A 57,671-nucleotide genomic window follows, 5' to 3' on the forward strand; every position below is an offset into this window, starting at 1 on the left:
ACCGGCGGGCTGGTGGCAGACCCCGCGGAACAACGCATCTCCATTGGACGGCCGATTGCCAATACGCAGGTCTACGTGCTCGATGCCGGCATGCGGCGGTGCCCTATCGGTGTCGAGGGTGAGCTGTTCATCGGCGGGCTTGGCGTCAGCGCGGGCTACCTCAAACGGCCGGAGCTGACGGCGGAGCGATTTTTGGCAGATCCGTTCTTCCCCAGCGACGGCCAGGCGAGGCTCTATCGCACGGGTGATCGCGCCTTGTGGCGCAAAGACGGCATGCTGTTGCATCTTGGCCGGTCGGATTCGCAAGTGAAGATCCGAGGATACCGGATCGAGCTTGCGGAGATCGAGGCGGCGCTGGCGCGGCATCCGCAGGTCTCACGTGCGGCAGTCGACGTCCGTGATTTCGGCGGAGACAAACGGCTCGTCGCGTATGTGGCGTCAGGCGCGGAGCCTGCGGGGCGAGAGGCGCTTCGGGATCATCTGCGCGCCCTTCTGCCGGACTACATGGTACCGCAGCATTTTACCGAAATGGAAGCCTTGCCGCTGCTTGGGAGCGGAAAGATCGATCGCAAGCGGCTGGCGGCAGGGCCGCTGCCCGATCTCACGATCGAAGCCGCGACGCCGCCGCGAAACCTCACCGAGCAGGCCATTTGGGAGATCTGGCGTGAGGTTCTCGGCACCGAGCGCTTCGGCGTTCACGAGAACTTCTTCGATCTCGGCGGTCATTCCATGCTGGCGGTGCGCGTCGTGAACCGCATCCGGGCCGATATCTCGCCGCGGTGCACGCTACCGCTGTTTTTCCAGAACCCCACCGTCGCCGGATTGGGCGCGGCAATGAGCATGCGTCCGCATCTCGAGCAGCCATCGCTCGTGTCGCTGCAGGAGCAAGGGGAGGGACCGCCGCTGTTCTGCATCTGCGGCATCCATCTCTATCAGGAGCTGGCGGACCAGCTTGCGCCGCATACACCGGTTTACGCGATCTTCGTTCCGTGCGAGCTCGGCATCCTGAACGGAGACGCGGATGAGAGATCGCGTTTTATCTCGGTCGAGACGCTTGCGGCCGACTATCTCGTCGAGGTGCGCAAGAAGCAGCCGCACGGTCCCTATTCTCTCGCCGGGCTGTCGTTCGGAGGCTTGCTCGCCTACGAAATGGCCCAGCAGCTTCGCCGCGCCGGCGAGGAGGTCGCATTTCTCGCCATGTTCGATACGGTGATGCCGGAGCGTAAGATCAGGACCGTTGCGCGCCGCGCGCTGCATCACGTGCAGATGTTCCCGACGGAGGGTCTGATGCCAGGGCTCGTACGCGGGCGTGCGCGCGTTTCGGAGCTGATCGACGCGTTCGCAAGCGCGACGGGGGATGCGTTCCCGGTCATGAACATCCTGGATGTTCAGGATGCCCGGCGCGCTGCTTTGCGCGATACCATCTATGCGCGGGCGGCGCGCCGATACAAGGTGAAGCCCTACGACGGAACGACGGTTCTGTTCCGGGCGGATGATAGCAAGACGCTGGACACGACGGCGCGCTGGAGGGCTGTCGTCCGCAACCTCGATGTGCAGCACGTTCCGGGTGATCATCTCGATGTTCTCAAGGCGCCGCATGTGAGCGTGGTCGCGCGGCAGATCCTGAAGCGGCTCAAGTGCGCGCTTTCGTCTTCGCGCATGCTGATAGGCTGAGAAATGGCCGGATATCGCAATCCTCTTTGTGTCTCGCTCGCCGTTGCGGCCGCCGGCTGGGCAAGCCTTTTCGAAGTGAGGGCTCAAGACATGGTGCGCGCGCCCGCGGAGAGCTGGCAGGAGCACAGGCTCGGTCCTAAGCCGGGTATTTCGGTCATGTGGGTGGGGCACAGCCTCATCGAGCAGAAGGCGGACTCGGCGTGGGGCCGCGTCGACATCATGTCGGTCGTCGGCAGGCTGGCGGAGAGCCGAAAGCTTGCCTACACCATGACGGATCACACGCTGTTCGGCTCCCCATTGTCGGCCCTCTGGCGCGGGCGGCCACACAGCTACGATCGCGACGCTTCTCCGATGGCCAAGAAGCGAGCGGTCTTCGAAACGGAGGCGGGGCGTTACGATACGCTCGTTGCGACGGAGGCTGTTCCGCTTGCGGGAACGCTCAAGTACGAGTTCAGCCCCTATTATCTGCGCAGCTTCTACTGCACCCTGCTCAAGGCCAATCCTAAGGCACGCGTCTATCTCTACCAGACGTGGGTGAACTTCCAGGGCTCGCATCGGGCTGGAGGCAAGCCCGCGCCCGAGGGTTTCGATTGGCGCGCCGAGATGAAGGCGGAGCGGGTGCTGTGGGATGAACTTGCGGACGCGGCCCGGAAGCCGTCCGTCGTCGCGCCTCATTGGCTGCATCGGCTGGGCTGGACCTCGACATCAGATGCCGGTTGCGGCATCGAGGATCCCATTTATTCGGTTCCGGTGGGCGACGCACTCCTGGCGCTCGATGCGCGTATGGCGGCTCCGAAGCCGGGCGATCGCTTCGAATGGCCAGACGGAAGGCCGTTTCGCCTAATCGATATGGTGGCCAATCCGGTCGTCGACTCTGTCACCGGCGCGCTCAGAGATCCCTCGAAGCCATTCGACGACATTCACGCGAGCCTTGCTGGCATCTACTTCTCGACGCTGGTGCACTTCGCGACGCTCTATCGGCAAAGTCCGGCCGATCTTCCATCGCCGCCCGAGATCGGCGAGCCGCTTGCGCGAACGCTCCAATGCATTGCGTGGGAGACCGTCGCTAAAAACCCGCGTTCGGGTGTGCTTGGGGACGCGGACTGCTAGCTGGCGACTATTGCAGGAACAGCCAGTGCGAGCGGATGTCTGGCGTGAGGCGCAGAAGCGTGTAGCCTTCGGTGGTGGTTTCGAGCGGCACGGGTGACAGGACGCCTTCGCGATCCGCTTTGTAGGCCTTGAGCCCAGCCCGCGCGCGAATTCTGATTTCCCCTTCGACGGGCTCGGTGAGATACGGCAGACGTCCCTGCACCTCGGGTGTCGACCGGGCCGAGATCGAAACCATAAGCCTGCTCGACTGGGGCAAAGGCTCGCCGTCGAGGCTCTGAACGGCAACAGCGGCATTTGCGGTGCTCAGAGCTACGGTGACGTCGCGCAGCGCGATTGTCTTTCCGCCGAGCCAGCCGCTCGCGATCTGGGATTTCGCAGTGTTGACCGTGAAGACGCCTTGCTGCCAGTCGCGGCAGAGCTCGCCGGTGTCGGAACAAACGCTGGTCTTGCCTTCCCCGATGGCGTCGAAATCGGGATCGGTGATCTGTTTTGCGCTGCTTGCCGCAGGCTGCTCGGTGATCCAGCTCAGGGCCGGCATCTGGGGCACCCTGATGCGCAGCTTTGAGGTTTCGGTGAGGGTTCTGATGGCGCGCGAGGTGCGTGCGTTGACCTCGGTCCCCGTAAACACCTTTTCAGGCAGGTCGAGCTCGTATGTGCTCTTAGCCTCGCTCACATGCTTGGCGCGGAACAGAAGAGCGGCGGCCGGCATGGTCGCGAGCAGGGCCGGATCATTGTAGCCCTCCCAGTTTCCGACGGAGGCGTAGCCGTTCATGGGGGCCTGGGTATAGGCGTACTGAAGCAATGCGTTCCAGCCCTGGAGGCTTGCGACGGAGGCGAGATGGGCTGGAACCTGGAAGCGGTCGAATACGGGGAATGGCTCGACGTTCCACTCGCTGACGGAAAACGGCTTGTTGACGATCGCGCCGCCGGAGATCCAGCTCATCAGGCTCGGCGTGAAGCGCGGATTGTGCTCGACTTCGTTGGTGCCGCCGTAAGCGTGCGCATCCACCATGTCGCCTTCAGCGAGCGAGGTGAGGCCGGAGGTATTCATGCCGCCCCAGTAGTTGGTGCCGACGATCGGCACCTTGACGCCGAGCTTACGCAAGTGGCTCGTCATGTCGCTGAAATAGGCGTGCTCTAGGTCGGCGAGGAAGATCTTCGACGCCCCGAACTCCCAGCTTCGCCAGACCTTGCTCTTATCGAGCCCGGATTTCGCCGCGAACGCGTCGGCGCGTGCGAGATAGCGCTCCGAATGCCAGGGCACGTTCTTGTCCGGCAACAGGCCGTTTCCGTAGTGCTGGGTGAGGTCGTTCTCGTTCGTGATCAGCACGGTGACGACGGCCGGATCATCCTTGTAGGCGAGCCCGGTGTGAGGGTTCACATGCGAGAGGTAAGCGTCCGCGAACTCCTTCGTGCGGGCCTTGATGCTGTCGTTGACATACATGTAGCCCTTCATTTCGGCCGTGGCACCGTCCTTGTCCGCGATCTCCTGGAACGCATCGACGCCGTCGGCCTTCTTGAGCTTCCGTCCAACGTGGAGGTCCAGCCAGACGTAGATGCCTTCGTCCCGGAGACACTTGATCCACCAGTCGATCTTCTCAAGCGAGGCGGCGTTGAGGGAAAGGGTGTTCGGCGGCTCGGCGCCGAAGATGTTGGGTGAGACCCAGGCCGAGTCGTGGTGATGAATGCGGACCAGATTGAAGCCTAGCTTCGAAATGCGCTTGGCCTGATTGCGCACGAGCTCGGGCGTGGTGCCCTGGAACAGCGCGTAGCCCGAGAGGTTCGTGCCCCAGAAGCGGGCCTTGGTTCCATCCTCGAACACCAGGTCCTCGCCGACCGCGTGCAGGAAGCCCCGCTTTCCGGCGGGCTTCTCTTCGGCGTTAAGGAAGCTCAGGTCGACAGGCGTGCGGTTCCAATGGATGTCGCTTGCCCACCAGGTGTCCTTCTTCTCGCCCAGGCGCTCGGAGAGAGTGGGCACGAACTCGCCCGGAAGGGACACCGTCATCTTGAGATCGAGTGAATCGGGCCTGGTGTTCTTCTGGAGGAGATAGGCGCGGATCTCGTTACGGTTTCCCATCTCGAAGCTGAGGCTTTCGACGGGTTTGTCGAACGTGATCGTCAGGGGCGGCTTGTCCGGCTCCAGAAGCAGCGACCATCCCATCCGGTCGGGACGCACTTCCGCCACGGGATCGAAACCCTTGCGCTTCAGCGCGTCGCTCGAAATCCTGAAGATAATGGTGCCGAAGACGTCCGTGGCGCGCTCCGGATCCTCCTTAAGCCGCAAAGCCCAAGTGGCTTTGCCGGGCTCCGAAAGCTCCACATCGGCATCGAGTGTCATTTTCTCGGCTGCGTCTCCGCGCACCGAGTAGCGGCGCAGGGGCTCCACCACGCTCGTCACCAGGCCAAGGCCGAGCCAGGACCACTCACCGCGCCAGAAACTGAACTCGGCATCCACGACGGTCGAGGTTTTGTATTCGACCCTGAAAAGGCCGGTATCGGGGTCGAATTTGGCGTGCGCCTGGGCCATTGCGGCGCTGGTGCAGAAGAGCATGGACAGTGCGATCAGAGCGGATCGGACTACGCGTTTTGCGATCATGTGATCCGTATCCTCCGTTCTGGGCTGTGCTCAGCCGTGGGCAAGCTTCCTTCGCGGAATTCTCGAGACCCGTCCGACGACCTGAAGGCCGGATGCGTTCTCGTGGTCGCGTCTCGTGCGCAAGAGGCCGGCGAACAGCTCGACCAGGAATACGAGGCCGCAGCCTCCGATCACGCTCAGCAGGATGCCGGCCACGGCGAGCTTGCGCGCGACGCTTTCTCCGACGATTGGATCCTTCGGGCGTCCGATGATGAGCAGATCGTCAGGCGAGTCGAAGATGCCGACATAGTTGTTGCCGCGCGCGCCGCCTGCCTGGTTCTGCAGGGCCTGGAAGCGATCGAGGGCGGCCTGATAGACGCCATACAGGCGTTCGAGGTTCTGAACCACCTTCGGGTTCTCGCTGATGGCAAGGCGGAGCCTGTTGGCTGCAGCGAAAGCCCTCTTGTCGTCGTCCGAGGCCGTTTCCGGCGGAGGCTCCGCGCTCGACGACATGTCGTAGCTCGCGTTGCCGCGGCGTTGGGTCATGGTCCACAGCTGCTGAAGCTCAGCGCGCACCTGGAGCGGTGCCTGGAAGCCGCCTTCGTTGATGGCCTTCATCAAGGCCGTCTCGGCGATGGCCACGTCCTCGCTTCTGCGCATGAGCACGAATTGGGGCGCGCTGAAGATGTTCTGCTCGGGGCCGGTGAGGCCTTCCATGAGGCGCGAGAGGATGACCTCGAGGTCCCGTCCGAGGCCCACGGGATTGCGGCCTTCGAGACCGACCTCAAGAATGGAGCCGCCCACGAGCTCGAAGGTCAGCGAAGCGCCGAGCGCTCTTGTCTGGATGAACAGCTCGGCCGGCGACTTCGCGGGAGGGAAGGCCTTGATCTGAGGCAGGATGCCTGCGAGCACGTGGTCGCTCTTCAGCCACGCTTCGATCGCGCGGACCTGCTCGTAGGTGCTGGAGCGCTGGATGGTGTTCGATCCGCCGATGCTGCGGTTTGCAGCCTGGAGGAGGATGAGCGACTTGGCGGTGTACTTGGTGGGCGCGAACTTGACGGCGAAGGCCGAAAGGAGGGCCGCGAGCAAGATCGGCAAAGCGAGAAGGAGCCAGCGCCGGCGCAGTACGTCCAGCGCGAAGACCAGATGCTCCCGGATGAATTCAGATCCAATGCCCATGTGCGGCATCACTCCATTGCAGATCGTCCAGGCGGCCGGTTTCGGCCGCCGTCAGGGTGTCAACTTTCCAGGATGCTGCTGCCAGGAAGCTTCCAGTCGTTCAGGATCAGGCCGCCGACCTTCAATTCCATGATCGCGCACGTTTGCACGCACGAGATCAGATCCTTGCGCTGCATGGTGCCGCTCAGGCAGACGAGAAAGACGAGATCGCACGCGGCGCCCGAGATGGCTGTAGCAGGAACCGGCTGGCCGGATTTCTGCAGCACGGGGGGCAGATCGACGATGATGGTGTAGCCAGATCGCGAGGCGGTATCGAGCGCATGGTGAAGCTCGGAAAGCGTCTTCTCGTGCAGCAGAGGCACGGCGGTGCCATCGACGACGCTGAGGCCCGGCCGGATCTCCGACGCATAGTCCAGAAGCGTGATCGGGGCTGCGGGGGCGTGAGCGGAGCCGAGGCTCGAAAAATCGACTCCGCTCAGGTCGACGAGAAGCGTCTTTCTTCCGAAGTTCGAGATTGCTCCTGCGAGCTGGCGGCTGGTGACCGTTACGCCGACGCCAGGGCGTGCGCCGGTGACGCCGATGATGTGCGCCGACTGCGTGTTGGCAATCGCGATGATCTTCGCCATGCGGCGGGCGCTGGTGGGGTCACCGAAGAACATGTCGCAACTGTCGGCCTCCTGTGCCGCGGCATCTCCCTCGTCGGCAGCCGGGCGCGCCAGTTTCGACTCGACGGGAGCCGTATCGGCATCGGCGGATGGGTTTGCGAGGATCTGACTTAGCTTCTGGGTCGCGTCGAGAGGGTTCGGTATGCGTTCGAAAATAGTCATTCCACACTCAGTCCCTTTTCGACCTGATCCAGGAAATGTGTTTCCCTTTCAAGATTTGAGCATATAGCGATAATTTTGAAATGGCATAAGCGGGTGCGCGGGCCAATTCAATTAATGTAATGTTATCCCTACCTACGCTTTGCCAGGCGAGCGCCACGGCGATCGTGAAAGCGGCGGCGATGGCGGCGGCGAGGATCAGGGGGGACGTGACCCCCGTCAGAAGCGCCCAGATTAGTGAGGCGACGCCGAAGACGGCGAGGGCCATCGCGTGCAACGCAAGCGGCGGCACAGCAGCATCGAGCGCCAGGGCGAAAAGTGGCCAATTTCTTGAGGTTATGGCTTCAGATAGTAAGAGCGGAACGCGGCGGGTTATGGTTGTCAGGTGGCCGGTTTCCCAGCGAGCGCGCTGCGTTTGGCTGCCTTCCTCACTCACGGGAAAGCGGCTTGTGACGCGCGCCGTTGGACAAAACATGGGGGGAATTCCGGCCCGGGCGAGGTCTAATCCGAGAACCAAATCTTCGGCGAGCTCGCCGGAATTAAGGTCGACCTTCGAAAAGGCGTCCCAGGGAAATGCCATGCCGGTTCCCATGAGCTGGCAGGGCAGGCCAACATTGTAAAATCCGAGGGCGCGAAGATAGTTTTTAACCTTTGCGGCAAAAACCGCGATGCCGACGCGCGGCGGCGGGCTTTCGGCGGGCGCAAGCAGCTCGTAGTGGGCCTGGACAGGGCGGCCGGTCTCGTAAGCTTCTTTGCCGATGGTCGGGAGGCAGCCGGAGTCGAGGGCGCAGTCCGCGTCCACGATGATGACCACGTCGGGAGGGTTCGAGGCGAGGTGGCGGATGCCGAAATCGAGGGCGTAGCTCTTGCCGCGCCGTGTGGTGTCCGTGCGCCGGACGACTTCGGCGCCGAGATTTTCGGCGATCTCGGCGGTTGCGTCGGTGCAGTTGTCGGCAACAACCAGCAGACGATCGCCGGGTGAAAGCTGATCGCGGATATTGAGAAGGGTCTCGGTGATGACGAGCGCTTCGTCGTGCGCGGGCACCAGCACGGCCAAGCGGGGTTTGGCGTCGCCCCGGCGTCTCTGCGGGCTCGAAAAGGCAAGGGCGGAGACGATCTCGACCAGAAGCACGGCTACCGGGACGGCCAGCACGATGCCTACAAGCAAGAGACCAGCGGTGGCGACGTCTAGGAGTGCCATTCTTCGATCTCGCGGCCTATCGCGTTGCTTTTGAAGAGCCGGGCGAGCTTTTCGGCTTCCTTGTCGATGTCATGGCGTCCAACGACACGTGCGTAGCCGGCGTCTCCCATGCGCTTCAGGGCTTCGGGAGAGGAGGTGAGGCAAGCTTCCATGGCGTCCACCAGGGGCGTGATGGCTGCGGCCGGCACGAGCCAGCCGGTTTCCCCGGGGATGACCAGCTCCGGAATGCCCGCGACGTACGTGGTGATCACAGGGCGGCGGAGCGCCATGGCCTCCATGATGACGACCGGCAGGCTCTCCTGGAAGCTCGGCAATACAAGCGCTTCGGCTGCGAGAATCTCGTCGCGCACGGCGGCGCTGCTGATCCAGCCGGTAATGGTGACAGCGCCGGACAGGCCGAGCGTTGCGATGCGGGCTTCGATCTCAGGGCGCATCTCGCCGTCGCCAGCCAGAACGAGATGAGATCCGCCGATCCTCTTGCGCAACTCGCTGAAGGCGTCGAGAAGGACGAGTTGTCCCTTCTGCTCGCAGAGCCGTCCGACGCATACCAGGCGGCCTTTGGTCGGCTCCGGGCTTTCACTTGTGGCGCGGAATTCAGGCTCCAGCCCGCAATGGACTATCTTGATCTTTCCCCAGTCGGTGAGGTTGGCGCGGCGGAAGAGTTGCGCGCGGCAATAGGAATTCACGGCCGCGACGAACTTTGCGTGGCCGATCTTCTTGTCGAGGTGGAGACAATGGGCCTTGTCGAACTCGTCCGGGCCGTGGACCGTGAAGCTGTACGCCGGGCCGCCGAGCAGATGAACGAGTGTCGCGACCTCTGCCGAGTTGGTTCCGAAGTGAGCGTGAACGTGCTTGACGTCCGCTTCGCGCAGCCATTCGAGAATGAGACAGGCCTCGGCGAGATAGATGAGGTGATAGGGCGCGGAACGTTCTCCGCCCCAGGACATGCGCAGGGCTTCGCGCAAGGCGTTCGCGAACTGGCGGGGCGAGGCGAGCAGGGTGCGCCACGACGCCTTCAGGAGTGGCAGCATTCCCCCTTTCAGGGCGTAGCGGGTGCGTGCCTGCTCGGCGATGTCCTCGGCATCCACGACCTCGGCATCCCATCCGCGAATGGCGACGCGCTCCACGGCGATACCTTGCCGCTCCACGGCCAGGATCTCCCGGCGGATGAAGGTGTGGCTGACCTTGGGATATTGGTTGACGAGATAGGCAATCCGGAGCGGCTCGGCGCCGGGTTGCGTGGCGGCTGCCGCGCTCCGGGCATGAGGCTCGGCTGTGCTGGTCTTGTTCTCGGTAAAGGCGGTGCTCGGGGTCTCGCGATCCATCACCGCAACTCTCAAACTCTCCGCACCCGGCACGGCGGCGTCCCTATTTGATACGCCCGCCCGAGACACATACCTCGTTGCGGGCCTGATCCCGCTCATCCTGCAAGCTCTGTTCCAAGCCCACATACGAGCCGCGCATGTAAAGGAGCGGGCTTGCCTCGGCGGACGCGGATCCTGCGATCACCTGCCCAAAGAATACGGTGTGGGACGAGGCGGTTCTGTATTCGGACAGGCGGCATTCGAGCCGGCAGACGGCGTCGGCCAGAATGGGGGCTCCGGTTACGCCCGGGGACCAGTTGCCGGTCTCGAAGCGGGCTTCTCCATAAGCGCGGGTGGCGCCCGAAAAGACGCGCGCGACGCTCTCCTGATGAACGGCAAGCGCGTTGATGCTGAAGAAGCCGTTCCGAATGATCGGGTCGTGGGCGCCCGCCGTGCGATTGACGCAGACGATGACGGTCGGCGGCAAATCCGTCAGCGAGCACACGGCGCTCGCGGTCAGGCCCATGCGGTTGCCGGGTGCGCCGGTGGCCACGACGGACACCTGTCCAGGTACGTTTCGCATGAGTCCGCGAAACACATGACGGTCGATTGGTTCGGCGCTCATGAACGTTCCGAAAAGCCTTGGCCTTGCATCAGGCCGCTATTCGCCTGTCCTTACGACGACATTGGTCGGATCGCCACCACGGACCATCCGAAGTATGCCAACAGGCGATTGCAGCATACACCTCAAACCGCCAATACAGTTAAGAGCGGCGAACGCCTTATTTTGAATCAACAATGGCGCGCGGGGCGCGTCATAAACCGAACCAACGGACAGTTCTTGCACGGAAAGCGCGGAGACCATTAAGGCATTGGTCCCGATACGACGAGCAAAGGATGCCGGATCAGGTGATCTTCGAGAGATGCCATATTCCCGACGTGATCAAGATCACGCCAAAGCGGCATGGCGACAGTAGAGGCCATTTCGTCGAGCTTTTTCGTGCGGATCTGTTTCAGTCGCAAGCGGGCGATGTGCAGTTCGTGCAGTACAATCAATCTCTTTCCCGTCCTGCGGGCACGGTGCGCGGGCTTCACTATCAGATCGCGCCGGCCGCTCAAGGAAAGCTTGTCCGTTGCGCGCAGGGTGCGATGCTAGACGTCGCAGTCGACGTGCGGCGCTCCTCGCCCACCTTCGGTCAGCACGTGGCGGTAAAACTTTCCTCGGAGGACGACAGCCAGCTTTGGATTCCGCCGGGGTTTGCGCACGGTTTCTGTACCCTCGTTCCGGATACCGAGGTCTGGTACGCGGTGACGAGCACCTACAGTCCCGAGCACGAGCGCGGGGTTTTGTGGGACGATCCCGACCTCAACATCGCCTGGCCGCTGGCGGGGCTGGAGCCGCTGGTCTCGCCGCGCGACGCCAAGCTGCCGAGATTTCACGACCTTGCGCGCGACTTCGAATAAGCCGGAGAGACAGATGCGTATAGTGGTGACGGGAGGAGCCGGGTTCATCGGGTCGGCGCTGGTGCGCTATCTCGTCAACGAGGCCGGCGCGGAAGTGCTGACGTTCGACAAGCTCACTTATGCGGGCAACCTGGCCAGTTTGCGTGCGGTGGAGCACGCTCCGAACCATCGCTTCCTGCGGGCCGATATTTGCGACCGGCAGGCCGTTGCGGCAGCCCTCAACGACTTCCAGCCGGACCGGATCTACCATCTGGCGGCGGAAAGCCACGTCGACCGATCCATCGACGGCTCGGCGGATTTCATCCAGACGAATATCGTCGGCACCTACACTCTGATCGAGGCAGCGCGCCACTACTGGCTCGGACTCGATGAGGCGCGCAAAGCAAGCTTTCGGTTCCTTCATGTCTCGACGGACGAGGTCTACGGCTCGCTCGAGGCGGACGGCTTCTTCACCGAGGAAACGGCCTACGATCCGAGCTCGCCTTATTCGGCGTCGAAAGCCGCTTCCGATCATCTGGTCATGTCGTGGCACCGCACCTATGGCTTCCCCGCGATCATCTCCAACTGCTCCAACAATTACGGGCCGTATCATTTTCCCGAGAAGCTCATTCCTCTCACGATCCTGAACGCGCTCGATGGCAAGCCGTTGCCGGTCTACGGAAACGGCTCGAACGTCCGTGATTGGCTCCATGTGGAGGATCATGCCCGCGCCCTGCACCTGATTGCGGGCAAGGGACGGCTCGGCGAGAAGTACAACGTGGGCGGGCGCAACGAGCGGCGGAACATCGACGTCGTGGAGGCGATCTGCGGCATTCTCGATCGGGTGCGTCCGGCGCGCGAGCCGCATGCCAATCTCATCCGCTTCGTGACGGACCGCCCCGGGCACGACTACCGCTATGCCATCGACGCGTCACGGCTGGAAACCGAGCTTGGCTGGCGCGCTAAGGAAACCTTCGACACCGGCATCGAGAAGACGGTGCTGTGGTATCTCGATAATGACTGGTGGTGGCGTCCGCTGCGCGAGAAGGTCTATTCCGGCGAGCGGCTCGGCACTGCTGTCGGCGCCGGATAACTCCCATGCGCATCGTCGTCACCGGCAAGAAGGGGCAAGTGGTTCAGGCGCTTCTGGAACGCGGGCCTGCGTTCGGCGCTGACATCGTGCCCCTCGGCCGGCCGGAGCTCGATCTCGCGAGCCCCGAGCGCGTGGGCGCGCTGTTGGCCGCTGCGAGGGCGGATCTCATTGTCTCCGCCGCGGCGTACACCGCGGTCGACAAGGCTGAGAGCGAGCCCGATCTCGCCTACGCTGTGAACGCGGAGGGGCCACGGGCGCTGGCGGAGGCTGCGAGCTCACTTGGCGTTCCGCTGATCCATATTTCGACCGACTATGTGTTCGACGGGTCAAAGGATAGCCCCTGGACCGAGACCGACATCCCTGCGCCGCTCGGCGTCTATGGCGCGTCGAAGCTCGCGGGCGAAAACGCCGTGCTTGCTGCTTCGCCCAACACTGTCGTTCTGAGGATCGGGTGGGTGTACAGCCCGTTTGGCGCCAATTTCGCGAAGACGATCCTTCGGCTGGCGGGGGAGCGGGACGTCCTGCGTATCGTTTCGGATCAGGTGGGCGCGCCGAGCTCCGCGCTCGACGTCGCCGACGGTGTTCTGACCGTGGCACGGAATGTGCTCTCTGAACCCGATCGGGCGGATTTGCGTGGGCTGTTCCACATGGGGGCAGGCGGCGAAGCCACCTGGGCGGAATTTGCGGCCGAGATCTGTGATTGGCTGCGGGCGAGCAAGGGCAGGACTGTGACGGTGGAGAAGATCACGACCGCCGACTATCCCACGCCTGCGCGGCGGCCCGCCAACTCGCGGCTGGACAGCGGCAAGCTCGCGTCGCTGCACGGCTATCGCATGCCGCTATGGCGCGCTTCACTACCGGGCGTGCTCGAGCGGCTCGCCTAAAGACGATCTCGCGGCATGGCATCGAGGGTATCATGAAGGGCATCATTCTGGCGGGCGGTAGCGGAACGCGGCTGCATCCGATGACGCACGTCACGTCGAAGCAGCTCCTCCCCGTCTACGACAAGCCGATGGTCTACTATCCGCTTACCACGCTGATGCTGGCCGGGATCCGCGACATTCTTTTGATCTCGACGCCGCATGACCTGCCGAACTTTCAGCGTCTGCTCGGTGACGGATCACAATGGGGAATCTCGCTCACCTATGCCGAGCAGCCTCATCCCGAAGGACTTGCGCAGGCCTATATCATCGGCGCGGATTTCGTTGCCGGGCAGCGCTCTTGCCTGATCCTGGGCGACAACATCTACTACGGTCACGGACTGCCGGAGCTATTGAAGGTGGCGGTTGGCCGGCAGAGCGGCGCGACGGTTTTCGCCTACCATGTCACCGATCCCGAGCGTTACGGCGTCGTCGAGTTCGATCAGGGCATGAAGGCGGTCTCCATCGAGGAGAAGCCGGTGAAGCCCAAATCCAACTGGGCCGTGACGGGCCTCTATTTCTACGACGAGAAGGCGCCTCACATCGCAGCGGGGCTCAAGCCGTCCGCGCGGGGCGAGCTCGAGATCACGGACATGAACCGCGCCTACCTCGACAGCGGCACGCTTTCGGTCGAGTTGATGGGACGAGGCTATGCGTGGCTCGATACCGGGACGCCCGACAGCCTGATCGAGGCTGCGGAGTTCGTGCGCACGCTCGAGAAGCGGCAAGGCTTCAAGATCGCGTGTCCGGAGGAAGTGGCGTGGCGGATGCGTTTCATCGACGGGGCGCAACTCGAAGCCGCTGCGGTGCGGCATGGAAAGAGCGCATACGGACAGTATCTCTCGCGGCTGCTCACATCACAGAGCTGAGCGTCGCCGGGAAGCGCGCTTTCATTCGACACCTGTCAGTCAGATGGCTGATTTATAACTCGGCCCTCTGCCTCCGAAAATATCAGTCAGCTGATGGAGTTGACCCCGTTGGCGTGCCCGTTCCGCCTTTACGGTGGATCAGCAACGTTAACCAATTTATTTGTTTATCCTTTCCAAAACGTTGATGTAACGAAATATTATCCACGCATCCAAGCCTGAAATTTTACGGTATGGCGCGCTGGACCGGGGCGATGGAGCACGTCTGCGCATGCTTATTTTCGAGCGCGACGGCCAAAGAATTAGAATTGCGCGCGCGTGGTCGGGACAGTTATGGCTGAGAGTAACGTGCACGTTGAGCCCGTGTCGGCGAGGGCTCGGCAGCTCGCGCGGGTGGATAGTGCTCGATCTGGAGTTCTGTCCAAGTTCGAGAACTGCATAACGGCCTGTGCGATTGCCGAAGGGCTCTCGGTCATCCTGGCGGCTGCGGTTGCCAAGTTTCTCTACATCGATCTGTTTCTTGACCAGGATCAGGGCCTGCTTCCCTATCTCGCGCCCGCGCCTCTGCTCTCTGTCACGCTTTACCTATTTATGAAGCAGGCGGGGCTGTACGAGCCCAATGTTCTGGTCGATCGCGTCGTCGGCTACGGGAAGCTCTGGGGGGCGCTCGCGATGTCGCTCCTCGTCCTCTTGGGCATTCTCTACATCTTCAAGAGCGCTGAAGGGTATTCGCGCGGCTGGTTCCTGACCTGGTTCGCGCTCAGCGCCGTGGCTCTCGTCACGGTGCGTGTGGCTGCGATGCGGCGCGTGCGCCATATGGTTGCGACCGGTCAGCTCCGTCGGCGGGTGGCCATCTTCGGCACGCTCGAGTTTATCACCGCCATGAAGGATCAGATCGAAAACTCCGAGCAATCAGTGGTGGTCGAGGGCGTGTATCTCGCCAAGCCCGCCGCGATCGGCAGCTCGGATCTGCCTCTCGACGGTGGCCTCGCGGAGCTCAAGGACGCGATCGAGCGCAACGAGTTCGACACCGTTTTCGTCGGCTTGCCGGCCCAGGATACGGCCCGGATTCAAACGGCGGTGAACGGGCTGGCGTCGTACTCGACTGAGCTTTTGCTGTGCACCGAACTCGATCCTTATCCGGTGGTCGTCCACGGCTCGCGGAATTTCGGTCCGCTCAGGACCAACGTCGTGAACCTGGTGCCGCTTTCCGAGAGCAACGTGCTCCTGAAGTCGATGCTGGACTACGCGGTTGCACTGGTCGGCCTGATCGTGCTCGCCCCGCTGCTCGCGGTGGTGGCGCTCGCCATCAAGATCGACAGCCCGGGTCCGGTGTTCTTCCGGCAGCGCCGCTATGGCCAGAACAACAGCATCTTCCGGATCTTCAAGTTCCGCACCATGGCGGTGACGGAGGATGGTCCGACGGTCAAGCAAGCCGAGCGCGATGATCCCCGTGTGACGCGAATGGGCCGTATTCTAAGGCGTACGAGCATTGACGAGCTTCCGCAGCTCCTCAACGTTCTCACTGGCGACATGTCGATCGTGGGGCCGCGCCCCCATGCGCTGGCGCATGATCAGCTCTTCGAGCAGAAGCTCGATCTCTTCTCCCGCCGCCGCCGGGTGCGTCCCGGTTTGACCGGATGGGCGCAGGTGCACGGGTTCCGAGGCGAGACGAAGACGACCGAGGATATCCGCAGCCGCATGCAGCACGATCTCTACTACATCGACAACTGGTCGATCTGGCTCGATATCGAGATCATCACGCGCACGGTGTTCGTGCTGTTCCGCGGCGCGTACTGAGGACGCGCCGTTCGTTCGAGCTAGACGTGACGTGGGATTTGCGTTGGCTGGGATCCAGACCTCAGCGGCGGGCCAATCCGCCCAGCAGAACGCCCGGAAATACGTACAGGCATTCGAGGTAACGGCGTGCGAGGCGGCGCGGATTGAGCGCCATGCGCCACAGCCACTCGCAGCCGAGAGTTTGGAACACCTTCGGGGCGCGGCGTTGATGGCCGGCGAGGAAATCCAATCCTGCGCCGATGCATATGAACGAAACGCCTTCCACTTCCTGGGCGCACCGGTCGGCAAAAATCTCCTGCTTCGGTGCGCCGAGGGCAACGAAACAGATTTTGGCGCCGGAGCTCTTGATGAACTCGATGCCTTCGTTGGCCTCTCCGGAGAGGACATCAATGCCGTGGGGCGGAGAGTACACACCGGCGATGGTGAGGCCGGGATGGTCTTTCTTGAGATGGCGCGCCGATCCGGCAAGAGAGTCGAACGTGGAGCCGAACAGCAGCACCGGTAGGCCACGGCGGCTCGCTTCCGCGCAGAGAGGCTTGATCAGGTCCGCCCCCGTGGTGCGGGACAGGTGCCGTCCTTGAAGGCGGCCAGCGAGAACGATGGGAAACCCGTCCGCCAAAACGATGCGTGCCCTGTCGTAAGCAGCGCGGAACGCCTTGTTGCAGCGCAGTTTTACGATGTGGTCGAGATTGAGGGTGAAGACCGAGAAGGATTTCCCCGAGCCCACCTCCTCGCAGACGCGTGAAGACGCATCTCCCAGGGAGAGTGTCTCGACATTTACACCTTCAACTAGAAATGGATCGCTGTGCACGCAGGAAACGTCCGCATTATCTGATCGCTTCGATCTGGCGACGCCTCTATAGCATGCGCAGTGTTCCTCCTTTTGCGGCGAAGGTAAAATATGGTTTATTTGATTGGTTAATTTTTTATCCTGAAAATTGCTCGGATTTACCTTGGGCGGGTAGGCACGGCCGAGCCTCGCTGTGCGGACGTCGACCTCGTTTTTCTGTCATAAAACTGTGGCTTAAGCGGGATTTCCATCTGCGGTGTACGCCGTGATGCCTTTCGCGCTGTTAACCATAGCCGCTCTTCGTCGATCTGCGGTCTGTCTTTTTGGATAGCTTGTCGTATTCAATTAATATCATCTCGGGCGGGAATGCTTTAAAAAGGGAATAGGTGCGTTGCATCAATATCCAAATCCGTTTTTTGTGCGACTTTTATTGATCTGATGCGAACGGGTGAAATCTGGCGCGCTTCCTGCAGCCGAGCCCGAAATTGGTGCTTTGCCGTTTCTGTGCGGTCGTATCCGGCAAGGCGCCCGGCCAATTGAGTTGAGACGAGGCAAGTATGTCCGAGAGTGAGAGCGGGGCGTCCCAAAGCGACATCGCGATCGTTGGGATGGCGCTGCGCGTACCCGGTGCCCGTTCAGTCGAGGAGTTTTGGCACAATCTCCGGGAAGGTGTGGAGTCCATCGAGACCCGAACGCCAGAGCAACTGCTGCAGGCTGGCGAGAGCCCGGACAATCTTCGCCGTAAGAATTATGTCCCCCGGACCGCGGAGCTTCGCGGTTTCGAAGGCTTCGATGCCGAGTTCTTTGGGTTCAGCCCGAAGGAAGCGGCGATCATGGACCCGCAGCATCGCCAGTTTCTGGAATGCGCGTGGGAAGCGCTGGAGGATTCGACGCGCACGCCAGAGCGCATCGCGGGCCCTGTCGGGGTGTTCGCCGGCTGCGGCATGGGCAGCTATTTCTATTTCAACGTCTGCAGCCATCGCGCCCTGGTCGACAAGACGGGCATGTTCCTGCTTCGTCACACCGGCAACGACAAAGACTTCCTCGCGACGCGCGCGTCCTATCTTTTCGATCTGCATGGGCCGAGCGTGAACGTGCAGACGGCGTGCTCGACATCGCTCGTCGCCGTGCATTATGCCTGCCAGAGCCTGCTCAGCGGCGAATGCGAGATGGCGCTCGCGGGTGGCGTCACTATCGAGCTTCCGCAAGGGCGGGGCTATCTTTTCCAGGATGGCGAGATCCTTTCGACGGACGGTCATTGCCGGGCCTTCGACCATCGGGCCTCCGGAACCGTGTTCGGAAGCGGCACGGGTGTCGTCGTGCTGCGGCGGCTGGCGGATGCGCTCGCTGACGGCGATCCCATCCATGCCGTGATCAAGGCGACGGCGATCAACAACGACGGCGCAAGCAAGGCGGGCTATCTCGCCCCAAGCGTCACGGGGCAGGCCGAGGCCATCGTCGAAGCGCAGGCGCTGGCGGGTCTCGAGGCGAGCTCCATCGGTTATGTGGAGTGCCACGGCACGGGGACGTATCTCGGCGACCCGATCGAGATCGAAGCTCTCACTCAGGCGTTCCGCCAGACGACCGACAAGACCGGCTTCTGCCGGGTCGGCTCGGTGAAATCCAACATCGGGCATCTCGATACCGCGGCAGGTGTCGTCAGTCTCATCAAGGCCGTTCTCTCCGTGAAGCACGGGGAAATCCCGCCGACACTCGGGTTCGAGAAGCCCAATCCGGCCATAAATTTCGCCGCCAGCCCGTTTGTTGTGAACGACCGGCTGACGCCCTGGACGTCCACTGGCGCCCCGCGCCGCGCGGGCATCAACTCCCTCGGTGTCGGCGGGACGAACGCGCATGTGATCGTCGAGGAGGCGCCTCTGCGGAAGGTGCCTGCCGCGCGCGCGGATGCAGGCCCGCAGGTTCTGGTTCTCACGGCCAAGAGCCGCAAGGCGCTCGACGAGGCCGGTAAGCGGCTCGCGAAGCATCTCGAAGCCAATCCGGATCTCGGGCTGGAGGACGTGGCCCACACGCTGCTCAACGGGCGGCGGCATTTCGAGCATCGCAGGGTGGCTGCCGTCGCTGACCGGGCGGATGCGATGGCGCTGCTTGCTCAACCGGACACGCATCGCGTGTTTACACACACGCCCGTCGAGGGAACGGCCGAGGCCGTGTTCCTGTTTCCGGGCGGCGGAGCGCAGTATCCGCATATGGCGCGTGCTCTCTATCGTGACGAACCCGCGTTCCGGCGCGTCGTCGACGAAGGGCTCTCCTATCTTCCGGCACCTGCCGCGCAAGAGATCCGGGACATCTGGCTTCCGCAGGGTGCCGAGGCGGCCGACGCGGTGGAACGGCTTCTGCGGCCCTCGCTTCAGCTTCCGGCCATTCTCATCGTGGAGGTTGCGCTGGCGCGCCTCTGGATGAGTTGGGGCGTGAAGCCCGCAGCGCTCATCGGCCATTCGATGGGCGAGAACGCGGCGGCGTGCGTTGCCGGCGTGCTGAGCTTCGAGCGAGCGGTGAAGCTCGTGCGGTTGCGCGGCGAACTGTTCGACGAGGTTCCGCCCGGCGGAATGCTGAGCGTGGCGCTTCCCGCCGAGGCGCTGAAGGCGCGGCTGCCCGCCGATCTCGACGTTGCCTCCATCAATGCGCCCGAGCTTTGCGTCGTGTCGGGCTCGAACGACGCCCTTGATGCTTTCCGTCAGGTGCTCGTCGCTGAAGGAATCGAGGCAAGCCGTATTCCGATCGACATCGCGGCTCATTCGCGGATGCTGGCGCCGATCATCGAGCGCTTCCAGGATTTTCTGCGCGCGACGCCTTTGTCCGCGCCCACGATCCCGATCGTGTCCAACCTGACCGGTACCTGGCTGACGGCGGCCGAAGCCCGCGATCCCGCCTACTGGACGAAGCACCTGCGCTCCACGGTGCGGTTCGGCGACGGCATGGCGCTGCTCGCTGCGCAACCGTCGCGCGTTTACATCGAGGTCGGGCCCGGCCGTGTGCTCGGCTCGCTGGCCAAAGCGCAAGGCATTCCGGCCAATCAGGTGATCAACAGCCTTCCTCATTCGGAGGAGGCGATCGACGACAATCTGCATTTCCTCACGGCGCTTGGGCGTGCGTGGGCGGTTGGCGTGGCGGTGCCGCTCGAGAAACTTTCGGAAGGGGCGGATCCCCAGCGGGTCAATCTCCCGACCTATGCGTTCCAGCATCAGAGCTATTTCCTAGAGCGGATCGCGGCCAGCGGCGCAGCGCAGGAGGACGCTTCGCCTGCCAAGATCGCCGACATGGCGAATTGGGGATGGCAACCGGTTTGGAAGCAATCTTCGCCGAATGTGCGGCTCGATGCGGAACAGGAGGCGTCGTCGTGGCTTGTGTTCCTGGACGATGGCGGTATTGGCGCGGGGCTCGTCGCCCGGCTTCGTGAACTCGGCCATACGGTGCGCACGGTCACCTTGGGTGATGCCTTCGGCGTTACGGCAGCGGGCGACTATGTGCTCTGCCCGGAGCAGGGTCGCGACGGCTATGACGCGCTCGTGAAGGATCTCACGGGCGCGGGCGGCGTCCCGCAGCGGATCGTGCATCTTTGGCTGGCGACGCACGACGAGAGCTTCCGTCCGGGATCGAGCTTCTTCCATCGCAATCAGGAGCGGGGCTTCTACAGCTTGTTCTTCCTGGGGCAGGCGCTGTCTGATGCCGGCCATACGCTTCCGACCCACATCACGGTTCTGACCAACGGCATGCAGCGCATCGGCAACGAGTGCCTTGCCTATCCCGACAAGGCGACGGTGCTGGGTCCCGCGCAGGTGCTTCCCCGCGAGATGCCCAATGTGTCCGTGCGGGTGATCGATATTCCGCTCGCCACCGGCGGACGTGAGACGTTCGTGCGGCGTCAGCGTGCGCTGCTGGTGAAACGCCTTGCCGCCGCTTTGGATGCGCAGGGCGCGGAAGTCTCGGCGGCGGATCGCATCTGGGACGACATCCTGGCGGAGCCCTGCAACGAGATCGTCTGCTACCGGAAAGGCCGGCGCTGGACACAGAGCCAGGAGCCGCTTTCTCTCGACAAGGCCGGGGAAGGCGAGGCCGTGTTCCGCGAGCGCGGCGTCTATCTGATCACGGGCGGCCTCGGTGAGCTTGCAACGGCTTGCGCCGAGGATCTGGCGCGGCGTTTCAAGGCTCGGCTCGTGCTGGTGGCGCGCACTGCGCTGCCCGACAGCGCGGAGTGGGATGGCTATCTGGCCGCTTACGGCGAGAACGACCGCATCGGCCGTGCCATTGCCGCGGTTCGCAGGATCGAAGTTGCGGGCGGCGAGGTGGCCGTGGCGCAGGCCGACATCACCAATTCGGAGGCGATGCGGGCCGTCGTGGAGACGGCGAAAGCCCGTTTCGGCCGTCTCAACGGCGTGCTGCACACGGCCGGCGTCGTGAAGGACGATCTGATCGCCCTCAAGGCTCTCTCCGACATCGAGGACGTTTTCGCGCCCAAGATCCTCGGCACGCTGGTGCTTGCCGAGGTGCTCGAGAAAGAACCGCTCGACGTGATGGTGCTGTTCTCGTCGACGAGCACCGATACGGCTCCGGCCGGTCAGGTCGACTATGTGGCGGCCAACGCGTTCCTCAACGCGTTTGCGGAAAGCCGTGTGGGGTCCAGCGTTCGCACGATCGCCGTGCATTGGGGCGTGTGGAAGGATGTCGGTCTGGCGGCGCGCGCCATTGCGCAGGCCGAGCAGCAAGATGCCGCGCCGGTTGTGGAAGCGGCGCTTGGGCCCTTGTTCGACCGGCGCGTGCGCGTATCGGACAAAGAAGAATGGCTCGAGGCGCGTCTCGACAGCACGCGCCATTGGGTGCTGAACGAGCATCGCCTCAAGAGCGGCCATGCCATCTGGCCGGGCACAGGCTACATCGAGCTGATCGCGGAAGCCCTCTCCGAGCAGCGGATCGAAGGGCCGTTCGAGATCGAGGATCTGACGTTCCTCAGGCCCTTGCACGTTCCCGACGACGAACCGCGCACAGCGCGCGTCACGCTCACGCCGGAGGCAGACGGCTATCGGATCGCGATCGACAGCGAGCAGCCCGGAGCAGCGCTCGTGCGTCACGCGGAAGCTATCGTGAGGATCGCGCCTTCCTCCAAGCGACGCGTTATCGATGCCGCCAGGATCGGGGCTGCCTGCGAGACGAAAGCGCTTGTCGCGGGTGACAAGCCGCATCGTTCGGCGCAGGAAGATCACCTGAGGTTCGGTGCGCGCTGGCAGGTGCTGCGTTCGGCCTCGTTCGGGCGTGGCGAGGCGCTGGCTCAGCTTGCACTGTCTGACGATTTCGTCACCGATCTCGATCACGGCTATCTGGTTCATCCTGCCTTGCTGGACATCGCGACGGGTTACGCCATGAACCTGATCGACGGCTATTCGCCGGCGGCGGGCCTGTGGGTGCCGATGACGTACGGCAAGCTCTGCATCAACGGGGCGCTGCCTGCCAAGATCTGGAGCCACGCCCGCCTCAACACGTCGAAGGATCTGGGACCGGGCTACGCGACGTTCGACGTCACGATTGCCGACGCCGAGGGGCGTGTGGTGATCGAGGTCGAAGGCTTCACGATCAAGAAGCTCGCGGCTGGAACCGATCTCTCGGCGTCGCTCTCGAACGAAGGTGAGGCGAAGACGGCCGAGGCTTCCAAGGGAAGCGATACGGCGGAGCTCTCGCCCGCACTGGCACGGCTTGCCGCCCAAGTCGATCAAGGCATTCTTCCGGGTGAAGGGTTCGAAGCGCTTTTGCGCGCAGTCGGCTCCGGTAAGCCGCAGGTGATCGTGAGCTCGATGGATCTTCCGGCGCTGCAGCGGGCTGCCGCGCGGGCCGAGGTTCAGGCGGCGGCATCTTCTACGACGTTCGAACGGCCGGATCTTGGTGTCGATTTCGTCGAGCCCGGCACGGATATCGAGAAGGCGCTCGCGGGCTTCTGGACCGAGCTCCTCGGCGTGAAGAAGATCGGCATTCACGACAGCTTCTTCGATCTCGGCGGGCATTCGCTGATCGCGGTTCGCCTGTTCCGCATGATCAAGAAGGCGTTCTCCGTCGAGTTCCCGATTTCGGTGCTGTTCGAGGCCCCGACGATCGCGCAGTGCGCAGCCCTCATCGAGCAGAGTGGCGTGAAGCCTCAGAGCGATGCCGGTGCGGATGCAGGAGCGACTGTCACTGCCCTCGAGCGGCCGCGCCTGCTGCACCTGGTGCGGATGGACAGCGGCAAGGATCCCCGGCGCACGCCGTTCTTCCTGTGCGCGGGCATGTTCGGCAACATTCTCAACCTGCGGCATCTGGCAGTGCAGATCGGGGCAGACCGCCCCGTTTACGGCCTCCAGGCGCGGGGCATCTACGGCGGTCAGGCGCCGCACGAGACGTTCGAGGAGATGGCGCGAGACTATCTTGCGGAAGTTCGCACCGTGCAGCCGCATGGTCCCTATCTGCTCGGCGGGTTCTCGGGTGGCGGGCTCGTGGCCTACGAGATGGCGCAGCAGCTTCGGGCCGCTGGAGAAGAGGCCGCGATCGTCGTTCTGCTCGATACGCCCTATCCGGCGAACCCCGTGCTCTCCGCGCAGGACCGCTTGATGATGAAGATGCAGGATGTCGAGAAGGAAGGTCTCTCCTTCTTCAGCAACTGGGTGCGTCGCCGCATCGAGTGGGAGCAGCGGAAGGCGCAGGCGCGTGCCGGCGTGCAGCCCAAGTCTGCCGAGCAGTTCCACAACGAGGAGATCGAGGCTGCCTTCCGCCGTGCGCTTTCGCGCTATCAAGGTGCGGCCTACGACGGGTCCGTTCTGTTGATGCGTCCGAAGCTGCAGGTCGCCTACCGGGTGACCGGCGGGCGCGAGCTCAATCACGAGCGCAGCCTGCTGCGTGCAGACAATGGATGGTCGCCTTTCGTTGCGGACCTCGCGATCCATGAGGTTCCCGGCGATCACGACAGCATGGTTCTTGAGCCGAACGTGCGCGTTCTGGCGAGCCATCTGCGCCAGGAGCTGATGCGGGCCGACCGGAGCCGGACGGTTCAGCAGATCGCGGCCGAGTAGCGAACAGACGTCACCGCCGCATTCACGTGCGGCGGTGCCTCACCCCTGTTTCAGCAACACAGATTCAGCAATAGAGAGCTATGGCGCTCGCGAGCAGGCCGTTGGCCACGCGTATGCGGCCGCGGGCGGTGTGGCCGCGCGGAAACTCGCCGGCGTCGCGCTCGAATGTGGCCTTGAAAGTCTCCGCGCGGAGATCGATCTCGATTGAGAGGTCTTCGAATTCGAGCATTTCCCGCGTCACCGGGAACTGGCACTTGAACGTGCATTCCTTGGCGCTGAAGAGGGCGCGGGCGAGGAGATCTCGCTCGTTTCGCGCGGCCGATTGCAGCCACGCAATTTCCTCGGCCCGGCCGATCGTTTCCAGGACGCCTGGAGGCAACGTCTCGGCCGGTTCCAGGTCGATGCCAATGGCGCGCACACCGTCGTCCGCGCGCCCGACCGCCACGGCGCAATGGCAATCCGTGTGCGTGATGCTGCCGACGTAGCCTGCCGGCCAGAGCGGCATTCGATCGGGGCCTGGGAGAAGGGGCTTTCTAGGAGCGCCGAGCTTTGCAAGCGCGTCATGGGCTGCATTGCGCCCTGCCAGAAACTCACGCCTGCGCTTCGCCACAGCAGGGGCGACGGCTGCTTCCTCCTCGGGAAAGGATGCGGCGAGGCCGTCCCCGATCGCACGTTCGACGATCGCGATGCGTGGGTCGAGGAGGCCCGCGAAGATGCTCACGATACGCCGCGTGTCCGCTCCGGCACGGCCCGGCGTCCCAGCATGGCCTGGCGACGTGCGGCGGCGCGATCAGCAACCTGGCTCAGGTGCTTTCCGGCCTGTCCGCGATCCTGGATGTGTCCCGCAAGACCGGCCACTGTCGGGAAGCGATAGATGTCGGTGATGGTGAGCTCGGGCGCGATGCTGGCCTTGAGGTCGCGGTGAAGCTGGACGGCCAGCAGCGAGTGGCCGCCAAGCGTGAAGAAGTTGTCGAACGCACCGACCCGTTCCACGCCGAGCAGCTTCTTGAAGGCATCCGACAGGCGGAGCTGCAAGTCGTTCGTCGGGGCGATGTACTCGACGGGAGCCTTCGTGCGGCAGGCTTCCTCGGGGCGGGGCAGAGCCTTGCGGTCCACCTTCGCGTTCGGCGTCAGCGGGAACGATTGCATGGTGACGAAGTGCGCCGGCACCATGAAGTCCGGTAGCGCATGACGCACGTGAGCCTTCAATTCCGCATCCGGCACGGGCTCGCGCTCGTAGCGCACGTACGCGACGATGCGCACGTCGTTCGCTTCGTCCTCTCTCGCCATTACAATTGCTTCGGCGACGGCGGGGTGGAGACCGATACGCGCTTCGATCTCACCGAGCTCGATGCGATAGCCGCGCACCTTGACCTGATGATCCGCGCGGCCGAGGAAGTGTATCTCGCCATCCTCGCCGATGCGCACGAGATCGCCCGTGCGATAGACGCGCTCGCCTGGGACGAACGGATTTTCGAGGAAGCGCTCGCGGGTGAGGTCGTCACGGCCGAGATAGCCGCGGGTGACGCCGTCGCCGCCGATGTGGAGCTCGCCCGGTACGCCCGGCGGAACGAGCCGGCGCGCGTCGTCGAGAATGTAGAGCTGCGTGTTGGCGATGGGCGTTCCGAGCGGCACGGCGCCGCTGCCCGCAGCGGTGGCCGGTCCCGTCGAGGACCAGATGGTGGTTTCGGTGGGGCCGTACATGTTCTCGACCGTGGCGGCGGTGGTTTTCCTCAGGTCGTTGAGGAGCGCAGGCTGAAGCGCTTCGCCGCCGATGAACAGGTGGCGGATGGACTGAAGCGCGGCGCGATCCTCGTCGCTCATGAGGATCATGGCGGCCATGGACGGCGTGCACTGCATATGGGTAACGCCGTGGCGGCGCACGAGGGCGGCGAGGCTGCCGTGCTCGCCCATGTCGACGATGGAGTTGCCCTGGGCGTGAACCGCGCCCACGACTTCGGCGAGAGGCTCCAGTGCCTGCAGAGCCACTTCCGTCGAGACGCCGAAGTCGATGAGGCACGCAATCTCGTTGACGCCGATCGCCTTGAGCTGCTCGGTGCGCGCCATGGCGTCGTCGAAGGTGCCGAAGAGGCCGCTATCGTCAAAGTAGCGCAGGAACGCGAACTCGATGATGGCATCGACCTCCTCGGGATCGAGGGTCTGGAGATCGATGTCCATGGGCTGTGTGACGCCCTTGGGCTTCTTGAAGGCGGGGAAGGCCCAGGCATACTGCTTTATCAGCGCCGCGGCGCTTCTGAGATAAGCCTTCATCGGCTCACGGGCGGCCGCGCGCACTTCTTCCCTGTCGTGCCCGATCAAGGTGTGCAGCATCAGCGTGACGGTGTAATCGGCTGGATTGCGCCCGGTCTCGGCGAGCGTTTCACGGTAGATGCGGATCTTGTCCGCGACCTCGTCGATGGATTGGCCGAGAAGATGCGTCAGCACATTGGCGCCGAGGCGGGCTGCTTCGCGGTAGGTGTCCGGATTGCCGGCCGTCGTCACCCAGATCGGCAGCTCCTTGCTGACCGGGCGAGGCTGGGTGAGCACGTTCACCTGCTTGCCGCCGGGAGCGTCGAACTGCACGGCCTCGCCGCGCCAGAGACGTCGCACGGCGTCGATGTCGCGCAGCATGGCGCTCTTGTTGTTGGGCGGCGCGTTTTCCGGGCGCAGCAGGAAGTCTTCGGGCATCCAGCCCGACGCGAACGCGATGCCCGCGCGGCCGTTGCTGATGTTGTCGATGACCGCCCATTCCTCGGCCACGCGCGCGGGGTGATGCAGCGGCAGCACGCAACTGCCGGCGCGGATGTCGAGGTTGCGGGTGACGGCCGCGACGGCCGCACCGGTTACTGACGGGTTGGGGTAGGGGCCGCCGAAGGCGTGGAAGTGCCGCTCCGGTGTCCACACGGCGCGGAAGCCGCGTGTGTCGGCATAGCGCGCGCCCTCGAGCAGGAGCTGATATTTCCGCGGGCCGGCTCCATCGTCATTGCCCCAGAAGTAGAGGCTGAAGTCCATGGGCGCATTGGCGCCTTGCCGGCGTTTCGCGGTGGTGGAGGCGCGTTGCTGGCTCGTGTGGACGACAACGGCAAAGCCGTTGGCCAGCGTCCAGAACAGCTCGAGCACCGAGATGTCGAACGAGAGGCTGGTTACAGCCAGCCAAACGGGCTGCGTGTCTGCCGCGCGCGGAATGCGATCGTCCATTCCGGCGAAGAAGTTCACGACGTTCCTGTGCTCGACCATCACGCCCTTGGGACGCCCGGTCGATCCAGAGGTGTAGATCACATAGGCGAGGTTCGCGGAGGTTGTTTCGGTCTGCGGGGCCGATGCGGCGGCGCTCGCCTTGGAAGCTGCCTCCTCGACCGACAGCACATGGACGGCGCTGGTGCCAACCGGCGGCTGGAGGCCCTTCTCCGTGAGGATGATGGAGAGGCCGCTGTCCTCGATCATGAGGGCGATGCGGTCCTTCGGATAGGTGGGATCGAGCGGAACGTACGCGCCGCCCGCCTTGAGGATCGCGAGCGCGCCGACGACGAGGTCGCACGACCGGTGTACGTAGAGGCCGACGAGCGTATCCGGCTTCACGCCGAGGGAAACGAGCGTCTCTGCAACGCGGTTGGCTCGTGCATCGAGATCGCGGTAGGTCAGTTTCTCATCCTCGCAGATGAGGGCTGTCGCGTCGGGCGTGCGCGCTGCTTGCTGTTCGATCAGGCGATGCACGAGTGCGGTGCGGTCGTAGGGGCGGCCCGTCTGGTTGCGGCCGACGAGCAGGGTTTCGACTTCCGCGTCCGACATGAGCGGAAGATCCGCGACCTTTTCGGGTGCGCTCTTGCTCGCTAACGCCGAGAAAACCGCCTGGATCTGACGTGAGATCGCATCGAGAGCGGTGCGCGGCAGACGAGCCGTGTCAGCGAGAACGTCAATGGCGTGTGCGCTGGGCGGAATGACGAAAGTGAGGATGCTTCCCGGGAGAGGCTCCGAGCTGGTGGATCCGCCCGTCAGTCGAATTGCGACCGTGGCGCGGCCGGGAGAAAGCTTTGGATTGCAGTTAACGAGATCTCCGGCATAGCCGCGGCGGCGGCGGGCTTCGGCCAGCTCCTTTGCGACGGAGGTGGAGAGAGAAGCTGTCGTCGTGTCCGATGCGACCTCGAGAGTCAGAGGGACGGCCGGTGCGATATAGCCCGCGAACGTAGCGCTGTCCGCGGCGAGGCGGTCGCCGACGAGGGCGATCCGGAAGCGGGACTGGTTGCCTGTGCGCGCAAAAAATGCGGCAAGCGCCGAGACAGTCCGCTCCGCCTCCCAGGTCTCGGGCAGGGGAAGCTGGATGGTCTCATACGCGGGGATCGCGCCGTCGTCTTTTGGCAGCACGCCGTTGAGATCGGGATCGCGCGCCTCCGTGAGGCGATCGCGGAAATAGCTCTCGTTCTTCGCCAGCTCGTGCGTCAGCTCCGTGAGCCGGATGCTTTCGTCTGCGTCGACCGGGCGGATCACCTCGCCCTTGGCGAGAACCGCGCTGGGATCGACAGCCTCGCCCGCGCTGTCGCGGAGTGCCTTGATACGCACGCTGCCGTCGGCTGCGGCGAGGGTGGCGCCGCTCTTGTCGACATCGATCACCGTTCCAGGGCGCGCCGCGACGCTCGTCGTGTCGATTTCGAGATCGGTCACGGCGTAGGCGCCGGATGCGGTTGTGATCTTGGGCAGGCAGAGCGGGTTTGCGTAGCGCTGGCCGAAGGAGAGCGCGCGCTGAAGACGTCCGATCTGGCTGACCGACTGGCGGAAGTCTAGGGTGGCGGCGGCTTCGGGGCGTTTTGTCTTCCCGAAGTAGAGGCGCTCGCCGAAGGATTGCGGGCGGCCTTCGAGGCTTCCGCTCTCGATCTTCTCGATCAGCTCGGAGAACGAGGCAATGCCAGCTTCGAAGCACTTCGTATTCAGCGTGAGCGCTGTGTCATCGTCGCTGATCTCGAAGGCGCGCTCGGCGTAGATCGCGCCCTCGTCGATCCCCTCCGACAGTGCGTGCCAGGTGACGCCGTAGCCGGTCTCTCCGGCCAGGATGGCCCAGACCGGCGTGTTGAGGCCTGCGTAGCGAGGCAGAGGGCCATCATGGAAGTTCGCCGAGCCTTCACGCGCGCGCTGCCAGACACCCTTGGGGATGAGCCGGAGATTGGCGATGCTGAAGAACCAGTCGTAGGTGTAGGGCGCGAGATCCTGCTCGAGGCTGGCGCCGGGCGCCAGGGTCGGGATGCCGTGCCCTTTGGCCCAGGACGCGACCTGATCGTTGGCCGTAACGACCGCTTCGATCTTGTGCTGCCGCTCTCGCAGCGCCTCTCCGCATTGGACGAGGAGCGATTCATCGCCCATCACCACACACGCAATCTTCTTTGCTGCGGTTTGCGTCATGTCAGCCCTGTAGAAATACGACGTAGGTTCGGAGACCGCCCTGGAATTGACGGGAGGCGGCACGCATCAGGAAAGGTCACTGTTTTCAGTGCCTTGGTCCGCATCCCTCTGGTTCCCGTTTGGGCGCATCTTAGCTTCTTTGCCACCATCCGTCAGACGAGCCCGAGCACATGGTGAAAGCGAACAATTTTCTGGATTCTAGCGCGGAAACCCCCTTCACTTCCGTGGGCGGATAGAGTGATGGTTAACGGCGGGTGCTCGCAATATCATCCGGCGCTTCGGGAGCGGGCAGCCGGCGCGCTCGATTGACAACCTACCAGTTGGTAGGTAAAAAGTGGCAAATGACGACCATGGATACCAAGACAGCTTTGCTCGCGGAGGCGGAGAGCCTCGTGCGTACCGTCGGGTATGCTGCTTTCAGCTATGCCGACCTTTCGGAGCGCGTCGGGATACGCAAGGCCAGCATCCACCATCACTTTCCCACCAAGGAGAGCTTGGGGAACGCGCTGATCGACTCTTATCTCGAGCGCTTCCAGGCTGAGCTCGCCAAGCTTTCGGAGCGCCGGCTCGACACCAAGGGCAAGCTTCTGGCTTACGGCGATTTCTTCGTTCAGGGATTACGCGATCGGCAGATGCCCCTTTGCGGCGCATTGGCTGCAGATGCGGCCTATCTGCCGCCTTCGATGCAAGGGCGCGTCGAGCATTTCTTTCGTATTCATCTCGAGTGGCTGGAGCAGACGCTTCGCTCCGGTGTGTCGAGCGGCGATGTTCGCGCCGATCTCAAGCCCGAGCGGGCGGCGCTTCTCGTGCTGAGCACGCTTCAAGGGGCAAGCCTCGTCGCGTGGGCCTTGAAAGATCCCAGCACCATTCGTCCCGCCCTCAAGGAGGTCGTGGACAGCCTTGCGACGTAATTTTTTGGATCGATAGACTACCGACTGGAAGGAAGTCGGACCGATGGAAAAACTGGCGGATCGTTCGCGTCTTGAAGGAAAAGGTGCGGGAAGGCGAAAAGCCCTCGCGCCCGACGCGGAGTTGCTTTCGCGGGAGATCGAGGCGGCACATTCCCTTTCGCGCCGGACCTTTCTTGCCGCAACGTTCGCATTGGCTGCGCCAGTACTGCGATATGTGCCTGCGCGAGCGGGTGCGCCGTCCGCACTTTCGGTAAGCGAGGTGGCGCCGGGGGTCTTCGTTCATCAGGGGCTCTACGAGGAGCAGTCTCCGCAAAACAGGGGTGATATCGCGAACGCGAGCTTCATCGTCGGCAAGGACGCTGTGGCGGTCATCGACACGTCGGGCAGCTTCAAAGTGGGCCGGGAGCTGCACGCCGCGATCCGAGGCGTGACGGACCGGCCAATCAAGTACGTCATCAACACGCACATGCATCCAGATCATGTGCTGGGCAATGCGGCCTTCAAGGCGGACAGCCCGGACTATGTCGGTCATCACAAGCTACAACGCGCGCTCGCCATGCGGGCCGATAGCTATCTCCAGTCCAACAAGCTGATGCTCGGCGACGAGGCGTTCGAAGGCTCGGAGATCGTGCTGCCCACCGTGCTGGTGGAGGACAAGCTGTCGCTCGATCTGGGCGGGCGTAGCCTCATCTGCGAGCCCCAGAAGACGGCGCATACCGATAACGATCTCATCATCACGGATACGGCAACCGACACGCTGTTTCTCGGCGACCTGCTGTTCTCCGTCCATATTCCGACGATCGACGGCTCCATCAAGGGCTGGCTTTCGCTGCTGGACGAGCTTGCGACGCGGAAAGCGGCGCGCGTGGTGCCGGGGCACGGACCTCCAGCCATGGAGTTCCCCGGCGCGCTCGATGCCGAGCGGAAATACCTGTCCACGGTGGCCAGCGATGTCCGCAAGCTGATCGCTGACAACAAGACGATGAGCGAGGCCGCCAAAACCGCCGCGCTCTCGGAACGGGCGGATTGGAAACTGTTCGACACCTTCCACGTGCGAAACGTGACCACGGCGTTCGCGGAGCTGGAATGGGACTGACCGAGACAAGAGCAACAAGATCAATCGAGGAGGATAGCCGGTGAGCAGGATTTTCAAGGTCGGAGGACTTGTCAGCGACGTAGGGCGCCGCACAGCGATCGCGGTTGCTCTCGCGCTTGGTGTGGCGGGAATGTCTTTGCCTGCCGTTGCCGGCGATGAAGACCTTTGGCCGTCGCTGCGCAAGGAAGTCTTCGGTGAAAGAGCGATCGTCGAGGGCGACGGCCTCATTGTGATCGACGCGCCGGAGCGGGCGGAGGACGCAGCGATCGTTCCGATCACCATGCGCGTGCCGCCCAGCGTCAAGGGCGCGCTGAAGTCGCTCACGCTGATCATCGACCAAAACCCGGCGCCCGTGGCAGCCGCGTTCACGTTCGGTCCTGCCGCCGGGGATGGCGGCGGAGAGCGGCGCATGACCACGCGCGTACGCATCGATACCTACTCGTATGTGCGCGCCATCGTGGAGACCAGCGATGGCACGCTGCACATGGCAAAGACTTTCGTAAAGGCGTCCGGCGGATGCTCGGCGCCCGCACCCAAGGATATCGACGGCGCGAGTTCGGATCTCGGGAAGATCGTCGTGAAGAGCTTCGATCCTGCGCTCGAGACGACGCCGCTTCGGGAAGCGCAAATCATGATCCGTCACCCGAACATCAACGGGCTTCAGATGGACCCGGTAACGCGCGCCTATACACCTGCGCGGTTCGTGAAGACGATGACGGTCAATCGGGGCGAGGATCTCGTTTTCCGGGTTGAGACCAGCATCTCGATCTCATCCGATCCGCACTATCGCTTCACCTACGCCAACACAAAGAACAACGAGCTCGACGTCGTCGCCATCGACACCGACGAGACCGAGTTCAAGGGCGAGACCCGTCACAAAGGTCTTTGACGGTTGCAAACGGAATGCCCGCAGCCGGTGTGGTTTGGCTGCGGGCGCGCGACGAAGTGACGGGAGCGTGGGGGCACTCCATCGCTTTCCGAGTTCTTCTCTTAGCGATACTTGGCCCAGTGGGCTGTAGAGGGATCCTCGAGCTTGATCCGCACGCCGCCGTAGGCTGCCAGGCCAAGCGTATTGTAGCCCAGGATCTCCTGATACTGCTCATCCAGCAGGTTATCGACACGTCCGAAGATCTCGAACTGCGGCGTGACCTCGTAGGATCCCGCGATGTTCACGAGCCAATAGTCGTCCAGCACGACGTTCTGGAAGCTCACGAAGTCGGTGTCTTCCGTCTGGCCGTTGTAGATCGCCGCAAGGTTGAGATTTCCGCGGCCACCATCGAAGCTGTAGTTCACGTCGCCACGCCCCGCGTGCTCGGGGCGGCGGATCTCGATGGAGCCGTCGGGGTTGGAAGCGTCGAGGTAGGTGTAGCTGGCGCCGATTGTCAGGCCCTGCATCACGGCGAGACGGCCTGAAATCTCCACACCCTTGCGCTCGCTCACACCGAGCTGATTGTACATGGAGTTACCGGAGCTGGTGATCTCGTTCTTGAGGTCGGCTTCGAAGTAGGTCACGTCCAGGATAGCGCGGCCCTTGAGGAAGCTGAACTCCACACCGGCGTCCCAGCTGTAGGATTCCTCGGGAACCAGGTTCGGGTTTCCGATGAAGTTACCGAGAACGGTGCCGAACTGCTCGAACATGCCGGGCAGGGCAACGCTGGTGCCGGTGCTGGTGTGCGGCCTCAGGCCGATCTCAGGCAAATTCAGCGACGCGTTGACGTTCCAGGTCGTGAAATCGGCGAACGTATCGTTGTTGTCACGACGGATCGTGCCGCCCACGAACAAGCGGTCGTAGAAGCCCGTGCGGTATTCGCCGACCGTCGCCACGTGACCGCGCTCGCGGGTGAGCGCGTCGGTGTAGCTGTATCCCGGGGTGAACTCCTCGTCCTTCTTCTCGATGAAGCCGCTGATGCTGTGCTTCGATTGCAGAAGCTCAGGTGTCGAGAAGCGATAGGTGGCGAGGTAGGAGTAGGTTTCGGCGATGGAGTCGTTCGTTGAGACGCCGCCCCAGGGGCCCGATGCGAAGTACCAGGAGTCCGTGTCGGTCCGGTTGGCTTTGACCACGTGCGTGAGCGCGCCTCCCAGCATGTCCCACCGCAGGTTCACGCCGCCGAGAAAGAGATCCGTCTTGGAATAGTCCGGCGCATCGCCCACGCTGTTGTAAGGGGTTTGGGGGCGCGGCATGTAAAGATCGGGGTCGGAGTTGACGAGCTTGTGCGAGTTGCGCACGAAGAAATCGAGCGTCATGCCCTGCATCAGGGTCACACCGCCTTTGACGTTGATGCTGGAGTTGTTCCAGGGATCGTCTTCCGTGCCCCAGATGTCCCAGTTGAAGCCGTCCTGCTCGCGGTAACCGGCGCTGATCGCCAGCCAGAACTGGTCGGTGCCGCCGGAAGCGCGGGCGGACACATCTCGCGTGCCATAGCTGCCGAACTCGGTCTTCGCAGCCAAGGTGATCGGGCCCTTGCCGCCCTTCGTGATGACGTTGACGACGCCACCGATCGCCTTCGAGCCGTAGATACCGCTCTGTCCGCCGCGAATGACCTCAATGCGCTCGATGTCGTCGGCCATGAGGTTCGACCAGTCGAATTCGTTGCCGGTGGCCGCGGAGGCGTCGATGCCGTCGATGAGCACGAGGGTGTGATTGCCTTCGGCGCCGCGGATACGGATTTGCGTGATGCCGCCTGCACTTCCCGATTGGCTGACCGAGACGCCCGGCAGGCTGCGAAGCGCGTCGGCGGCATGGCGGATCTGCTGCGCCTTGAGCTGGGCGCCGGTCACGACTGTGATGGCTGAGCCGATCTGATTGGCGGGGACGCCGGTCACGGTCTGGCCGTCGCCGCCGTTCGATGTAAGCGCGGCCGCATCAGCGGAATCCGCGGGGCCAGGGACGGCGTAGGACGACGGCGAGCCAGTGGTCTTGCTCACCTTTGTTTTGGGCTTCTCGACGGTCGCGCCTTCGACGACCAGCGGCGGAAGCTCCTCCGCTTCCTGGGCTACGGCGGGCGTCGCGAGCGTCACAAGCGTGGCGCTGGTCGAGAGCAGAAGCGCTTTCAAGACACCTTTTGGCGCCGATGTCGCGGCGATATTACGATACGTCACAAATTCCCCCGTCACGAGTGATGGACGGGAACTCCGGCAGGTCGGCCCGACGGCTCGCAACGGCGGCACACAATGCGAAGGCGCCGCAAGTATCGCGGCACGATGCATTGCCCGCCATACGCGAGCGTTCTTGGTTCTCAAATCAGGTGGGTATCGAGACCCTGGGCATGCCTGACGTTGCTCCCATTCGGTTGCACATCAGCCGCCACTACGGGTAACCGTTCCAACGCGCGTCCCGCACGTAGGATGGGCGACTCGTGCCGGCAGGTCTCCTGGCTCACGGCTCAAGCGTCTCTTTACCTGCCTTCCCGGTTGCCCAATTGGGGGCCGCCAGTGGCGTCGTTGGTAGAGACTCGCCGTTTACAGTTGCGGGAGCAGCCTCGGCTTCGACGTGCTGCGCTTTTCAGCGCTCGCGTCACACCGTGTTCCCTCTTAGTCGCCGCCTGCTTGCGCAGATGGTGACACCGTCACGGTTCTTAGAGCGCCTCAAGGGAGGGGCAGAGTCAATGTGCAAACCTCGAACTCTTCCAACAGCACCTCCATGCGAGACACATCTGCCACACTCCTGATGTGGAGCGTTGCGCAGGTTACTCGTCGTCGCTCTCGGAGGCCCTGTCGAACTCAGCGCGCCAAGCTTCTATACTCTGCTGCAAAGCTTGATCAGCCGATGCTTCGCTGCGCCGGATCAGTTGGCGGATGGCATTTCGCAGCGCGGCTCTTTCGAGGCGGGTTTGTGGCTCGTCGAAGTTTGCCGGATCTTCCCGGTTCTCGATGGCGCGCCACACACGCTGCTTCGTCGCGGTGTAGGCAGGCGGTCCGAAAGCTGCGAGATAGTTCTGGAATTTTACGAACAATCCATCGTCGTAGGGAGTGTCCTCACCCAGTGCGCCGATGACGGGGTTGCCGGGATAGAGGAACGCGCACGGCGTCAGGCCGTCGGGGATTGGCGTGTTCGCCGAATGCGTTCTGCGCGCGGATAGTAGTTTGGGCAGCACGTGGGTGTGAGGACCTGGCGGCGAGACGCCGCCCGTGTCCGGCCCGCCGATCTTCTGATAAACCTCGGCGCGGCCGAGATGCGATATCACGACCCGGTGCGGATGCTGCGAGAGGATGGCCATACCGGCCTCGGTGGCGAAGGTCGGTTTACCGCAGCAGCTCCTGAGCACGCGCAAGAGATCCGGATCGCTGGTGCGCACGCAGAAGTCGATTTGCGGCTGGGCAAGGCCCACATCGAACAGAATGGAACCTCGATCCTCGGGGCGGATGGCGTCGCGATCGATGCCGAGCTCGGTCAAGGCCTCGCGCTGAGCGGCTGCGGCTTCCGCGTCGGGCAGGCAAAGCGCGATGCCCTGGCTCCAGCGATGGGGACGAGGGCTCAACAACTCGTAAGCGACGGGCTCTACGTTCTCCTTCAGCGCAATGCGGATGGCGCCGCGGCTGGTGGCGCGGGTGAGATTTTCCGGATCGTCGACGATCAACCTCTCGCCCTCGTCCTGGTGATACTCGCCGATGGCGCCGAAGGAGCCGACGCTCCAGCCGCAAGTCCAGCTTCGAAGCTCTGCCTCGAGGAGTGTGTGCAAGTCTGCCAGCGTAACGAAAGCGGGCGATGGAGCGTGTGGATCAAGTGTAGCCATGGCGAGTTCCCCGTCAGAGACGATGGAACGAGAAGCCGCCCGAGGACAGGTATGCCGGAGTTCGGGAGACAAGCGAGACCGCTCGCCGGTTGCCCATCCGTGATGTCCTGACGCTGCTTCCGTTCGGTTGCGCATCAGCCGCCACTACGGTGAACCGTCCTTCTGCGCGTCCCGCACAGCAGGTGGGCGACATGTGGCGGCAGGTCTCCTGGCTCACGGCTCTGGCGCTTCTCCCGGCCTTCCCAGCGATCAGGTCGATCGCCAGTGGCATTGCGAAAGATGCTTGCCGCTCACAGTTGCGGGCGCAGCCGCGGGGTCGACACATGGTCTCACCGCGTTCCCTATTATCCGGGGAGACTTTCGTATCCCGCGGAACCGTCACGGGGCGTATGTGCTCAGAACGTGCGGCAGGGAGTCAATTTAGAAATGCACACGGAGGGGCGGGCGCTGAGGGCGAGAGTACAAATTCGCCACAGAGATACACGTGCCCTGACAGCGAGTTGTGCGCTCTCTTATACCGAACTTGCGAGCGTCGGTGTGCGAGCGATTTCAAGGATGCGGTCGCAATCGAGGTGCGCTTCCAGATGTGCGGCGAGCGCGTCGAGCGTGGCATCGACGCCCGCCTCGTAGTCGTGGACGCCGGACGTCGCGCCAAGCCCATCGAGAAGTGCCGAGCGATACGCGTCGCTCGCGAAGAGGCCGTGCACGTAGCACCCCGAGATGCGACCGGACGGGCTCACGGCTCCGTCGCGTCTGCCATCGGAGAATTGCAGCATGGGGTTTGCGCAGCCCGGACCATTGGTCCGGCCGACGTGCATCTCGTAGCCTTTTATCGGTATGCCGCCGGTCGCCGTACCCGCTACCTCGACCAGCATTTTGTCTCCCGCCAGCATCGTTTCGACATCGAGCAGGCCCAAGCCGCGCGTTGATCCCGCCGGGCCTTCGATGCCGCCGGGATCGGCGATCTCGCGGCCGAGCATTTGATATCCCCCGCAGATCCCGAGCACGTGGCCGCCGCGGCGCACGTGTGCCGCGAGGTCGATGTCCCAGCCGGTTTCCCTTAGCGCTGCGAGGTCTGCGATGGTGGATTTCGAACCCGGCAGAATGACGAGGGCAGCCGTTCCCGGGATCGGCTCTCCCGGCCGGAGGAAGGCGAAGTCGATGCCGGGCTCGAGGCGCAAGGGATCGAAATCGTCGAAGTTGGACAGGCGCGGATAGGCGAGCACCACGACGAGCGGGCGGCTCGCGTCGCCGCTCGCCGTGCGGCCCGTTACGAGCGATTGGGAGTCCTCGGCGGGCAGGTTAGCCGCTTCGGTGAAATAGGGCACGAGGCCGAGCGCGCTCCACCCGGTCTGCTGGGCAATGAGATCGAGCCCGGTTGCAAAGAGCGCCGGATCGCCGCGGAACTTGTTGACGATGAAGCCTTCGACCATGGCTGCATCTTCGGGCGTGATCACCGCACGTGTGCCTGCAAGGCTTGCGAAGATGCCGCCGCGCTCGATATCGCCGATCAGCACGACCGGCACATCCGCAGCGCGTGCAAAGCCCATGTTGGCGATGTCGCCCTTGCGAAGGTTGATCTCGGAGGCGGAGCCCGCGCCTTCCACCAGAACGATGTCGGCCTCCTGGGAGAGCCGCTCGAAGCTGTCGAGCACGGCGGCCATCAGGCGGGGCTTCATGTCGTGATAGCCGCGCGCAGGAGCGTTGCCGATCACGCGGCCTTGCACGACCACCTGAGCGCCGATCTCGCTCTGCGGCTTCAGGAGCACCGGGTTCATGTGGACGGTGGGTGCGATGCGGGCCGCGCGCGCCTGGAGGGCTTGGGCGCGGCCGATCTCGCCGCCGTCGGGCGTCACGGCCGCGTTGTTCGACATGTTCTGCGGCTTGAACGGGCGCACGCGCAGGCCCCGGTTGGCGAACGCGCGGGCGAGCCCGGCAACCAGCAACGACTTGCCGACGTCCGAGCCCGTGCCCTGGAACATGATCGCTTTCATGGGCGTCAGAACTCGATGCCTTCCTGGGCTTTGACGCCGGCAGCGAAGTGATGCTTCACGAGGGTCATCTCGGTGACGAGATCGGCGGCCTCGATCATCTCGGCCTTGGCGTTGCGTCCGGTTACGACCACGTGCAGATTGGGGCGCTTTTCCTTGAGGGCTGCGACGACCATTGCGAGGTCGAGGTGGTCGTAGCGCAGCGCGATGTTCAACTCGTCGAGGATGATGAGTCCGAAGGACGGGTCCGCCATCAACTCCATGGCCACTGCCCAGGCCCGCTCGGCGGCGGCGACATCGCGGGCGCGATCCTGCGTTTCCCAGGTAAAGCCTTCGCCCAATGTGTGCCAGACAACCTGATCCCCGAACTTCTCGACAGCTTTGCGCTCGCCGGTTTCCCAGGCGCCCTTTCCGAATTGCACGACACCAACGCGCAGCCCCCTGCCGAGCGCACGCAGGAGAAGCCCCCAAGCGGCCGTGGATTTACCTTTGCCCTTGCCGGTGTGGACGATCAGCAGTCCCTTCTCCATGTTTTTGGAAGACACTTCCGCGTCTTGCACGGCTTTCCTGTTCGCCATTTTCTCTTTGTGGCGGGCCTCTTCGCTGGTGCCGGTCTGCATGGGGCGATGCTCCTTTTCAAGCGGGGGGACGAGGCCGTTCGCGCCTGTACTGCCGGCCTTCGCGGAGCCGGATTTCGATTGACGCAATGCCGAAACAGCCCTTATCAAACTGGTGACGGTTCCTCGCAAGAGGATTGAACGGGAATGCGGTGTCGCCTCGTCATGGCCAATCCGCAGCTGCCCCCGCAACTGTTATCGGTGAGTGCTCGGCCTGAATGCCACTGGGAAACCGGGAAGGCGCTTGAGCGCGGAGAACCGAGAGCCAGGAGACCGGCCGTCGAAACTATAAGCTCGTGTGGCCGCGGAGGGGCGGCCTGGGAGAATTGAGATGAACACGCAATCCTACACCTCTACGACCGTACCTGCGGAAGGCACGAGAAGCGAAAGCCTGAAGGCCGCGGCGCTTGCGCTCGTGCTGGGCGCCGGTCTCGTCTTCACGGCCGGTTTCTCGCATTCCTCCACCATTCACAACGCCGGACACGATACGCGCCACGCGCTCAGCTTTCCTTGTCACTGATCGAGGAACGCCATGATAATTCGTGTTCTTTCAACCAGCCTTGTGGCTGGTTTTCTTGCTGGCGTGCTCGTAGCGGTCATCCAGCACTTCACGACCACGCCCTTGATTCTCGCGGCCGAGGTTTTTGAGAGCCAGGCTGCGGAGGCTCCCTCCCTGATCAGCCCTGCCGTGTTCCGGGGCGACGACGCGCGTCTCATCCTCGCCCATGCCGACCACGATGCTGCGGCCGGGGGCGAAGAAGGATGGGCCCCCGCCGACGGCATCGAGCGCACGCTCTATACGAGCACGGTGACGATTGCGACTGCGATCGGCTTCGCATTCCTGCTGCTTGCGGGGCTGCTCGCCTCGGGTGATCGCATCGATCCGCAACGGGCGCTGATGTGGGGTGCCGCCGGCTTTGTCGTGACTGGCCTCGCGCCTGCGCTGGGGCTTGCGCCCGAGCTTCCTGGAATGCCAGCCGCGGATCTTATCGACCGGCAGGTCTGGTGGGTCGCGACGGCGGTGGCAACGGGAGGTGCCCTCTGGCTCATCCTGAGGTCGCGCAGTCTCGCGCTCCAGATCCTGGGTGTCGCTCTGCTGGTCGCCCCGCATGTGATCGGCGCTCCCCACCTTCATGGGGGCGAGGTGAGCCGCGTGCCGGCCGAGCTTGCGGCCCGTTTTGCGGCGACATCGCTCGCGGTTCACGCGGTGCTGTGGGCTGCGACGGGGCTCGCCGTTGGCTGGTTCTGGCAGTGGACGGATAGCACGGGGCGCGCTTAGCGCGCTCTGAGGTCCGGCATCTTATGACCCATTCCGACGTAACCATATTCGTTTGCGTTTCATGCCGGCGAGCCAATCCTGAAGGCGAGGGTTTTCATCTGCCGGGGCGTGCGCTGGCAGATGTGCTGCATGAGAAGCTCGCGCAGACGGACGCGAGCCATATCAAGGTCACGCCTGTCGAGTGCCTTGCCGTGTGCAACCGGCCCAGCACCGTCGCCATGGTGGGGCCGGACAGGTGGACCTACCTCGTCGGCGATCTCGATGCCGAGCGGCATGCCGATCAGATTATCGCGGCCGCTACCGCGTTTCAGAAAACAGAGAATGGAATCGTGCCCTGGAAGGAGCGCCCCGAAGCGTTCCGCAAGGGCGTGATCGCACGCGTTCCCCCGTTGGGTTTTTCCATGCCGGAGCAAGACAGAGAATGACAGCGCTCGCCAAAGTGCCGTGCAGCATCGTGACCGGCTTTCTCGGAGCCGGGAAGACGACGCTCGTTCGCAACATCCTCCAGAACGCCCAGGGCCGGCGACTGGCTGTCATCGTCAACGAGTTCGGCGATGTCGGCATTGACGGAGAGATCCTCAAGGGCTGTGGCGTGGAAAGCTGCAGCGAGGATCGCATCGTGGAGCTTTCGAACGGCTGCATCTGCTGCACCGTGGCCGACGATTTCGTGCCTGCTCTGGAACGACTGCTGGCGCTTTCCGATCCGCCCGAGCACATCCTGATCGAGACGTCCGGGCTCGCGCTCCCGAAGCCGCTCGTGCAGGCGTTCAACTGGCCGGCGATCGCCTCGCGCGTGACGGTGGACGGCGTCATCGCGGTGGTCGACGGGGCGGCGGTTGCGGCCGGCCGTTTCGCGGACGACCCGGAGGCGCTCGCGGCGCAACGCGCCGATGATGCGTCGGTCGATCACGAGAATCCGCTCGAGGAGGTCTACGAGGATCAGCTTCTCTGCGCGGATCTCATCGTGCTCAACAAGGCCGATCTCATGACGGCCGCGGATCTCGAGCGGGTGTCGGAGGAGATCCGGCAGTCTATTCCGCGCGCGGTCAAGGTAGTGGAGACGACCGGCGGCCAGCTCGAAGCAAAAGTGCTGCTCGGGCTGGGTGCGGCTGCTGAAGCCGATCTCGCGGCGCGCCCCTCGCATCACGATAACGAGGAAGACCACGATCACGACGATTTCGACACGTTCATCGTGGATGTTCCGCAGCTCGAGGATCCTGAGGTGCTGCTGGCCCGCATCCGGCGGGCGGCGGACGACCACGATATCCTGCGGATCAAAGGGTTTACCGAGGTCAAAGGTAAGCCGATGCGGCTCTTGATCCAGGGTGTAGGCTCGCGCCTGCAGCATCAGTTCGACCGCCCCTGGCGCGAAGGCGAAAGCCGGCAGGGCCGTCTCGTCGTGATCGGGCAGAAGGGACTTGACCGGGAGGCCATCGCGCGGGCGATTTCAAGCGTGTAAGGTTGCTTTATGCATCTACTTGCCGTCGAGACGGGATCGCTGGACGAAATTGACGGCGCGGTTGATCTCAACCAGACACCCGCCGATATCGTTGTCTTGTCGTTCAGCGACAGCGATCTCTCGGCACTCGCGTCGGCGTGGGAGCAGGATGCCTCCCGCTTTCCGTCGCTGAGGCTTGCCAGCCTCAAGAAGCTTCGCCATCCCATGTCGGTGGATGTCTACGTGGAGCGCGTGATCGAGCACGCGCGTCTCGTCATCGTGCGCAGCCTCGGCGGTCTCGACTATTGGCGCTACGGCTTCGAGCGTCTTGCGCGCGCCGCATCCGAGCGCGGCACGCTGCTGGTGGCGCTACCGGGCGACGACCGGCCCGATGCGCGGCTGGTGGCGCTTTCCACGGCGCCGCGAGACGTCGTCGAGGCGTTCGACCGCTACTTTCGTGCCGGCGGGCCGCACAATGCCTGCAACGCGCTCCTCTATGCCGCACATCTCTTGGGACGCGATGTCGCCTTCGATCCCCCTCTCGATATGGAACCGGCGCTGGCGCTCGACGGGGAGGGCCTGCCTGTCAGGCTCGATACCATCTCGGCCTGTCCGGATCGGCCGAGCGCGCTCGTCGTCTTCTACAGGTCGAGCCTGCTGGCGGGAGATTTCAAGCCGGTCACGCGGTTGGCGGATGCGCTCCGCGCGCGAGGGCTGCGGCCAGTGTGCGTCGCGCTCACGAGCCTCAAAGACCCGGATGCGACCCGTCCACTCGAAGCTCTCATTCGCCGCGTGATGCCGGCCGTTGTGCTGAATGCGACGGCATTCTCCGCGATGCGGGCCGACGAGACCACTGTTCTCGACGCCGCGGACTGTCCGGTGCTGCAGGTTGCGCTCGCGGGGCATCCGAAGGCCGCGTGGGAGGCTTCCGGGCGAGGACTGTCTCCAAGCGATCTCGCGATGAACGTCGTGCTGCCCGAGCTGGACGGCCGCCTCTTTACGCGTGCGATCTCGTTCAAGGCGGATGTGGCGCCTGCGGCCGATCTGCAATACGCGCGGGTGCTGCACGAGCCCGACGACGGCCGCGTGTCGTTCGTGGCCGAGCTCGCGGCTGCCTGGGTGCGGCTTGGGCAGGCCGAGCGCGCCTCGCGGCGTGTTGCGATCCTGCTGTCCGATTATCCGAACCGCGCGGGGCGGACGGGTTATGCCTGCGGCCTCGATGCGCCCGAGAGCGTGGCCGAGATCATGGGGCTGCTGCGCGCGGAAGGCTACGACGTCGGGGATGAACCGTTCAAAGCGCATGATCTCATCTCGCGCCTCGCGGATCTTGCGCCGGGGGCCGATACGATCACGGTGCCGCTCCGCGACTATCTGGGCTGGCTGGGTGCGCTGCCGGGTGAGATTGCGAAAGAGATCGAGACCGCGTGGGGTGCGCCGGAGGACGATCCGTCCTTTGAGAACGGTCATTTCCGGTTTCGCGCTGTGGTGGCCGGGAACATCGTCATCTCGCTTCAGCCGGATCGCGGTGCGCACGGCGACCGCAAAGCGGGCTATCATGACATGCAGCTTCCGCCGCGCCATGCCTATGTGGCGCTCTACGGGTGGCTGCGCGAGACGCGGAAGATCCATGCGCTCGTGCATCTCGGTACGCATGGCACGCTGGAATGGCTTCCCGGCAAGGCGCTTGCGCTTTCTGAGGCTTGCTTTCCCGAAGCGGTGCTCGGGCCCGTGCCGGTGATCTATCCGTTCATCGTGAACAATCCGGGCGAAGCAGTGCAGGCCAAGCGGCGGATTTCTGCGCTTACCATCGGGCACATGACGCCGCCGTTGTGCGAGGCGGGGCTTCACGGCCCGCTGGGAGAGCTCGAAGGGCTCATCGAGGAATATGCCGAGGCCGATGGCGTCGACAGGCGGCGCATCGCGATCCTCGAGCGGGAGATTTTGGATCGCGCGTGGCGCTCTGGCCTTGCCGCGGACTGCGGGCTGGAGAAGACCGATGCGCCCCGGGATGCGATCGGCAAGCTCGATGCGCAGCTTTGCGACATCAAGGATCTGGCGATCCGCGATCATCTTCACGTGTTTGGCAGGGCGGCTTCTCTGGATGCGCGGACGGCTCTGGCGGCTCAGATGGTTCGCGCCTCCGGCGGTGGGGAGGCGCAGATCGCGGGTGTCGAGCAGGCGATCCTCGCGTGCGCCGAAAGCGAGCGGGGTGCCCTGATCGCGTCGCTCGACTCTCGCCGCGTTGCGCCGGGGCCATCAGGAGCGCCCACCCGTGGGCGTCGCGATGTGCTTCCCACAGGACGGAACCTCACGACCATCGATCCGCGTGCCGTGCCAACGCGGACGGCCGCTATCGTGGGCGCGCGTGCGGCCGACGAGGTTGTGCGCCGTTACATGCAGGACCACGGAGATTATCCCCGCGCGCTGATGCTCGATCTCTGGGCCTCGGCCTCGCTGCGCACAGGGGGCGACGATCTCGCCCAGGCGTTGGCCTATCTCGGCGTGCGCCCGCGCTGGGACGACGGATCGAACCGCGTGGTCGGCGTCGAGGTGCTGCCGATTGCCAAGCTCGATCGGCCGAGGATCGACGTCACGCTGCGCATCTCGGGATCGTTCCGCGACATCTTTCCGGCGCAGATTGCCCTGTTCGACCTTGCCGTGCGGCTGGTTGCGGAGCGCGACGAGCCGGAAGAGTGGAACCCGCTGTCCGCTGCAAGGCTTCGCGGTGAAAGCCTGTCTCGCATCTTCGGCAGCGAACCCGGCACCTATGGCGCGGGGGCGGCTGCAACCGCGCTTGACAGCGCGTGGGAGAGCCGGGCCGATCTCGCGGCTGCCTATCTTCAGTCCAGCTCTCATGCTTATGGGGGCGACGACAGCGAGCGTCCGGCGGCGAAAGATTTTGAGGAGCGTGTCGCGGCGACGGATGCGCTGGTGCATCCGCAAGACGACAGGGAGCGCGATCTTCTCGACGGCGATGGCGTTGCGGATTTCGTCGGGGGTTTTGCTGCGGCCGCGGCGGGGCTCGGCAAGGCGCCGGCTCTCTATCACCTCGACACCAGTGTGGCCGCGGCGCCCAAGGCGCGCACGGTCAGCGAGGAGGTCGTGCGTATTGTTCGCGGGCGGCTCACCAATCCGCGCTGGGTTTCGGGCATGATCGCGCACGGACATCGCGGCGTGGCGGAGATCGCGCAGGGCGTCGACGCGCTCTATGCGTTCTCCGCGACGGCGGACGTGGTGGACGATCACCTGTTCGAAGCGGTGCATGACGTCCTGATCGCGGACGAAGATTGCCTGGGGTCGCTTCTGACGCTGAATGCGTCTGCGGCTCGTGCCATTGCCGAACGCCTGCAAGATGCGATCGCGCGGCGCTTGTGGTCGCCCCGGCGCAACGCGGTTCATGCCGAGCTGCATCGCGTGCTCGCCAGTGGCGAGGTGCGGCGTGCATCCGAAAAGAGAGCGCTGCCATGAGCGATCCCGCCGCCACCGCGCACCGGGCGCCCGTGAGGGGATGGTGCCCGGGCGCGCTCAAGCCTATGGAAACGGGCGATGGGCTGATCGTGCGCGTGCGCGCGCACTGCGGAACGCTCAGCGCGGAGCAGATGCTCGACATCTGCGAGATCGCCGAGCGGCATGGCAATGGGCATATCGATCTCACGCGCCGCGCCAACGTGCAGATCCGCGGAATCCAGGCAGAAGGGCTTCCCGAGGTCTGGAGTATGCTTTCGGCGCTCGGCCTTATCGATCTCAATGCGGAGGCCGAGTCCGTTCGCAACGTCATGATCAACCCGCTCGCCGGGCTCGATCCGACGGAGGTCTCCGACGTTCGCCCTATCGTCCTAGCCTTGGAGACGGCGCTCTCGCAGGCGAGCGACCTCTGGTCGCTTCCAGCGAAATTCGGCTTTTCGGTCGATGGTGGCGGCGTGCTTCCTCTCGACGGCGAGCGCGCCGATGTACGTCTGAGAGCGGTCCGCGATGGGGCACGTCCGGCGATCGCCATCGGCGCCGATAGGACCGATGGCGTGGCGTGGCTGGGGATCGTCGCGCCGGATGCGGCCGTGGATGCCGTAACAGCTCTCTTGAGAGCCTCTCTCGCAGCGACCGAGAACACGGGGCGGACCCGCTTCCGGGCTCTCGCGCCTCGCCTCGTTCAGGATCTAAAGCTGGCACTCGCGCCCTATGGCGCCGCTATCTCCGAGAATGTGCTGGCGCCGCCCCAGCAGTCTTGCGGCAGTGTGCTCGGTCCGATCATGGTGAACGGAACGGTGGTTGGCGCCGGGATCGGGGCGCCGTTCGGGCGTCTCGAAGCCGCATCGATGCGCGATTTGTTGGCTGCGGCCCAGAGTTTGGGCCTGGACGAGTTCCGGCTTTCTCCATGGCGGGCGCTCGTTGTGCCTGCGACTCGGATGCGGGACGTGGAGATCCTGCTTGCGAGGGCGCGGGAGTGCGGGTTTATTGCCGATCCCGATGATCCGCTGACACTGATCGACGCGTGTCCGGGCGCGCCCGCCTGCAGCTCCGCGCGGCTGGATGTGCGAGCCGCCGCCTACAGACTTGCCCAGTTGCTTCCCCTGCCGGGTGTTTCCTCGGTTCACGTCTCGGGATGTGCCAAAGGATGCGCCCGCTCGAAGGCGGCCGATCTCATGCTGGTGGATTGCGGTACTGTGTTCGGGGTGGCTCGTCATGGGCGGGCGGAGGCTCCTCCGGTTGCCTATGTGGAGCCGGACAACCTCGAACGTCTTCGCCTGATGCTGGAAGCTGGAATTTGATGCCGTGACGCACGAGCGCTCCTATATCCGCGACGGTGCCGAGATCTACCGCAACTCGTTCTCGATCATCCGGGCCGAGGCCGATCTCGCGCGTTTCAACGGGCATTCCGAGAAGGTGGCCGTGCGCATCATCCATGCGTCCGGCATGGTCGAGATCGCGTCCGACATTGTGATGTCGGACGATTTCACCGCACGTGCGCGGGAGGCTTTGCTCGCGGGCGCGCCTATTCTCTGCGACGCCAACATGGTGGCGCATGGCATCACCCGGAGCCGCCTGCCTGCCAACAACGAAGTGATCTGCACGCTTCAGGCCCCCGAGGTTGCGGAGCTGGCGCGCAAGATGGGTACGACGCGATCCGCGGCCGCGATGGAGCTGTGGCGGCCGAAACTCGCCGGAGCCGTCGTCGCCATCGGCAACGCGCCGACCTCGCTGTTCCGCCTGCTCGAAATGCTGGACGAGGGCGCATCGCGCCCGGCGGCTATCGTGGGGATTCCGGTCGGGTTTGTGGGAGCTGCCGAATCCAAGGAGGCGCTTCGGGCCGATGGCCGGTGCCCCTATCTGATCGTGAAGGGCCGTAAGGGGGGAAGTGCGATGACGGCAGCGGCGATCAACGCCCTTGCGAGCGAGGCCGAATGATCTCTCTCGAAGACATTGGCGGAAAGGCAGTCGCGGGAACGCTCTACGGCATCGGCGTCGGGCCGGGCGATACCCGCTACATGACGCTGCGTGCTGCCGCGCTCGTGTGCTCCGTCGATGTGATCGCCTTCTTCGCGAAGAAGGGTCGGCAGGGCAACGCCCGCAAGGTCGTCTCAGCGCTGGTCGGTGCGGAGCGCCGGGAGCTGCGTTTCGAATATCCCCTTACAGACGAGGTTCCTGCCGATCACTCCGAGTATCGGGAGCAGATCGCCGGGTTCTACAAGGAAACGGCCGCTGCTCTGGAAGCCGAGCTCAAGGGTGGGCGTTCGGTCGGGTTGCTCGCAGAGGGCGATCCATTCTTCTACGGCTCGTTCATGCACATGTGGCGCCGTTTGGACGAAGCGTTTCCTGTGGAGGTCGTGCCTGGTGTCACGGGAATGTCCGGATGCTGGACGCGCGCCAATACGCCGATCACGTGGGGCGACGATATCCTCACCGTCATTCCAGGCACGCTCGACGAGGAGCGGCTGACGCAGCGGCTCGCGGCGTCGGATGCGGCCGTCATCATGAAGATCGGACGAAACCTGGAGAAAGTACGCCGGGCGGTGGAGAATGCGGGCCTTTCCGATCGCGCGATCTACGTCGAGCGCGGGACGATGGCGGATGAGCTGATCATGCCGCTCAGGGAGTGTGACGGCGTGGCCGGAACTTATTTCGCCATGGTGATCATTCCCGGCCAGGGGCGGCGGCTATGAGCGGTAAGCTGACAGTGGTGGGGCTTGGTCCCGGCGCACCGGAACTGGTGACGCCTGCGGTGCGGAAGGCCCTCGAAGAGGCGACCGATATCGTCGGCTATTTCACCTATCTCGATCGTGTGCCGCCGGGCCCTGCAGGGCAGCGGCGCCACGGTTCAGACAACCGCGTCGAGGTCGATCGCGCGCGTCATGCGCTGGCGCTCGCCGAGGCCGGTCATACCGTTGTCGTCGTGTCGGGCGGCGATCCCGGCGTGTTCGCGATGGCGGCTGCCGTTTTTGAAGCGATCGAAGAGGGCGAGCCTGCGTGGCGCGCGCTCGACATCCGTATCGAGCCCGGCGTCACAGCGATGCTGGCGGCAGCCGCTAGCGTGGGAGCTCCGCTCGGAGGTGATTTCTGCGCCATCTCGCTGTCTGACAATCTCAAAGCGTGGAGCACGATCGAGCAGCGGCTCGAAGCGGCCGCACGTGGAGATTTCGTGATCGCGCTCTACAATCCGGCTTCGCGCGCCAGGCCGGAGCAACTCGGCCGTGCGCTGGTTTTTCTCAGAGGCTTGAAAGCAGCCGATACGGTGGTGCTGTTCGTCAAGGCAGCGGGCACGGCGGACCTGCAGGTGCGGATCGAGAGCCTCGGCAAGGCCGATCCCGCCGGTGTCGACATGCGGACGCTGGTGCTGATCGGCTCCAGCCGGACGCGCCTGATCCCGCGCGAAGGCGCTACGCCGTGGGTTTACACGCCGCGCTCGGAGCGCGAGGCTCAGCATGACGCCGGATGAGCCAGTCGAACGCTTCTTCCGCATCGTAAACGAGGGTCGGGCCCGCCTTATCTGGGCGTTCGATCATGACGACGGGAAGACCCAGCGTGCGGGCTGCTTCGATCTTGGCATAGGTGGCGCTGCCTCCGGAGTTCTTCGATACGACGACATCGATGTGCTCGTTGCGGAGCAGAGCGGTCTCGCTCGCGAGATCGAAGGGACCGCGATGCTGGAGCAGGGTGAGCCGAGGCGGCAACGGGGCGGTGTCCGGCGGCTCGATCAGGCGCGCGAGATAGGTGTGCTGCGGCGCGCGCGCGAATGCGCCGACTGTCTGGCGGCCGATGCTGAGAAACACCCGTCGCGGTGCCTCACCCAAGGCGCCCGCCGCTTCTTCCATGGTTTTGACGATCAGCCAGCGATCTCCGGCCACGGGTTGCCAGGGTGGACGAATGATCGTGCAGAGCGGGATGCCAGTTTCGGCGGTCGCGGCACTTGCGTTTGCGGAGATTTGGGCGGCGAAGGGATGCGTCGCGTCTATCACGGCTTCGATTTCGGATTGTGCGAGCCACTGGGCAAGACCGTCAGCGCCGCCGAAGCCGCCGATGCGCACAGCAATGCCAGGCGTTGCCGGTGTTTTGGTGCGGCCGGCGAGGGAGAGGATCGGCGTGAAGCGCGGATCGCCTTCGAGGCGCTTTGCAAGGGCGGAGGCTTCCGTCGTGCCGCCGAGTATGAGGATGCGCATCGGGGTGTTGCCCATGGCCGGTAACGAGACAGGCCGATCCGGCGCGCGCTGGCTGTCTCTCATAGGGCTGGGTGAGGACGGCGTCGCGGGGCTCTCGGATACGGCCAAGCTGCTCCTTGAGAGTGCCGAGCTTGTGGTCGGCGGGAAAAGACATCTCATGTTGGTCCGAGATGTGGTGCGCGGCAAGCAACTTTGCTGGCCGAGCCCGATCAGCGATGCGTGGCCCGAGATCACGGCGTGGCGAGGGCGCCCGGTTGTGGTGCTGGCAAGCGGCGATCCCTTTTTTTACGGCGTCGGCAAGCAACTCGTTAAGTTCGTTCCGGTCGAAGAGATGCTGTGCCTGCCGCAGCCATCCGCGTTCTCGCTCGCTGCGTCTCGGCTCGGCTGGGCTTTGCAGGATACGGCGCTGGTGACGCTGCATGGGCGGCCTCTTGAGGCGATCATCCGTCATCTTCAGCCCGGCGCGCGCATTCTCGCGCTCTCGTGGAACGGCAAGACGCCGTCCGATGTCGCCCGGCTGCTCGCGGCGCGCGGTCTTGGCGAGGCGAGGATCACCATTCTCGAAGCGCTGGGCGGGCCGCGCGAGCGCGTGATTTCCGGAAAGGCTTCGGATCTCTCGTTCGGGGAGATCGACGATCTCAATACGATTGCGGTCGAGATCCCGGCGGATGTGCGCGCTGTTGCGCTGAGCCTGTCGCCGGGGCTCGACGACGATCTTTTCGAGAGCGACGGGCAGCTCACCAAGCGCGAGATCCGGGCGGTGACGCTGTCGTCCCTCGCGCCGCGAGCGGGAGAGGTTCTGTGGGACGTGGGGCTCGGCGCCGGCTCGATTGCGATCGAGTGGCTGTTGCGTCATCCGTCACTCAAGGCGTTCGGCATCGAGGAGCGCGCGGACCGAGCGGAGCGGGCGGCTCGCAATGCGGCGCAACTCGGCACGCCGGATCTCGCCATCGTGAGGGGGCGCGCACCGGAGGCTTTTTCCGGCCTCCCCAGTCCCGATGCGGTGTTCATCGGCGGGGGGATGGGGGACGCCGGCGTGTTCGAAGCTGCGTGGGCCGCGCTGAAACCTGGAGGCCGTCTCGTTGCAAATGCGGTTGCGCTCAAGACCGAGATGCTGGTGCTCGACTTGTTCCAGCGCTACGGCGGCGATCTCGTGCGGCTGGGTGTGGCGCGGCTGAAGCCTGTCGGGGGTGAGACGGTCTGGAATCCGGGCAAGCCGGTTACGCAATGGCGGGTGGTGAAGCCATGCTCGTAGCGGGGATCGGATGCCGGCGCGGTGCGTCGGTCGCAGACATCGACGAGGCGATCAGTGCCGCGCGTTCTGCATTCGGATGCGACGCTCCCATCGCGGTGATCGCGACGGAGGCGTCCAAATCCGATGAGGATGGTTTGCAGGAGGCGGCGCGGCGCCTCGGCGTGCGTGTCGCAACCTATCCAACAGATGCGCTGGATGCGATGGCGGGGTCGGTGCTGACGCAATCGGCTGCCGCGCTGGAACACAAGGGCACACGATCCGTTGCCGAAGCGGCGGCCTTGCTGGCGGCCGGCGTGAACGGCCGGCTGCTGGGGCCGAGGGTGGCGACGCCAAGGGCGACGTGCGCGTTTGCCATCGGCGACGGCACGCGATCGGATGGAGGCGGAACGTGACGGTCCATTTCATTGGCGCCGGTCCGGGGGCTGCGGATCTCATCACGCTGCGCGGGCGCGATCTGATCGCGGCGTCTCCCGTTTGCCTTTACGCGGGATCTCTGGTGCCCAAGGAGCTTCTCTCGCACTGCCCGCCGGATGCCCGCATTGTCGATACGGCCCCCTTTTCGCTCGATGAAATCATTGCGGAGATGAAGGCGGCCACGGATGCGGGGAAGGATGTCGCGCGCCTGCATTCGGGCGACGTTTCGATATGGAGTGCGGTGGGCGAGCAGATGAGGCGCCTCGATGCGCTGGGCATTCCCTACACGATGACGCCGGGAGTGCCGTCGTTCGCGGCCGCTGCGGCTGCCCTGTGCCAGGAATTGACGCTCCCGGAAGTCGCGCAATCGCTCGTGCTTACGCGCACGCCGGGGCGCGCCTCTTCGATGCCGCCCACGGAGACGCTGGCTGCGTTTGCCGCCACGCGCGCGACGCTTGCCATCCATCTTTCAATCCAGGCCATCGCCGAGGTGGTTCAGGAACTGGTGCCGTTGTACGGCAAGGACTGCCCCGCCGTCGTGGTCGCGAAGGCGAGCTGGCCCGACCAGGAGATCCTGCGCGGCACGCTCGGCACCATTGCCGATGCAGTCGGCGAAGCCGGAATAGATCGCACGGCGCTCATTCTTGTTGGTCCGTCGCTGGGGCACCGCGATTTTCGTGAGAGCGCGCTCTACAGCGTGGACTACCAGCGCCGCTACAGGGGGCGCTGATGGTGACGGCGCGCAGGACAAGAGGGTTGATCGTTGCTGCGCCCTGCTCGGGCTCGGGCAAGACGACGGTAACGCTCGGCCTGCTCGCAGCATTGCGGCAGAGCGAACGCGCGGTTCAGCCGTTCAAGACGGGACCCGATTACATCGATACCGGCCATCATGAGGCGGCGGCCGGGCGGCCGAGCTTCAATCTCGATACATGGGCGATGCCCGCTCCTGCGATCAAGCGGCTCGTCGCCGATACGACGCCGGATGCGGATGTCGCCATCGTAGAAGGCGTGATGGGCTTGTTCGACGGCGCCTCGGATGCGGGGCGCGCCGGCAGCGGGTCAACGGCGGATCTCGCTGCGCTGCTCGGCTGGCCGGTGGTTCTGGTGCTCGACGTTTCCGGGCAGACGGAGACGGCCGCGGCGCTGGCGCTGGGTTGCGCTCTCTACCGGCCGGATGTGCGCGTCGTGGGGGTCATTCTCAACCAGGTCGCCAGCGCGCGTCATCTGGCGATGATCACGCCGGGCTTCGCGCGCATCGGGCTCAAGGTGTTCGGCGCCCTGTTCCGCGATGGCGATTTGCGGCTGCCGGAACGTCATCTCGGTCTGGTGCAGGCGGGCGAGACGGAAGACTGGCAAGCGAAGATAAACCGCATCGGGGCACGGATCGCGGACGAGGTGGATCTCGCTGCGCTTCTGGAGGCGGCTCATCGTATCGAACCGGCTGCCTCGCCCGAGTTGCGTCCGGCGATGCGGCCTCCCGGTCAGCGGGTTGCCCTCGCCCGCGATGTCGCGTTCTCGTTCGCCTACAATCACCTTCTGAAATCGTGGCGTGACGCGGGGGCGGAGATCCTGCCGTTCTCGCCGTTGCAGGACGAGAGCCCGAGCGAAGCTGCGGACGCGATCTGGCTTCCCGGCGGATATCCGGAGCTGCATGCGGGACGGATTGCGGCGGCGTCTCGGTTTCTCACGGGCTTGAGAGCGGCGGCGGAGCGGGCCGTCCCCATTCACGGCGAATGCGGAGGCTACATGGTGCTGGGGCAGGGGCTCGAGGACGCGGACGGCCATCGGCATGCGATGGCGGGACTGCTCACTGCGGAGACCTCGTTCCTCAAGCGCAAGCTACATCTTGGATATCGCCGCGCGAGGCTGCTTTCCGATTGCGTGCTGGGCAGGAAGGAGGCCGAGATCTACGGGCACGAGTTCCATTACGCGACGCTGCTGTCGGATACGGGGCAGCCGTTGATGGAGTGCCGGGATGCGGGGACCGGCGCCGTGCGCCCCGCAGGCTCACGCAATGGCTCCGTGACCGGCTCGTTCTTTCATTTTCTGTCGTCGGATTGATCGCTCCGCGCTTTAGGGCGCGTTCTTCGCAGCACGTAGGTATCCATGATCCAGCCGTGCTTCTCTTTCTCGCGGGCGCGGATCTGCTCGATGACATCGACGAGATCGTGAAGCTTGCCGGACAGGAGAATTTCGTCGGGCGTGCCGAGGTAGGCTCCCCAGTGGATCTCGATATCGTCGTCGCAGATGGCGCGGAGCGTCTCGCCGCCGTCGAGCATGACGACGACGCTCTCTTCCGTCTCCGGCATTCCGTGCTTCACGAGCTTGCGCCCCGTCGTGATATGCACCGGCTCTCCCACCGCGTTCAGAACCATGGCGTGGCGCGCGGCGAGTGCCTGCACGCTGCTGATGCCCGGAATAACCTCGCAGTCGAATTCGAGGCCACCTTCCGAGCGTAGCAGATCCACAAGGCGCAAGGTGCTGTCGTAAAGGCTCGGATCGCCCCATACGAGGAACGCGCCGCAGCCGTTCACATCTACCTCGGCTGTGATCTGTGCGGCAAGCCGCTTCGCGCGTTCGCGATGCCAATCGGCGACGCCGAGCTTGTAGCCGCCGGGTTCCGGATCGCGCACGGGGTCTGCGATCGAAATGAACTTGAAGGGGCGATCCTTCATGTGGCGTTCGCAGATTTCCTTGCGAAAGCGCACGAGATCGCCTTTTGCCTCGCCCTTGTCGAACACAAAGAACGCATCCGCCTGATTGAGGGCGTTGATAGCCTGGATGGTGATGTAATCGGGATTTCCGGCCCCGATGCCAATGACGAGAAGGCGTCTCATGGTTCCTCGATGACGCCGTATCAATTCTCGCGCGCCTGTAGGGCTGCATTCTAGCCCCCGGCCGATCCGCGGGCCAGCTCTCTCGATGACGCCGGCGCATGGTTTCCGGAGCCCATTTTGCGGGTGAGGTGATCTTTGGCAGGTGTGGGCAGTTGACACCGGCGTCCGGCCGTAGCCAAAGTGGCGCCGTGACGGTTCCAGGAGGTCGAGTTCCCAGCCTCCGGATTAATAGGGAACGCGGTGAGACTTATGTCGAAGCCGTGGCTGCGCCCGCAACTGTTAACGGCAAGCTTTGGCCGAACTGCCACTGGCGATCCGTCGCCGGGAAGGCCGCTCGAAGCGCTTGAGCCGTAAGCCAGGAGACCTGCCTTCACAAGTCGCCCACCTGATGTGCGGGACGCGCAGAGGGACGGACAACCGTCGTGGCGACTGATGTGCAACCGAACGGACGCTGCGTCAGGTCATCGCGAAGTGGGCATTTAATTTCGAAAACAACGGGCCATCACGATACTCGCGCCGCATGAGAGATGCGGCTGCCCGTCGATCCGAAACAGTCACACGCGCGGTTCTCCGCAGCTTCCTGCTCCTCGCCGGCGGGATCAGATGATCATTCGTGCCACGCTTATCGCAGTTCGCCTTGCCGCCCGGATCAACGGTCGTGGCGTGAGGCTGCTGGCTGCCGCATGCGCGGCGGTGATGCTTGCCGGCTCCATGGCGGCTCATGCGGACGCGCCGCCACGGCGTGTCGTTTCCATGAACCTCTGCACGGATCAGCTCGCCATGTTAATGGCCGACGAGGGCCAGCTTCGCTCTGTCTCGCACCTGGCGATAGATCCCGAGAGTTCGGTGCTGGCGGAGCAGGCGCGCCGGTTTCCGATCAACCACGGGCTCGCCGAAGAGATCTTCATGATGAAGCCGGATCTCATTCTGTCCGGCACGTTCACCAATCGCGCCTCCATTGCGATGTTGAAGCGCCTGGGCTTCCGGCTCGAGGAGTTTCCGCCGTCGTACTCGTTTCCGGAGATCCGGGAGCAGATGTTGCGGATGGGGCGCCTGCTGCATCGGGAGGCACGGGCACAGGAGCTGATCGGCGAGCTTGACCGGCAACTCGCCGCAATTCCCGAGTGGATGCATGGGGGGCGTCGCCCGCTTGCGGCTCTCCATTATGCCAACAGCTATACGTCCGGCTCGGGGACGCTGGCGAGCGCGATCGTGGAGCGCTCGGGTTTCGAGAACCTGGGGTCCAGGCTGGGCCTCACCGGCATGGTGCGGCTTCCGCTCGAGGTGCTCGTGAACTCCGCGCCCGATCTGATCATTGGCGGCCTTCGCCCCGGCACGGCGCCTGCGCTCGCCTATCAGACTTTCGAGCACCCGGCATTGAGAGCGGTCCTCAACGGGGGCGAGCTCACATCCATTCCTGACAGATATTGGATCTGCGGAGCGCCTTTCACCGCGCAAGCCGTCCGCTTGCTCTCGGCGCACGCGCCTGTGCTCAAAGCCGAGCGGGGCGCTGCGAAATGAGCTATCGCCTCCTGCTCGCGGCGCTCGCGGTGCTCGTCGTCCTCTTGTTCGCCATCTCGCTTCTGATCGGCCCGGCCGGATTGGACGTCGGGACTTCCATCGCCGGATTGCTCAATGGCGACAATGAAGCGGCGCGTCTGGTGATGCGTGAGATCCGCCTGCCGCGGGCCATCCTCGGCCTCGCGATCGGCGCGACGCTCGGTCTTTCGGGCGCCGTGCTGCAAGGGTATTTGCGCAATCCGCTCGCGGATCCCGGCGTGCTCGGCATCAGTGCGTCGGCATCGCTGGGCGCGGTGATTGCGCTCTATACCGGGTTATCCGGCGCATTCGCGCTTGCGCTTCCATTGATGGCGATGGGTGGCGCCGTCGCTGCTGTCGTGCTGATCCAACTGCTTTCGGGCACGCATGCCGGCACGCTCACGCTCATCCTTTCCGGTGTCGCCATCACGAGCCTTTCCGGCGCTCTCACCTCGCTGGCGCTCAACCTCTCGCCCAATCCATTTGCGGCCGTCGAGATCCTGTTCTGGATGCTGGGCTCGCTCGCGGACCGCTCGATGCTGCACGTCTATCTGTCGCTTCCCTTCATGCTGGCGGGCTGGGTCATGCTGTTCGCGCTGGGGCGGGCGCTGGATGCGCTTACGCTCGGCGCCGATGTCGCCTCCAGCATGGGCATCCGCCTTCGCCGGACGCAGTGGCTGGCGGTGCTGGGGACCGCCGCTTCGGTGGGGGCGGCAACGGCGGTGGTGGGCTCCATCAGTTTCGTGGGGCTCATCGTTCCTCATCTGCTTCGCCCGCTCGTCGGGGCGCAGCCGAGCCGGTTGCTCACCGCCAGCGCGCTCGGCGGCGCGGCGCTGCTGCTGGCGTCCGATATCGCCACGCGGATCATCGCGCCGGGACGCGATCTCAAGCTGGGCGTGCTCACGGCCATCGTGGGAGCGCCGTTCTTCCTCTGGCTCGTCATCAAGAACCGGAGGAACGTCCTATGACCACGCTTTCGGTCGACAAAGTTTCGGTTCAGCTCGGACCGCGCCCGGCGCTGACCGACGTCTCCTTGTCGCTCAGGGGGGGTGACTTCATTGGATTGATCGGACCGAACGGGGCGGGCAAGTCCACCCTGATCAAATCCATCCTGGGGCTGGTGCCCTCGACTGGGACACTCGCCATCAATGGCCGGCTGCTTGCGAAACTGGATGCGCCCGAGCGCGCGAAGCTCCTGAGCTACGTTCCGCAGGAGCGGGATGTGGCTTGGCCACTCAGCGTGGAGAAGGTCGTCGCACTCGGACGGACGCCGTACCTGCAACCGATGCGCGGGTTGACGGATCGCGACGGGGCTAGGGTCGAAGAGGCGATGGCGGAGGCCGACGTTCTCGTACTTCGCGACCGGCTGCTGTCGGAATTGTCAGGCGGCGAGCGGGCGCGGGTTCTCATCGCCCGCGCGTTGGCTCAGGATACTCCGATCCTTCTGGCCGATGAGCCGACGGCCGGCCTCGATCCGTCTCACCAGATCAGCCTGATGAAGGTGCTCGCCGGCCTCGCGCAGCGGGGACGGATCGTGGTGGCCTCGCTCCACGAATTGTCACTCGCGGCCCGATGGTGCACGCGGCTCGTGCTGCTCGATCGCGGGAGGGTGGCTGCGGACGGTGCGCCTCAGCACGTGTTGACGGAAGCGAACATCGCCGAGGTGTACGGCATCTCCGCTTTTCTCCAGCAAAGTGCGAAGGGCCTCATCGTGCAGCCGCTCGATACGATCTGAGGGCCGGCCGATCCAGGATTGCGGCTTTGCCGATCCGTTCCCACCGGTCTCTTTCCGAACTTCTGCAGAAAGAAGCGATGAACATCCGCGTCTTGTTCTAGTGTTGTGCCTTGATGAAAGAGAGCAGGGCATTGAACGGCTCGATCTCTGTTTTGCCAAAGGCCCTGCATCTCGTCGTGCAGTCGGCAATCGTCCTGCCCGTGATGAACTGCTTGATCTTCGCCATATCGAATGGGCACTTCTGACGAACGATCGGCTCGCCATTGAACCGCTTCTCGAAGTAGAAGACGTTTTCGTAGAACGTCGCGCGGATGCTCTTTGTGTCCGCGTTCTGATAGGCGATGTACCAATCGCTTTGTTTTTCGCCAATGACCTGGCCCGTGCACCTCTCGCTCTTGCCGGCTTCATCCACCGTGCAGGTTCCCTCCTGGGCCAGCAGGTATTCGACCTTCTTCTCGCTGATCCACTTCGCATGATCGACGAGGTAGTACCGGAAGCGGCCGTCAGGGAGCTGTTCGGTGAATTTGTTATAGCAGCCGTTTTCTCCGAAGAAGTCCGGGTTCTCCTTGACCTCGTCAGCACCCGCCTCGCCCCATACGCCGGCGTAGGGATGGTCTCCGGCGATTGCCGGGGCGCATCCCAAAATCAGCATCATTGCCGTGGCCGTGACAGGGAGCTTCATGGGTTTCACTCGTTTGCTGCGTGACGAGCCAGAGGTTTGGGACACGCGCGAACCTGCGTAAAGCGCGGGAGCGGCAGTGGGAATTCTTGCCATGCTCTTTTGCCTGGCTTGGCACCACGGGTTGAACTGAAGCGGGCTTCCCTGCGGCTATCGGACGAGGAACCGGAATGTCTGCGAGAAAGTCATGGGTAGCGCGCTCACCTCCGGCGGAATTTCCGGGAAAGGGGCGGCGCGTTCGAGCGTCGTGAGAGCGGCGCGGTCCAGCACCTCGGC

The 57,671-nt window shown here is 64.2% G+C and carries 44 protein-coding genes and 4 riboswitches (2 of these 48 cut by a window edge); of the genes, 27 read left to right on the forward strand and 17 right to left on the reverse strand.

The genetic code is table 11. The features are described 5' to 3' along the window. Together PE058_RS05455 and PE058_RS05460 are read left to right on the forward strand one after the other, a co-directional pair. A protein-coding gene (locus PE058_RS05455) for a non-ribosomal peptide synthetase (RefSeq protein WP_271030063.1) crosses the window boundary here: on the forward strand, positions 1-1,674 show its 3' portion. 4,278 nt of this gene lie to the left of the window's left edge; only the last 1,674 of its 5,952 coding nucleotides appear in the window; its start codon lies off the left edge, out of view; its stop codon occupies positions 1,672-1,674. A 90-nt stretch (positions 1,675-1,764) separates the two neighbouring features. Then, positions 1,765-2,784, forward strand: a complete 1,020-nt coding sequence (locus PE058_RS05460; protein ID WP_271030064.1) for a hypothetical protein — start codon at positions 1,765-1,767, stop codon at positions 2,782-2,784. Between the two features lie 7 nt (positions 2,785-2,791). Here PE058_RS05460 and PE058_RS05465 read toward each other — a convergent pair whose 3' ends face one another. From PE058_RS05465 to PE058_RS05490, 6 genes are read right to left on the reverse strand one after another with little or no spacing between them, the layout of a single operon-like run. Continuing rightward, positions 2,792-5,380 carry a cellulase family glycosylhydrolase gene (locus tag PE058_RS05465; RefSeq protein WP_271030065.1) on the reverse strand — a complete coding sequence of 863 codons (2,589 nt, stop codon included), beginning with the start codon at positions 5,378-5,380 and terminating at the stop codon, positions 2,792-2,794. Between the two features lie 30 nt (positions 5,381-5,410). Beyond that, positions 5,411-6,538 carry a Wzz/FepE/Etk N-terminal domain-containing protein gene (locus PE058_RS05470; RefSeq protein WP_198011116.1) on the reverse strand — a complete coding sequence of 376 codons (1,128 nt, stop codon included), beginning with the start codon at positions 6,536-6,538 and terminating at the stop codon, positions 5,411-5,413. Positions 6,539-6,597: 59 nt separating this feature from the next. Then, the gene (locus PE058_RS05475; RefSeq protein ID WP_020084349.1) at positions 6,598-7,365 is read right to left on the reverse strand and encodes a tyrosine-protein kinase family protein; all 768 of its coding nucleotides are present in this window, start codon (positions 7,363-7,365) and stop codon (positions 6,598-6,600) included. Positions 7,366-7,372: 7 nt separating this feature from the next. Beyond that, the gene (locus PE058_RS05480; protein ID WP_271030066.1) at positions 7,373-8,494 is read right to left on the reverse strand and encodes a glycosyltransferase family 2 protein; all 1,122 of its coding nucleotides are present in this window, start codon (positions 8,492-8,494) and stop codon (positions 7,373-7,375) included. Positions 8,495-8,550: 56 nt separating this feature from the next. Continuing rightward, the gene (locus PE058_RS05485; RefSeq protein ID WP_020084351.1) at positions 8,551-9,888 is read right to left on the reverse strand and encodes a glycosyltransferase; all 1,338 of its coding nucleotides are present in this window, start codon (positions 9,886-9,888) and stop codon (positions 8,551-8,553) included. 43 nt (positions 9,889-9,931) lie between these two features. Then, positions 9,932-10,492 carry a flavin reductase family protein gene (locus PE058_RS05490; RefSeq protein WP_083929032.1) on the reverse strand — a complete coding sequence of 187 codons (561 nt, stop codon included), beginning with the start codon at positions 10,490-10,492 and terminating at the stop codon, positions 9,932-9,934. 272 nt (positions 10,493-10,764) lie between these two features. Between PE058_RS05490 and rfbC the strand changes: the two genes are divergently transcribed. The 5 genes from rfbC (at position 10,765) to PE058_RS05515 (ending at position 15,989) form a co-directional block, all read left to right on the forward strand. Then, positions 10,765-11,331, forward strand: coding sequence for a dTDP-4-dehydrorhamnose 3,5-epimerase (gene rfbC, locus PE058_RS05495; protein ID WP_020084353.1), 567 nt, complete (start codon positions 10,765-10,767; stop codon positions 11,329-11,331). Between the two features lie 13 nt (positions 11,332-11,344). Further along, on the forward strand, positions 11,345-12,403 hold the full coding sequence (gene rfbB / locus PE058_RS05500; protein WP_271030067.1) for a dTDP-glucose 4,6-dehydratase: 1,059 nt from the start codon (positions 11,345-11,347) through the stop codon (positions 12,401-12,403). 5 nt (positions 12,404-12,408) lie between these two features. Then, positions 12,409-13,287, forward strand: a complete 879-nt coding sequence (gene rfbD, locus PE058_RS05505; RefSeq protein WP_271030068.1) for a dTDP-4-dehydrorhamnose reductase — start codon at positions 12,409-12,411, stop codon at positions 13,285-13,287. Positions 13,288-13,319: 32 nt separating this feature from the next. Next, positions 13,320-14,192 carry a glucose-1-phosphate thymidylyltransferase RfbA gene (rfbA, locus tag PE058_RS05510; protein ID WP_271030069.1) on the forward strand — a complete coding sequence of 291 codons (873 nt, stop codon included), beginning with the start codon at positions 13,320-13,322 and terminating at the stop codon, positions 14,190-14,192. 330 nt (positions 14,193-14,522) lie between these two features. After that, positions 14,523-15,989, forward strand: a complete 1,467-nt coding sequence (locus PE058_RS05515) for an undecaprenyl-phosphate glucose phosphotransferase (RefSeq protein ID WP_271030070.1) — start codon at positions 14,523-14,525, stop codon at positions 15,987-15,989. A gap of 61 nt (positions 15,990-16,050) precedes the next feature. On the opposite strand, the gene PE058_RS05520 is transcribed toward PE058_RS05515, so the two are convergent. Further along, positions 16,051-16,800 (reverse strand): WecB/TagA/CpsF family glycosyltransferase, encoded by a 750-nt coding sequence (locus PE058_RS05520; protein ID WP_271030071.1) that lies wholly within the window; start codon positions 16,798-16,800, stop codon positions 16,051-16,053. Between the two features lie 536 nt (positions 16,801-17,336). Between PE058_RS05520 and PE058_RS05525 the strand changes: the two genes are divergently transcribed. After that, a complete protein-coding gene (locus tag PE058_RS05525; protein ID WP_271030072.1) occupies positions 17,337-23,828 on the forward strand; it encodes a type I polyketide synthase in 6,492 nt (2,163 codons plus the stop codon). A gap of 64 nt (positions 23,829-23,892) precedes the next feature. On the opposite strand, the gene PE058_RS05530 is transcribed toward PE058_RS05525, so the two are convergent. Next, positions 23,893-24,549 carry a 4'-phosphopantetheinyl transferase family protein gene (locus PE058_RS05530; RefSeq protein WP_271030073.1) on the reverse strand — a complete coding sequence of 219 codons (657 nt, stop codon included), beginning with the start codon at positions 24,547-24,549 and terminating at the stop codon, positions 23,893-23,895. After that, positions 24,546-29,219, reverse strand: coding sequence for a MupA/Atu3671 family FMN-dependent luciferase-like monooxygenase (locus tag PE058_RS05535; protein WP_271030074.1), 4,674 nt, complete (start codon positions 29,217-29,219; stop codon positions 24,546-24,548). Before PE058_RS05535 ends, PE058_RS05530 begins: the two co-directional genes overlap by 4 nt. A gap of 341 nt (positions 29,220-29,560) precedes the next feature. Between PE058_RS05535 and PE058_RS05540 the strand changes: the two genes are divergently transcribed. The 3 genes from PE058_RS05540 (at position 29,561) to PE058_RS05550 (ending at position 32,115) form a co-directional block, all read left to right on the forward strand. Then, a complete protein-coding gene (locus tag PE058_RS05540; RefSeq protein WP_020084361.1) occupies positions 29,561-30,130 on the forward strand; it encodes a TetR/AcrR family transcriptional regulator in 570 nt (189 codons plus the stop codon). Positions 30,131-30,344: 214 nt separating this feature from the next. Further along, positions 30,345-31,226, forward strand: a complete 882-nt coding sequence (locus PE058_RS05545; protein WP_271030595.1) for a quinoprotein relay system zinc metallohydrolase 2 — start codon at positions 30,345-30,347, stop codon at positions 31,224-31,226. Positions 31,227-31,266: 40 nt separating this feature from the next. Next, on the forward strand, positions 31,267-32,115 hold the full coding sequence (locus PE058_RS05550) for a quinoprotein dehydrogenase-associated SoxYZ-like carrier (RefSeq protein WP_020084363.1): 849 nt from the start codon (positions 31,267-31,269) through the stop codon (positions 32,113-32,115). Positions 32,116-32,216: 101 nt separating this feature from the next. Here the strand turns inward: PE058_RS05550 and PE058_RS05555 are convergent, their stop codons facing one another. The 4 genes from PE058_RS05555 to cobO form a co-directional block, all read right to left on the reverse strand. Next, complete coding sequence (locus tag PE058_RS05555; protein ID WP_271030075.1) at positions 32,217-34,325, reverse strand: TonB-dependent receptor plug domain-containing protein; 2,109 nt, start codon at positions 34,323-34,325, stop codon at positions 32,217-32,219. A gap of 245 nt (positions 34,326-34,570) precedes the next feature. Further along, positions 34,571-34,809: riboswitch (cobalamin riboswitch) on the reverse strand. A gap of 103 nt (positions 34,810-34,912) precedes the next feature. Next, positions 34,913-35,959 carry a DUF6925 family protein gene (locus tag PE058_RS05560; RefSeq protein ID WP_271030076.1) on the reverse strand — a complete coding sequence of 349 codons (1,047 nt, stop codon included), beginning with the start codon at positions 35,957-35,959 and terminating at the stop codon, positions 34,913-34,915. Positions 35,960-36,140: 181 nt separating this feature from the next. Next, a riboswitch (cobalamin riboswitch) is annotated at positions 36,141-36,354 on the reverse strand. A gap of 117 nt (positions 36,355-36,471) precedes the next feature. Beyond that, entirely contained in the window at positions 36,472-37,953 is a 1,482-nt protein-coding gene (locus tag PE058_RS05565; protein WP_271030077.1) for a cobyric acid synthase, read from the reverse strand. 5 nt (positions 37,954-37,958) lie between these two features. Then, complete coding sequence (cobO, locus tag PE058_RS05570) at positions 37,959-38,570, reverse strand: cob(I)yrinic acid a,c-diamide adenosyltransferase (RefSeq protein WP_271030078.1); 612 nt, start codon at positions 38,568-38,570, stop codon at positions 37,959-37,961. A gap of 99 nt (positions 38,571-38,669) precedes the next feature. Next, positions 38,670-38,863, forward strand: a riboswitch (cobalamin riboswitch). Positions 38,864-38,898: 35 nt separating this feature from the next. Here cobO and PE058_RS05575 point away from each other — a divergent pair. The 9 genes from PE058_RS05575 to cobJ are packed head-to-tail and all read left to right on the forward strand — an operon-like array spanning position 38,899 to position 48,215. Continuing rightward, entirely contained in the window at positions 38,899-39,087 is a 189-nt protein-coding gene (locus tag PE058_RS05575) for a CbtB domain-containing protein (protein ID WP_020084368.1), read from the forward strand. A gap of 12 nt (positions 39,088-39,099) precedes the next feature. Then, on the forward strand, positions 39,100-39,846 hold the full coding sequence (locus PE058_RS05580; RefSeq protein ID WP_271030079.1) for a CbtA family protein: 747 nt from the start codon (positions 39,100-39,102) through the stop codon (positions 39,844-39,846). A gap of 23 nt (positions 39,847-39,869) precedes the next feature. Next, on the forward strand, positions 39,870-40,271 hold the full coding sequence (locus tag PE058_RS05585; RefSeq protein ID WP_040497746.1) for a DUF1636 family protein: 402 nt from the start codon (positions 39,870-39,872) through the stop codon (positions 40,269-40,271). Next, positions 40,268-41,305: a cobalamin biosynthesis protein CobW gene (gene cobW / locus PE058_RS05590; protein WP_271030080.1), complete on the forward strand. Its 1,038-nt coding sequence runs from the start codon at positions 40,268-40,270 to the stop codon at positions 41,303-41,305. The genes PE058_RS05585 and cobW overlap by 4 nt, the downstream gene beginning before the upstream one ends. A 9-nt stretch (positions 41,306-41,314) precedes the next feature. Beyond that, entirely contained in the window at positions 41,315-44,752 is a 3,438-nt protein-coding gene (gene cobN / locus PE058_RS05595) for a cobaltochelatase subunit CobN (protein WP_271030081.1), read from the forward strand. Continuing rightward, a complete protein-coding gene (gene cobG, locus PE058_RS05600; protein ID WP_271030082.1) occupies positions 44,749-46,050 on the forward strand; it encodes a precorrin-3B synthase in 1,302 nt (433 codons plus the stop codon). Before cobN ends, cobG begins: the two co-directional genes overlap by 4 nt. 4 nt (positions 46,051-46,054) lie before the next feature. After that, on the forward strand, positions 46,055-46,687 hold the full coding sequence (locus tag PE058_RS05605) for a precorrin-8X methylmutase (RefSeq protein ID WP_271030083.1): 633 nt from the start codon (positions 46,055-46,057) through the stop codon (positions 46,685-46,687). Then, positions 46,684-47,442, forward strand: a complete 759-nt coding sequence (locus tag PE058_RS05610) for a precorrin-2 C(20)-methyltransferase (RefSeq protein ID WP_271030084.1) — start codon at positions 46,684-46,686, stop codon at positions 47,440-47,442. Before PE058_RS05605 ends, PE058_RS05610 begins: the two co-directional genes overlap by 4 nt. Beyond that, a complete protein-coding gene (gene cobJ / locus PE058_RS05615; protein ID WP_271030085.1) occupies positions 47,439-48,215 on the forward strand; it encodes a precorrin-3B C(17)-methyltransferase in 777 nt (258 codons plus the stop codon). Before PE058_RS05610 ends, cobJ begins: the two co-directional genes overlap by 4 nt. Here the strand turns inward: cobJ and PE058_RS05620 are convergent. Further along, a complete protein-coding gene (locus PE058_RS05620; protein WP_271030086.1) occupies positions 48,157-48,936 on the reverse strand; it encodes a cobalt-precorrin-6A reductase in 780 nt (259 codons plus the stop codon). The two genes, cobJ and PE058_RS05620, sit on opposite strands and share 59 nt — an antisense overlap. 13 nt (positions 48,937-48,949) lie before the next feature. Here PE058_RS05620 and cbiE point away from each other — a divergent pair, with 13 nt between their 5' ends. From cbiE to PE058_RS05640, 4 genes are read left to right on the forward strand one after another with little or no spacing between them, the layout of a single operon-like run. After that, complete coding sequence (gene cbiE, locus PE058_RS05625) at positions 48,950-50,191, forward strand: precorrin-6y C5,15-methyltransferase (decarboxylating) subunit CbiE (RefSeq protein WP_271030087.1); 1,242 nt, start codon at positions 48,950-48,952, stop codon at positions 50,189-50,191. Continuing rightward, positions 50,182-50,583 carry a cobalamin biosynthesis protein gene (locus tag PE058_RS05630; RefSeq protein WP_271030088.1) on the forward strand — a complete coding sequence of 134 codons (402 nt, stop codon included), beginning with the start codon at positions 50,182-50,184 and terminating at the stop codon, positions 50,581-50,583. The genes cbiE and PE058_RS05630 overlap by 10 nt, the downstream gene beginning before the upstream one ends. Continuing rightward, the gene (gene cobM / locus PE058_RS05635; RefSeq protein WP_020084380.1) at positions 50,580-51,335 is read left to right on the forward strand and encodes a precorrin-4 C(11)-methyltransferase; all 756 of its coding nucleotides are present in this window, start codon (positions 50,580-50,582) and stop codon (positions 51,333-51,335) included. The genes PE058_RS05630 and cobM overlap by 4 nt, the downstream gene beginning before the upstream one ends. A gap of 2 nt (positions 51,336-51,337) precedes the next feature. After that, complete coding sequence (locus PE058_RS05640; protein WP_442908681.1) at positions 51,338-52,666, forward strand: cobyrinate a,c-diamide synthase; 1,329 nt, start codon at positions 51,338-51,340, stop codon at positions 52,664-52,666. Here the strand turns inward: PE058_RS05640 and cobF are convergent. Next, entirely contained in the window at positions 52,645-53,442 is a 798-nt protein-coding gene (gene cobF, locus PE058_RS05645) for a precorrin-6A synthase (deacetylating) (protein WP_271030090.1), read from the reverse strand. The genes PE058_RS05640 and cobF overlap by 22 nt on opposite strands. A gap of 175 nt (positions 53,443-53,617) precedes the next feature. Then, positions 53,618-53,828, forward strand: a riboswitch (cobalamin riboswitch). Positions 53,829-54,045: 217 nt separating this feature from the next. On the opposite strand from cobF, the gene PE058_RS05650 reads away from it, so the two are divergent. The 3 genes from PE058_RS05650 to PE058_RS05660 are packed head-to-tail and all read left to right on the forward strand — an operon-like array spanning position 54,046 to position 56,716. Continuing rightward, positions 54,046-54,963, forward strand: coding sequence for an ABC transporter substrate-binding protein (locus PE058_RS05650; RefSeq protein WP_271030091.1), 918 nt, complete (start codon positions 54,046-54,048; stop codon positions 54,961-54,963). Then, positions 54,960-55,949 carry a FecCD family ABC transporter permease gene (locus PE058_RS05655; RefSeq protein ID WP_271030092.1) on the forward strand — a complete coding sequence of 330 codons (990 nt, stop codon included), beginning with the start codon at positions 54,960-54,962 and terminating at the stop codon, positions 55,947-55,949. The genes PE058_RS05650 and PE058_RS05655 overlap by 4 nt, the downstream gene beginning before the upstream one ends. Then, the gene (locus PE058_RS05660; protein ID WP_271030093.1) at positions 55,946-56,716 is read left to right on the forward strand and encodes an ABC transporter ATP-binding protein; all 771 of its coding nucleotides are present in this window, start codon (positions 55,946-55,948) and stop codon (positions 56,714-56,716) included. Before PE058_RS05655 ends, PE058_RS05660 begins: the two co-directional genes overlap by 4 nt. A 97-nt stretch (positions 56,717-56,813) precedes the next feature. Here PE058_RS05660 and PE058_RS05665 read toward each other — a convergent pair whose 3' ends face one another. Both PE058_RS05665 and PE058_RS05670 read right to left on the reverse strand, forming a co-directional pair. Beyond that, on the reverse strand, positions 56,814-57,398 hold the full coding sequence (locus PE058_RS05665) for a hypothetical protein (RefSeq protein WP_271030094.1): 585 nt from the start codon (positions 57,396-57,398) through the stop codon (positions 56,814-56,816). A 147-nt stretch (positions 57,399-57,545) separates the two neighbouring features. Continuing rightward, positions 57,546-57,671 carry the final stretch of an energy transducer TonB family protein gene (locus PE058_RS05670; RefSeq protein ID WP_271030095.1) on the reverse strand. Its footprint extends 942 nt past the window's final position, so 126 of the gene's 1,068 nt are visible here — the last part of the coding sequence; its start codon lies beyond the right edge, outside the window; the stop codon is at positions 57,546-57,548.

The sequence above is a fragment of the Hyphomicrobium sp. DMF-1 genome (genome assembly GCF_027886585.1).
Lineage (GTDB): Bacteria > Pseudomonadota > Alphaproteobacteria > Rhizobiales > Hyphomicrobiaceae > Hyphomicrobium_C > Hyphomicrobium_C zavarzinii.

Bases quoted from the DNA above. Each gene is read 5' to 3' on its own strand.
- PE058_RS05515 (WP_271030070.1), top strand. From the start codon at position 14,523: ATGGCTGAGAGTAACGTGCACGTTGAGCCCGTGTCGGCGAGGGCTCGG.
- PE058_RS05660 (WP_271030093.1), top strand. From the start codon at position 55,946: ATGACCACGCTTTCGGTCGACAAAGTTTCGGTTCAGCTCGGACCGCGC.
- rfbB (WP_271030067.1), top strand. From the start codon at position 11,345: ATGCGTATAGTGGTGACGGGAGGAGCCGGGTTCATCGGGTCGGCGCTG.
- rfbA (WP_271030069.1), top strand. From the start codon at position 13,320: ATGAAGGGCATCATTCTGGCGGGCGGTAGCGGAACGCGGCTGCATCCG.
- PE058_RS05665 (WP_271030094.1), bottom strand. From the start codon at position 57,398: ATGAAGCTCCCTGTCACGGCCACGGCAATGATGCTGATTTTGGGATGC.
- PE058_RS05560 (WP_271030076.1), bottom strand. From the start codon at position 35,959: ATGGCTACACTTGATCCACACGCTCCATCGCCCGCTTTCGTTACGCTG.
- PE058_RS05650 (WP_271030091.1), top strand. From the start codon at position 54,046: ATGATCATTCGTGCCACGCTTATCGCAGTTCGCCTTGCCGCCCGGATC.
- cobN (WP_271030081.1), top strand. From the start codon at position 41,315: ATGCATCTACTTGCCGTCGAGACGGGATCGCTGGACGAAATTGACGGC.
- cobO (WP_271030078.1), bottom strand. From the start codon at position 38,570: ATGCAGACCGGCACCAGCGAAGAGGCCCGCCACAAAGAGAAAATGGCG.
- PE058_RS05465 (WP_271030065.1), bottom strand. From the start codon at position 5,380: ATGATCGCAAAACGCGTAGTCCGATCCGCTCTGATCGCACTGTCCATG.
- PE058_RS05585 (WP_040497746.1), top strand. From the start codon at position 39,870: ATGACCCATTCCGACGTAACCATATTCGTTTGCGTTTCATGCCGGCGA.
- PE058_RS05490 (WP_083929032.1), bottom strand. From the start codon at position 10,492: ATGAGCGCCGAACCAATCGACCGTCATGTGTTTCGCGGACTCATGCGA.
- PE058_RS05485 (WP_020084351.1), bottom strand. From the start codon at position 9,888: ATGGATCGCGAGACCCCGAGCACCGCCTTTACCGAGAACAAGACCAGC.
- cobF (WP_271030090.1), bottom strand. From the start codon at position 53,442: ATGAGACGCCTTCTCGTCATTGGCATCGGGGCCGGAAATCCCGATTAC.
- rfbD (WP_271030068.1), top strand. From the start codon at position 12,409: ATGCGCATCGTCGTCACCGGCAAGAAGGGGCAAGTGGTTCAGGCGCTT.
- PE058_RS05575 (WP_020084368.1), top strand. From the start codon at position 38,899: ATGAACACGCAATCCTACACCTCTACGACCGTACCTGCGGAAGGCACG.
- PE058_RS05535 (WP_271030074.1), bottom strand. From the start codon at position 29,219: ATGACGCAAACCGCAGCAAAGAAGATTGCGTGTGTGGTGATGGGCGAT.
- PE058_RS05610 (WP_271030084.1), top strand. From the start codon at position 46,684: ATGATCTCTCTCGAAGACATTGGCGGAAAGGCAGTCGCGGGAACGCTC.
- PE058_RS05525 (WP_271030072.1), top strand. From the start codon at position 17,337: ATGTCCGAGAGTGAGAGCGGGGCGTCCCAAAGCGACATCGCGATCGTT.
- PE058_RS05470 (WP_198011116.1), bottom strand. From the start codon at position 6,538: ATGGGCATTGGATCTGAATTCATCCGGGAGCATCTGGTCTTCGCGCTG.
- cobG (WP_271030082.1), top strand. From the start codon at position 44,749: ATGAGCGATCCCGCCGCCACCGCGCACCGGGCGCCCGTGAGGGGATGG.
- cobJ (WP_271030085.1), top strand. From the start codon at position 47,439: ATGAGCGGTAAGCTGACAGTGGTGGGGCTTGGTCCCGGCGCACCGGAA.
- cbiE (WP_271030087.1), top strand. From the start codon at position 48,950: ATGGCCGGTAACGAGACAGGCCGATCCGGCGCGCGCTGGCTGTCTCTC.
- PE058_RS05655 (WP_271030092.1), top strand. From the start codon at position 54,960: ATGAGCTATCGCCTCCTGCTCGCGGCGCTCGCGGTGCTCGTCGTCCTC.
- PE058_RS05460 (WP_271030064.1), top strand. From the start codon at position 1,765: ATGGTGCGCGCGCCCGCGGAGAGCTGGCAGGAGCACAGGCTCGGTCCT.
- PE058_RS05565 (WP_271030077.1), bottom strand. From the start codon at position 37,953: ATGAAAGCGATCATGTTCCAGGGCACGGGCTCGGACGTCGGCAAGTCG.
- rfbC (WP_020084353.1), top strand. From the start codon at position 10,765: ATGCCGGATCAGGTGATCTTCGAGAGATGCCATATTCCCGACGTGATC.
- PE058_RS05630 (WP_271030088.1), top strand. From the start codon at position 50,182: ATGCTCGTAGCGGGGATCGGATGCCGGCGCGGTGCGTCGGTCGCAGAC.
- PE058_RS05620 (WP_271030086.1), bottom strand. From the start codon at position 48,936: ATGCGCATCCTCATACTCGGCGGCACGACGGAAGCCTCCGCCCTTGCA.
- cobW (WP_271030080.1), top strand. From the start codon at position 40,268: ATGACAGCGCTCGCCAAAGTGCCGTGCAGCATCGTGACCGGCTTTCTC.
- PE058_RS05580 (WP_271030079.1), top strand. From the start codon at position 39,100: ATGATAATTCGTGTTCTTTCAACCAGCCTTGTGGCTGGTTTTCTTGCT.
- PE058_RS05475 (WP_020084349.1), bottom strand. From the start codon at position 7,365: ATGACTATTTTCGAACGCATACCGAACCCTCTCGACGCGACCCAGAAG.
- PE058_RS05540 (WP_020084361.1), top strand. From the start codon at position 29,561: ATGACGACCATGGATACCAAGACAGCTTTGCTCGCGGAGGCGGAGAGC.